Source organism: Ectothiorhodospira shaposhnikovii (assembly GCF_047222355.1).
Taxonomy (GTDB): Bacteria; Pseudomonadota; Gammaproteobacteria; order Ectothiorhodospirales; family Ectothiorhodospiraceae; genus Ectothiorhodospira.
Window position 1 is genome coordinate 115343 of the sequence record NZ_CP178333.1, and the last position, 56655, is coordinate 171997.

Consider the following 56655-nt stretch of genomic DNA (forward strand, 5'->3'; position numbering starts at 1 on the left):
CTGGAGGAGATGCTCTTCGGCGGTCCTCATCCGGAAGGGCGCGGGGTGTTGGCGGACCCGGACAAGCCGGTGATTTTCACCATGGCCCGACTGGATCGCATCAAGAACATCACCGGGCTGGTGTCCTGGTACGCCAACAGCCCCGAGCTGCGGGAGCAGGCCAACCTGGTGGTGATCGCCGGCTATGTGGATGGTTCACGCTCGTCGGACCGGGAAGAGCAGGAACAGATCGGCCACATGCATCACCTGTTCGACGAACACGGCCTGGATGGGCAGGTGCGCTGGCTGGGGGTGCGTCTGGACAAGGTGCTGTCCGGTGAGTTGTACCGCTTCATCGCCGACCGCAAGGGGGTGTTCGTGCAACCGGCCCTGTTCGAGGCCTTCGGCCTGACGGTGATCGAGGCCATGGTGTCCGGTCTGCCCACCTTCGCCACCCTCTATGGCGGTCCCCTGGAGATCATCGAGCACGGCCGTTCCGGCTACCACATCGATCCCAACCACGGCGACGAGGCGGCCCGGACCCTGATGGCGTTCTTCCAGCGCTGCGCCGAAGACCCCAACCACTGGGCGCGGATCTCCGAGGCCGGCATGCGCCGGGTGGAGGCCCGCTATACCTGGCAACGCTACGCCGAGCGCATGATGACCCTGTCGCGGATCTACGGCTTCTGGAAATACGTCACCAACCTGGAGCGGGCGGAGACCCGGCGCTACCTGGAGATGTTCCACGCCCTCCAGTACCGGCCCCTGGCGGCCCGGCTGGAGGGGTGAGCTTGCCGGTCAGTTCAGCAGCAATGCCTGCCTGACCCAGCCGTGGGGCAGGTCGGTGGCTTCCGTCAGAATGTCCAGGAAGGTGTCGCAGGTGTCGGGGCTTCTCTGCCGGAGAAGGGAGAAGTGCCCGAATACCAGGACCACCGACTTTGCCTCATGGATCTCGTCATCGCCGAGGGTATCGGCCAGGGCATCCCAGTTGAAACCGAACCAGGCGGGCAGGCCGCAGCTCTGATAGAGGGCGTGCAGCAGGGTGTCCTTGTCGAACACCGGCGCCCGGTCCACCCGCACCACCCGGAGGCCGCGGGCCTGAAGGGTCTCCATCAGGGCCTCCAGCTCTCCCTCCAGGGGGGCTTCGATGATGGGTTTTGTGCCGTGCAGGACGGCCTCCACGATGGCTTCGGGCAGCATCAGCGTATCCTCGTAAACGTCCGGTAATGGTCCGCCGTATAGTAGACCTCCCCTTCCTGGCCGATCACCAGGCGCTGGGGTCCCGCATGCCGGATACCGGGGGTTCTCACCACATATTCCCGGTAATAGCCCCTTTCCCTGGCCGGCAGCCTGCCTTCCCGGTTCTGGAACACGCTGCCGTCATTGCGATGGGGGTCGCGCTCGCCGCGCTCGATGCGGGCCAGCTCCGGCGCCAGATCCACATCCCCCTGAAACGCCAGGCGGCCATCCAGGTCATGGACCCGGACATCCTTCACGATCAGGGAAGTGTCCGCCCCGGCCCGGCTGCCCGGGTCGGAGTCCGACGCCGAGAAGCATCCGGTGAGTCCCGTCATCAGGACGATGAGCAGGGTGAAAAGGAGTGTCAGTGATCGTTTCATCATTTTATGCGGTACACCTTGGTTTCAATGGATCGGTTTCGGACGCCCTGAACACGTCATTCCCGTACCAGCGGGAATCCATTCACAGCCTGGATCCCGGACTCCCGCTTTCGCGGGAGTGACGGCGGGGGGCCTTGGCGTCACGGTATCAGAACCGGCTCCACTCGATCTTGAGGATCTGTCCGCCGCTGACGGTGATGGTGTAGTTGAGGTCATTGTGGCGATAGAACCAGGTCTCCGAGACCCGCCATTCCAGGCAGCCGCGCCGATCCCGCCGCACACAGGTTTCCTGGCTGCTGCGGTAGCGGGGCTCGCCCATGTGTTCCAGCAGCAGCCAGGCGGGGCTGCCTTCGCGGATGAGCACGCCGTCGAAACGCAGGCTGGAGGCCTGGGATGTGGCCGCTACCAGGAGTAGTGGCAGGAGGAGCCATGTCCAGTGTTTGATCATGTGTGCACAGGCCTCGCCGGGAGGATTCTGCCGACATGATAGCAGCGGTCCCGCCGCAGCCTCACCGCCCACGGCGACCGCCGCCGAGGTCATTGCACCACGATGGGGTGTCGCTGCCGGACCTCATAGCCTCCCGCGGGCCAGTCATGGTAGATCCTCAGTTCATACTGACCCGGCGGCAATGGATTGAAGACGGCTGTTCCGGCGGTTTGGCCCTGGGTATAAAACCACTGTCCATAACGGTTATCCGGCAGGCTGCTTTCAACCAGGGTGAGCCAGTCCTGCGGATGACCGGGCAGCGTGTCGTAGTCAAGGGTGATCGGTTCACCCGCGGTGAAATACCGCGCTTCACCATCGGTTTCCGTGCGGGGAGGAAGGTGTTCGAGCTGGTGGTTCAGCTCCAGGATCGGCGGGTATTCCGGATAGGCCCGGCGCAGCCGCTGGACGATGGCCCGGGCTTCATCCTCCCGCCGGCTTGTCAGCAGACGTGAGGCTTCGGCCAGGTCGCGGTCAACGGTGTCCCGCAGATAGCTGAGTCGTTGCAGGTGGCGACCGGCCTCGGTGTGGGCCGGATCAATGGCCAGTGCGTCCTGGACGGACCTCAGGGCGGAATCCAGTCGTCCCGCGCGGGCGTGGTCCCGCATGCTGTCCAGGTGGGCCTGGATCTGCCGGGCTCGTTCGCCGTCATCATCCGGCGGGGTATTTGACAGGACGCTGAGGGTGCGCCGGGTACTGCCCAGCATTCTTCCTTCCGCATCGTGCACGGAGAGCTCGATGGCATAGGTGCCAGCGGCATGGGCCGAAAACCGCGTATCCCGGCCGCCGGGGCTGAACAGTCGGGCGCCCGAGGGGCTGACCTGCCAGCGGTAGCGGACCTGATCCGCTGTCCCGGGCACTATGTGGGCGCTAAGGTAAACCTCCTCATGGGTGACAACGGCACCCTCGGGGACCGGGGTCAGGCCACCTCTGGCCGCGTCCCAGACCTGGGCCGGTGGGCCGGGCCGGCGTGGATCGGAGATGGACACCCGATAACCACTGCCGGTGTAACTGCCGCGAACCGTTGCCAGGGTGTCGCCGTGGTGTGGGACCTGGACATGGACTTCCAGCGCCACGGGCTTTTCATCCTGAATCACGAAGGCGATCTCGGCGGCGTGGCTGCCGTATTCCCGGCGATGGTCGGCACGGGGTTCCATCCAGCGATGATCCACCAGTGCGTCCGCGACGGCGGGGCGGCTGATGACCCGTGCATGCACGGTGTCGCCGATCCTGGCCTGGCCGTCCGGTCGCGAAAACTGCAGGGCAAACTCGGGTGCGGCCACATCCACCGCCACGGGGTGGGACTCGGCGTGCAGGCGCCAGGTATTGCCTTCGCGAGCGAGTACCTGCACCCAGACCAGGACGCGCCCCATGCGATTGTAGGTCACGGTGGTGCGGGGGCTTTCCGTGGTGGGCTGGTCGAAGTGAAGGTCGGGGCTGCCGTGCCACACGTAACGATAGGATGCCGGCTGGCGGCCGGTAGGCCGGGATGACCGTGTTCCTGCATCGATTCCCTCGATCCGAATATCGGCGCAGTAGCGGAACGGGTTGCCCGATTCGTCGGCAACCGCAAAGGGTGATTCTGGTCCGGGTTCGACGCATTCCACCGGTGCGGGTGGCGGGCTGTCGGGTATGTTCACGCTCAGGGTGGCCTGGCTGCCGTAAAGCACCCGTCCCTGCAGGCCCTGCAGGGAGGCGGTCAGGATCGCGGTACGCTGGGCCGAGGTGCCTGCACCCGCACTTGCGCCGCCCCGGTCGGAGGCGGACGGCGACCCGGGTGAGGGCGCGGTCGGTGCCGCCACGGTATCGTCCGGGGTTGTGGCGGCGGCCGGTTGCGGGCTTGCGGGCCGGGGGGCCGGTTGAGTTGCCGACGGCGGCGAGTCTTCGGGAGGGCGGTCGGGTTCCAGGCGGATCGGCAGAGCGGTCAGTGTGCCGTAGGCCTCCACGTGGTCGCGTTCGAAGGGCTTGTGATCCTTGGCGGTTGCGTGAAGGGTAAAAGGCGTGCGCCGGGTCACGACGGCAGAGAAGCGACAGCCTGATCGCGTGCATTCCAGGGGCTGGGTCTGGCCATCGATGCGCACCACCACATCGGCAAGCGGTACATCATGCGCGGTTGAAGTGACCTGTCCCGGTATGACGATCTGGTGCTGATGGGCTTCCACCCATTGGCTGATCAGGGACCGGAAGGGCTGACTGAAGAAGTTCAGGGCCGCAAATTCGTCCCGCCGGCCGCTGCGCAGCAGATAGCTGGTGCCGTCCTGGGCGGTCAACCGTTGGCCGTCGGTCTTGCCGGTCCTTTCCAGGACCTTCTGGAATTCATCGCTGCCGGGTCCGTCAACGATCTCGAAATACCGGCTGAAGGTCTGGTGCTGCTGGGTGATGGGCCGGGTCATCGCCATGGCGATGCTCACCAGGCGTTCGGGTGTGACCATGTTGCGGTGTCGCTCTTCGGTGCTGCCTTGCAGGGCCCGGTAATAGGCATAAAGGATGGCGAAGCTGCCACCATCCACCAGGGCGTGCATGCGCTCGTCCAGATAGATAAAGTGGCTGTTGTCTTCCACCCCCTGCCAGACCCGGATCGGACTCAGCCCCGGGTACTGATCGTCCTCGGCCAGAAAGGCGGCGCAATTGCAGTTGCTGCCGCAGCTTGCCTCGAAGGCACGCTGTACGGCCTTGTCCCTGCCCATCTGACCGCACAGCGCACCCTGGCGGGCCTGGGCGATCTGTGCATCGAGCCGATCCAGGGCGCCGATGAAGGCATCGGTGGCCTCCACGTAAAAATCGATCATGGCGTTGAGCGCCGGAACCTTATCGGTGAATTTTTTCGAGTAGGTCAGTACGTCCCGGATCCGGCGCAGGCTTTCGGTGGGGACTTCCGGGTTGGAACTGGTGGGGTCGAACAGCTTGACGAATTCCACCATGCCGCCGGCCGTCTTCAGGTGGGCTTCGCCCCGGTCCAGATGGGCCTTGGCCGTGCGCAGATGCCTGACCGCGGCACTGTCCCGGTAGGTGCGTTCCAGTTCGCTCAGCTGGTACATATGACCAAAGGCCTCGGCGCGGTTGCTGCGAAACCAGGAGAGCAGGTCCACTTGGTCGGAAATCCTGAATCCGAGGGTGTCCTGGAACTGACTCAGGGCCTTGAAGCCTTCTTCCCCAAGTCCCAGTGCCAGCAGCTTGTCGATGGCATCCTGGTTGAGATCCTGCAGTAGGTCTTCCACGCCCTGGATGTTTTTGTCCTGGGCTTCGCGCGTGGTGGCTCGCCGCCAACCGTCGATGGCCTGCTGGAACCGCTCCATCTGGGTGGCCACGTAATCCACTCGGGATTTGACCTCATCAAAAGTCGCCTTGACGTCCTGGTAGGACTGCTCGTAGATCCGTTTTTCGATGTCGTTGGAGGCTGTTGCCATGGTTGGCAGGAGCAGGAGCACCAGCAGTGCCAGGGTCCCGACGAGGTTTCGGGCAAGGATCAGGGGCAGGACGGGCATCGGATCATGTCTCCCGGACGGCACATGCCGTGGCAGCAAGGATGGGCTGGGAAGTCAGCGGCCAGTGTAGGCAAATCCCGGCCTGCCGGCTGTCGTCCGCGTGTCATCCGTCGCGGCCTCGCCTGCTTGAGCACTTCCTATCATCCGGTGGCCCTGTCCCTCTCTCCCTGCTATCCCTGCCGGCTTGCCTCGCACAGGGCGCGCATCTGTTCCGGCACATTGTCCGGGCAGGCGCCGCACTGTTCGTTGCCGGGCAGCGCGAAATCGATCTTGCGGGGGTAGGGCAGGTCCATTTCGTGCATGATCTTCACGAACTCCGCCTCCGTGCGGCCCTTGCCCAGCCGCGGGTTGCGCAGCTTTTCCTGGGCGATGGTGGTGATGCGCCGGTCTTCGTAGTCGTGGGCGGGATAGACCAGGGTCTCGTCGGGCAGGCTGAAGAACTTGTCGTGGATGCTGCGATACAGCACATGAGCATCACCGGACTGGAAATCGGTGCGTCCGCAGCTCTCGATCAGCAGGGCATCTCCCGAGAACAGGAGCTTGAGGCCGTGATGATCCAGCAGATAGGCGTGATGGGTGTCGGTATGTCCGGGGGTGAACAGGGGGTTGAGGGTGATGCCGCCCACCTGGAAGGGTTCCCCTTCCCGCAGTCCCAGATCCCGGCAGGGCAGCGCGTCCAGGGCCGGGCCCGCGATCCGGCAGCCGGTGAGTTGCTTGAGTCGCCGCGCCCCGGTGATGTGATCGGCGTGGATGTGGGTTTCCACCGCGTAATCCAGGGTCAGCCCCATGGACTGCAGGACCTCCAGGTCCCGGTCCACCGTTTCCAGCACCGGGTCGATGAGGGCCGTGACACCGGTGTCGGGACAGGCCAGCAGGTAGGTGAAAGTGGAAGAATCCGGTTCGAATAGCTGCCGAAAATGCATTGGGTTTTCCTCTTCCAGTCGTGAGCCCGTTGCGTCGGTTTCAGTATAGTCGCTCAGGTGCTCTCCCCTGGCGGGATAAGGGGGCCGTCATTCCGCGCGGACCAAAAGACGACAGATAGTCGACTTTCGCACGTTGCCCGGGCGGGGCAGTATGGCCTCGAACCTTATCATGACGATTTTCCGACCCTGGGAGCGTCCCGTTTGCACATGGTCTTTCCAACCGCTTCGGTGCTCTTCCGGTATCCGGTCGCCATCCCGCGCCTGGCGATGCTGTCCATGCTTCTCTTCTGTGCCGGTACCGTTCAGGCGCAGCCGGTACTGAGCATCCTGCCGGAGTCCACGGGCTGCATGGCAGTGCTGACCAGCCAGGCCGGCGGCTTGTATCGGGGTTGCGGACCGCACTGGCGGTTCCGGCGCGTCGCCGGTGCGCCCGAGGCACTGCCGGTTGCCCTGACCGAGAGCCACCGTTCGCTGATCCTCGGCACACGCACCGGCCTCTACCAGCGTCCATCCGACCAGACCGGGTGGCAACAACTCAGCGATCAGCCCACCGGCGCGCTGGCCTGTCACGGCGCCCACTGCGTGGTCCGATTCTTCGGCCAGGGGCCTCGGCGGTTATCGGATGGCCGGCTCTCCCCGCCGCAGGTCCGGGGCCTTCCGGATCAGCCCCTGCAACAGTTCGTCATCGCCGGAGACGGTGCCCTGTATGGCGCCGGCATGGGCGCGGGTGTCCTGTGGCTCAAGCCCGGCAGTGATACCTGGCAGCCCGTCGGGTCCGGTCTGGGCAATGGCAACGTGCTGACCCTGGCGCGGGCGGATGATGGCACCCTCCACGCCGGAACCTATGGTGGCGGCCTTTACCGACTGCGCCCCGGTGAGACTCGCTGGCGTGACGACGCCATCCGACATCCGCTGTATGTGGAAGCCGTGGCCCTGATCGACGGCACGGAACTGGCGCTGACCGAAGACAACCGTCTGGTACGCCTGCGGCGTCGGGAGGATGGCACCTGGGTGGAACGCAATGCCTACCAACCGCCGGGGCCGCCGCCTTACGCACTGACCGCCACGGGGGACAGAGTCTATCTGGGCACCGTGGACGGCCTTCATGAACTGGACCCGGTGCATGGCACCTGGCGGGACATCACCCCTACATACTGAGGCCGGCCATCGACATGTTGCCCGTGTTTCGCAGTCTGACCGTTGCCGTGCTTCTGGCTATGGGCGTCACGCTCTGGTGGTATCCCGCCGCCACCCTGGTGATGGTGGAACCGGTTGCCTGGGGACAATTGCACGAGCAGCAATATGCTCCCCGGCAGCGGGCGTCGCCATTTCTGTCTTCCGCCGTGATTGAGCAGTCCCGGCAGTCGCGTCCCTTCATGCCGATGGCGGAGTTCATCCAGAACCAGGTCGGCGGGGCGATGCTGGAGGTCGAGGCCGGTGAGTGGAGTCGGGACCTGCCGGGTTCCGATGGCGACCGGGCCTGGCTGGCACCGGACCGGGTGCCCGTCACCGATCCTCCGCGCGGCTGGGTGCATCTGGCCCTGCGGGACGGGGAGGCGCTGGATTTCTACCGCCTGCAATGGGTGGATCCGCTGCAGCATCTGGGTGACATACCCCCGGCGCAGGCCCATCCTTTCCGGGGTTTTCCGCTGCTCTGGGCGTGCATGGGCATCGTCCTGGTGGTGATGCTCGCGCTGCCGGTTCGTGAATCGCCTGCCCAGGCCAGCAATTTGGCCAGGGGCATGCGGGCGGGACTGGGCCTGCTGTTTTTTTTCCTGCCGCCGACCCTGGTAAGCCTGTGGCTATCGCAGCGTTCGGCGCCGGACGCGGTCTACGCCCTGATCGTGATCGGGGGCATGCTGGCATTGACCGGTCTTGTCACGGCCCTGATCTTCGGTCGGCAGTACGCCTGGCTCAGGCGACTCATGGCCGGTGAGGGTTTGCTGGCCCATTGGCAACTGGCACCCGAGCACTGGCGGGATTTCGTGCAGCGGGACATGCGGCGCAGCCGGGGGGAGAAGCTGGCCAGGTTGGTGATGGTGGCGGTGATGGCCGTGGTGGTGGGCCTGGGGTTTGTGCTGTTTGCGCCGGACCGGGGAGCGGGTCTGGTGGTGGCGGGGGTGCTGACGGGCATGGTGCTGCTGCTTGCACTGATCGTGTTGCTCATGCCCCTGTGGACCCGTCGACGCCTGTTACAGGCGTTACCGCAGGTCTGGCTGGGGCTGGAGGGTGTCTGCATCGGCCATCAGGCCCACCATTGGTCGGGGCTGGGATCACGGCTTGAGTCGGCGCGATTGCAGAGGGGCAAGCAGGGCCGTCCTGCCCGGATCGAGCTGACGTATTCCGGATTGCGCGGGGTGAGCAGTGGTCGAGGGGTGTATGTCTATCGTGACCAGCAGAACGTGGTGGTACCGGTCCCCCCCGGAAAGGAAGCGGAGGCGGAAGGGGTCATTGCCCGGCTGCGAGCCGGCAGGGGGAAATGAGGATGGGTATGAACACCCTGTTGCTGTCCAGGCGCCGCGGAATGTCACGGCTTGTTGTTGGCATGATGGGTGTCTGCACCCTGTCCCTGCTCCTGGACTGCACTGCGCCCGCAAGGGCCGATACACCGGCTCTGGCCCCGGAACTGCAGACGCTGGCGGCCCAGGGCAAGCTGACCGTGCGCGCCCTGCGGGCCTGGGGGCTGCTATCGGACGCCCATCAGGGTTTGGTGATGGCGCTGCATGGCCGTTCGCTGGACCTGCTCGCGGCGGATCAGGCGCAGATTGATCGCTGGGTTGAGGATGCCGATAGGGGGCGCCTGTCCTTGTCGGCGGATCAACTGGGTCATCTCCGGGATCTGCAGGCCCTGATGGGTCGTATCACGGCCCTGAGCATGGAAGCATCCGGCGCCGACTCCGCGCTGGCGGGTGCGCTGGATATCGAGCAGACCTGGACCCTGGAAGACTGGGAGTCTCTCGAAAAGGCCCCGGCCTTGATGTCAGGCGGGGCGTTCGGCGCCGTTCTGTTCGCCCAGGACCCCGCGGAGGCGGCAATGATGGCGCGTCTGGAACGTCCGGAGGGTTTTGATCCTCCGCTGCGTCTGGATGCCCGGGCCACCCGCGAGTTGCTGTTCCCACCGGAGAAGGACATACCCGATGCCGCTGCCTCGCCACCCCCCACCCCGCCCGCCTTGACTGCGGGGTTGATCCGCGCCGAATTGGCCCAGGGCGTCAATATCCTGGGGGATACCTACTGGGCAGGGCAGGTGATCTTTGCCATGCAGGGCATGCGCATGCTGTATGGCGTCCTGTCGGAAGCCGACGAGGCGGCCTTCAGCCGTCTCTGGGCGCCCTTGTTCGAGCATCCCAGTGAGGCCGTGCTGGCCTGGCTGCAGGCCCTCAACCCCTTGTTGATGGAGTTTCTGGCCGCCCAGCAGGAAATGGGGGCGCTGCTGGAGGGCCTGGACGAGGCGGATTTTGCCGTGGAACTGGCCATCGCCTACGGCGAGGACGAAGACATCGCCGCAGCCATGAATCGGGTGGGACTGCTCAATGCCCGTATCGGTGACATGAAGCGGCACATGGAACAGCTGGTGGCGGCCATTGATGTCCTGGGCGATCCACCCGACGTGCGTCTGGAACAGGCGCGCGCCCGGGCCAGAACCCGCCAGGCCGTCGAGTTGGTGAAATCACTGGCCCCGCCCGCCGGGATCCATCACGTCCCCCGTCCCGGCTGGTCGGCGGAGACGGCCTGTGAGTTTGCCGGCGGCTGCCCCCGTCACGAGGATTTCGGTGAATTGAGCAAGGTGTTCCACTACGCCTTTGAACATCGCTATTTGCGGCCGGATGGTTCCATTTCCCGGGATCAGATCACCGCGCCGCTGATGCTGGCCTTCGTGATCCACGATCCCGTGCCGGCGGAGGCCATTGTGCAGGGACGCTGGGCCGGATGGCAGTGGATCGATGAATGGATGATTCCCCATTTCATGAGTCCGGACGCCGGTGACTGGGTCCGGACCCACCGGATGCAGGGAAGGTATGACGATGCCATGACCGGGCTGACGCAGACCACGGTGGATGGCCGTCCCGCCCTGCGCTGGCCCTACCCGTGGCTGTACGGCATTGAGCTGGTGAACTATCTGATCCAGCCGGGGGGGGATGAAGATCCACGCATCCTCGTGATTCAGGTGCCGAACTGGGCCGTGATCGGCAATGCAGGGGGATTGCGGGATCATATCCAGCGCCATCAGGGGTTTGAACTGGAGGCGATGGTGGGGCATCTGCGCCTGGGTCCCGCCGGGGACCGGGAGGACGCCGAGCCGGGCTTTCCGGATATCGCTTTGGAATATACTGAATATCGGCGGCAGACCCTGGAATGGCTCGCGGAGCGGGTGGAGGCGCAGCGAGGACTGGTGGAAGGCGCGCGCGGCCATGATGCGAGGCGAATCACGCAGAGTCTCCTGCACGAGTTGCAAGACCTGATGGAGATCCTGCGGGATGGGCGATATCGCTGGACGCCCGCCCCCCTGTACGAGCGCTGGGCCGGGCATGGCTACGGTAGTCACGGTGAGTACGCTCTGCGAGATGCCCGTCTGGAGCAGGCCCCGGCATCCTGGCTGCCCACGGCAAGGGTCGTGCTGGAGCCCGGCGCGCCTCTGGATCTGCTGCCCCAGCCCATCGAGGAAGTGGGGGAGTTGGTGCCCTGTGTCGACTGCCGCGTGCTCATGCCGGAAGTGATACCGGGTTTTCCCCTGAACAACGAGAACGAATATCTCACGGTGCGTGAACTGGTGGCGGCGGGCCGCCTGCGCCTGTTACCAACGGATCACAGCCTGCCGGTGGGCAATCTCTTCGGCGTGGGTGATCTGGATGTGGCGCGCATCGACATTCCGGCGGCGTCGGAGGGATCATCGGCCCCGGCGGAGGATGATCCGCTGCAGGCCCGGGTGCGCTTCCACGAGAACAACATCGGCTGGCTGCAAGGCGACATCCAGCGCCTGGAACAGGCCATGCGCGGCAGCGGCAACGAGGATGAACGCCGGTTTCTGGCCCATCAACTCACCATCAAGCGGGCCGATCTGCAGGGAGAGCGGGATGCCATCACCACCCTGCGGACGGGCAATTTCGTCCGCACCCCCACCGCCTGGGACCAACTGGTCAAGGAGCAGATGCTGGCGCAGGGGCGGGAGATGGCAGCCCGGGTGGAGCGGTCACGGCGCAACCTGGACCGCATCGAACACATGATGGATACCCTGCCGCCGGAAGAGCGCCGCGACCTGAGGGACTGGGTGGACCGCCAGTTGCGGGATGCCGGGATGGATCTGGAACGGCAGGTGCAGGTGGGGCATGTGGTGGCCAGGAACCTGCAGGCGCGGGCGGAACAGCAGCGTGCCGCCGCCCAGGAGGATGAGGCCTGGGCTCAACTGGCGGTGGACATCCTGGAGAATTATCAGCAGGCGGCCACCTACGCCATGTATGCCACCCCCTTCGTCAGCGGCGGCGGCGTGCTGTCGGTGGCCTACGGCATCACCAGCGGCGGCATCGCCGGTTATGCGGAGCAGGGTGATATTCACGGCGCCATCCGGGGCGCGGCGCTCACCTCCCTGCGTTACTGGTCGCCCAAGGCGGACTATGCCCTGACCGCCTATGAAGGCTACCAGGCCGGTGGCGTCGAGGGCGCCGCCCGGCGCGTGGCCTCCACCTATGTGCAACGCAAGGTGGTCCAGACCGCCACCCAGGCCGCCCTGAATGTACAGGGGCAGATCCAGGCTTCCCATCGGCAGGCCCGCCGGGAGGCCTGGCGCGAGGCCCAGCGCAAGGTGAATTTCCGCGAGGAGCGGGCCGCGCCCTGGCGGAGCAGCACCAGGCCCAGTTCGCGCAAGTCCGTCGCCTTGAACGGAGCATGCGGCAGCAGGGTTATATCGAAGTGGATGGCGTGCGCTACAGCGGTGACCTGATGTGGAGAACCCGCACCTGGACCGACGCCAACCGGGCGCTAATGGACACCACCGCCGCCATCAAGCACTCCCCCCATGCCAAGCTCTGGATGAAGCGGGGCGCCGATCCGCTGGCCCAAAGGGACTACAACTTCACCGACCGGTTGCACACCCGCCAGGTGGTCAGGGATCTGCGTGCCGATCTGCAGGCCCAGGGGATTGCCCCCGATGCCCTGCAGTTTCGGCCCATCCGCAACGCGGGCAACCACTCGCCGGGCATGGACCTGGACCTGGCGATGCGTTTCACGGGCGATGCCGGCCATCTGCGGCGGGTCGATCCCGCCACCGGGCAGGCGCAGCAACTGAGCCTGGCCGAGGCCAACGCCTTCGTACAGGGACGCTTCAATCGGGTCTATGCCCGCAATGCCGGAGGGAGAACCGCGCAGGGTTCCTGGCAGATGGTCACCAGCAGTGCCCATGCCGAGGCCTACCAGGACACGGCATGGCTGCATGTGCGTGATATCGTGCGTTCCGGGGTGGACCCGAATTCGGTCATCAACCCACAGCATGCGGCCCAGGCAGGCGGCGTGACCGTGCACAAGGCACACGAGATGCGCCGTTTCACCGGCATGGGGACGGACAACCAGAACTTCGAGATCTACCGCGGCACCGCCAAGGATATCGACTCCAAGGTGATCCCGCTGCTGCAGTCACGGGCGCGGCAAGCGCCCGATGCGGGGCAACGGCGGGCCGCCCAGGAGTCGCTGGATTTTTACCGGGGTTTGTCTCGGGCGATGAACCGGGCGGTGATGGATCCCATCGCCGCCGACAAGGAGGTAAGACAGATGACCGGCATGGATACGCTGGGCGCGGTGGAATTGGTGGGTGGGGCCATACAGGCCCTGGGGCAGGGGCTTCGGCACTGACGGAAGGTGGCCCGTGCGGTATTTCCATGGACACCGGAACGTCGACCTCCGGATCAGGCACGTGGCGCGGCCACGGTCACGTTCCGGCAGCCGGTTTCCACCAGCCGCCAGGAGGCGATGGCGGCCAGGGCCGCAAAGCCGGTGAGCAGCCACAGTCCGCGTTGGTAATCGGCCGCCGTGTACACGGGGACACCGCCGCTCATGAGACCTTCCCAGCCCAGGTCCATGGCCCAGCCGAACAGGGGCTGGAACAGGGCGGCTCCCAGGAACAGGCCGGTATTGACCAGGGCGATGGCCATGCCCGAGAGGGCCGGGTCCGCCACTTCCTTGGCATGGGCGTAGGCCACCACGAAACAGCCGGCACTCAGGCCCATGAGGGTGAACAGGGTCAGTCCGGAGGCTCCCGGACCCCAGGGCAGGAACAGCAGCCCCAGGCAGACGCTCAGGTAGACCAGGGCACCGGCCTGCAGCACGGGACGGCGCCGCCCCAGACGATCGGAAAAGCTGCCCGCCAGCAGGCAGCCGACGGCAAAGGCCACCGTGGCCACGGTGGTGTAAACCGAGGCATCTCCCCGGCTCAGGCCGTGCACGTCCCGCAACAGGGGGATGGCCCAGAGTCCCAGCATGCCGAACAGGCTGCCGGTGATGCCGAAGTCATAGACAAACCCCGGCCACAGCCGGCGGTTGGCCAGCACGGCCCGCAGATCCTTGATCCAGTGCTGTTTTCTGGGGGCATGGGGCGGCAAGCCTTCCATCTCCCGCACCGAGGGAAAGCCCAGTTGTTCGGGACGGTCCCTGACCAGCCACCAGGAGAGCAGGGCGAGGACAATGGCGACGATCCCCAGGGCCACGAACAGGCTGCGCCATTCCACGTAGAGCAGCATCAGGGCCAGGGGGCCGGTGGCGGCAATGGCGCCCAGATTGCCCAGCAGCAGGGTGAGTCCGCTGATGCTGCCGTACTTGCGCTCGCTGAACCAGACGGTGTTGCTCTTCATGAGACCGACGAAGACCACCGAGACCCCCAGGCCCACCAGGAAACGGCCCACGCTGGCGGTGGCCAGGGTATCCGCCAGCCCGAAGACGATGGAACCGCTGCCGGCCACCAGGTTGCCCAGGGTGACGGCATAGCGGGATCCCAGGGTGTCCGCCAGCACCCCGGCGGGGATCTGCATGGCGGTATAGATGTAGAAATACATGGCCGACAGCGAGCCCAGGGCCGCCGCCGTCACGCCGAACGCGGCACTCAGTTCGCTGGAGACCATCGCCGGTGCAAAGCGGTGGAAGAACACCAGCATGTAGGCGGCGATGAGGACGCTGTAGATGGTCCAGCGGATCCGTTCGAAACGGGCCGGATCGTAATGGGGGGGCATGCTGACTGTTCCTGTGCACTTGGGCAAAGTAAGCGAGAGCTAAGGTATGCACGATTGCCACCGGATGTTCAACCACGCCGGGTAGTGTGCAGGGCGGCGACCCTATGGCACGTTGATCAGGCCGGCCCCCGCAATGAGTGTCTCCAGGAGGTCGACGATGCCGGTGAGCTGCTTATAGTCATTCCCGCGCAAGCGGGAATCCATGGCCGTGTTGAGGGAGCCGAGAGAGGGATTTTACGGTCCTGCTCCGTCAGGTACGCGCTTCAGGATGATGGAGACATTGTTCACCGGCATGTCGATCACGGATTGCAGGGAAAGCCCCTGTTCCCGTCCCGCAGTTTCGATGCTGGCGATGTCCCGCACCCCCCAGGCCGGGTTTTGGGCCCGCAGATACTGGTCAAACCGCTGGTTGCTGGGCGCGGTATGCCTCCCATCGCGGGAGTAGGGGCCATAGAGATAGAGCAGGCCGCCCGGCAACAAATACTTGCCGGCATTCCTGAGCAGGCCCGCCGTGGTGGCCCATGGGGAGATGTGCACCACGTTGATACACACCATGACTACAAAGCCATCGCCGGGTGGCCGATTGGATTGTCCCAGCTCCCAGTCAGTCTGACTCGCATCCAGCCGCACCGGTGCGTTCAGGTTGGGCAGGGAGACATACTGCCGCCAGGCCTCGATGCTTTTCAGGTGATGCGGGTCAATATCGGTGGGCCACCAGGTGATCCCGGGGAATTCGCGCGCAAAGTCAACCACATGCTGACCGGTCCCGCTACCGACTTCCAGGGCGTGGCCTTCCAGATCCTGGAAGGCATCCCGCAGTACCGCCAGAATGGGCGTGATGTTTTCGTGGTAGGAAGCTGAATCCAGGCGGGTGTCGGGGGGCATCGGGTCGCGCTCATCTTGGCGGTATGAACGGAAACCGCTCGCTGGTGGCGAAGTCATGGATGATGGTCTGCATCTCCGTGGCTTGCAGATAACCGATGTAACGGTACCAGGTCCGCCCATCGGGACCGATCAGCAGGTGTTGTGGCAGGGTGCGGATGCTGTGCCCTTCCGCCAGTACCCGTTCGGGGGGAAGGCCAAAGCGGCCGGCCCAACGGCGGGCCTCAGCGACCCCCGCCGGCTGAAACGGTTCATCGGCACTGGTGAGCACGGTGTAGACCTGCAGTGAAGGCCCGGCCGACCGGAGCAGTTCACGAATGGCGGCAGCCTGGGTCTGACTAGCCCCGCACCAGGCTGCCGCATAGGTCACCCAGATCCAGCCTTCCTCCACTTTGTCGCACACATCTACCCGGCGCCCCGTTCCATCCACACGCTCGTCGGCTACCAATTGAACAGCGGCACAGCCACCGGCACGATCCCAGTCGGTATAGAACTCACCGGTCTGATCCCTGGAAGAACCACAGGACAGCAGGGGCAAGGCCATCAGGCAGCCGAGCAGCCCGGCATGACGGCGTAGACGCTCAAAAAGTCGGGGCGGAACGGACGGATGGCGCATCTTCCCGGCTCACGGAAGTGACGAGGCATTTCCTATCCGTATAGCACGGAACAGGATGGGCTGTTCGGTGGATATGAGGCCGGGTGGTCTCGTGCGCCGGCAAAACGGCAAAATGCTTCTGGATTCTCCGGTTTTTCCGTAGACTCTTCCCATGTCACTGACAGGCAAACATATCCTTCTGGGCGTTTCCGGCGGCATTGCCGCCTACAAGGCCTGCGAGCTCACCCGGCGGCTGATGGATGCCGGTGCCGAGGTCCGGGTGGTGATGACCCCTCACGCCACCGAGTTCGTGGCTCCGCTCACCTTCCAGGCCCTGTCCGGCCATCCCGTGCGCACGGCCCTGTTCGACGCCGAGGCCGAGGCGGGCATGGATCACATCAGCCTGGCCCGCTGGGCCGATGCCGTGCTCATTGCCCCGGCCACCGCCAATGTGATGGCCCGACTGGCCCAGGGCATGGCCGACGACCTGTTGACCACCCTCTGCCTGGCCGCGGAGGCGCCCGTCTGCCTGGCCCCGGCCATGAACCGGGTCATGTGGGCCAACGCCGCGACTCAGGCCAACGTGCGCACCCTGACGGCGCGGGGCGTCCGTCTGTTCGGTCCCGGTGCCGGTTATCAGGCCTGTGGCGAGGTGGGGGAGGGGCGCATGCTGGAGCCGGGGCAGATCGTCACGGCGGTGGAAGGCCTGTTTGCCGGTGGTCCATTGGCGGGGGTACGGGTGATGGTGACCGCCGGTCCGACCCGGGAGCCTCTGGATCCGGTGCGTTATCTCACTAACCGAAGCTCCGGGCGCATGGGGTTTGCGGTGGCGGCGGCGGCGGCCGAGGCCGGGGCGCAGGTTTGTCTGGTGAGTGGCCCGGTACACCTGGATACTCCTCGCGGTGTGACCCGGGTGGATGTGGAAACGGCCTTGCAGATGTACGAGGCCGTCATGGCCAGGGCCGCCGGGACGGATCTGTTCATTGCCACGGCGGCGGTGGCGGATTACCGCATGGCCCAGCCGGCGGAGCGCAAGATCAAGAAGCAGGCGGACGAGCTGCCACTGACCCTGGTGAAGAACCCGGACATCCTGGCGGCGGTGGCGGCCCTGCCGGATGGGCCGTTCACGGTGGGATTCGCGGCGGAAACCGATGATCTGGAAACCTATGCCCAGGGCAAGCTCGAAGCCAAGGGGCTGGACATGATTGCCGCCAATGATGTTTCCGGCGGGCGAGGGTTCGATGTGTCGGACAATGCCCTGACGGTGTTCTGGCGGGGCGGTTCCCTGTCCCTGCCGCGGCAGTCCAAGTCGCAACTGGCCCGTGAGCTGGTGGCGCTGATTGCCCGGCATCATGGGGGCTGTCTCCCCTCCCATTCCTGTTCCCATCCGACGATCGATCATCAACATCATGCATGCCATCCAGATCAAGATTCTTGACCCCCGTGTCGGCACGGACTTCCCCTTGCCGGAGCCGGCCACACCGGGTTCCGCCGGCATGGATCTGCGGGCCTGCCTGGACGCACCTCTGACCCTGCAGCCCGGGGAGACCCATCTCATCCCCACCGGCATCGCCATGCATCTGGCGGACCCCGGCCTGGCGGCCATGATCCTGCCCCGATCCGGGCTGGGCCATAAACACGGCATCGTCCTGGGGAATCTCGTCGGCCTCATCGATTCCGACTACCAGGGGCCGCTCATGGTCTCCTGCTGGAATCGGGGGGCGGAGCCGTTCGTCGTCCAGCCCGGCGAGCGCATTGCCCAGTTGGTGGTGGTGCCGGTGGTGCAGGCCCGTTTCCAGGTGGTGGATGATTTCGAGGCGACCCACCGGGGCACCGGCGGGTTCGGGTCCTCGGGCAGGGGTTAGCCCGGAGCACACATGGGCAGATACCGGGAGCACCGTCACATGCAGGGGAGCAGATCATGAGCATGAGTGTGGACCCCGGCATCTTCCGGGCCTACGACATCCGCGGCGTGGTGGGCGAACGCCTCAATCCGGATACCGCCCGGGCCATCGGCCGGGCCTACGGTGCCGAGGCCCGCGAGCTGGAGGTGACCCGGGTAGTGGTCGGGCGTGACGGCCGCCTGTCGAGCCCCGAGCTGGAGTCCGCCCTCATCGAGGGGCTGCTGGCGTCGGGATTGCGGGTGATCCGGCTGGGCTGCCTGCCCACGCCGGTGACCTATTACGCCGCGCTCAGGGAAGCCGACGGCAACGGCATCATGGTCACCGGCAGTCACAATCCCCCGGCCTACAACGGCTTCAAGCTCATGCTGGCGGGGCGCACCCTGCATCAGGAGACGGTGCAGCGTCTGCGGCGCCGGATTGACGAGGGGCGCCTGCCCGTTGCGCCCGGGGGTACCCTGGAGACTGCGGAAGTCTGCAGTCGTTACCTGAACGAACTCTGTGCCGACATTCACCTGGATCGCCCCCTGCGGGTGGCGGTGGATTGCGGCAACGGCGCCGCCGCGGTGGTGGCACCGGAGATTTTCCGGCGTCTGGGCTGCGAGGTGGTCCCTCTCTACTGCGAGGTGGATGGACATTTTCCCCACCATCATCCCGATCCGTCGCGTCCCGAGAACCTGGAAGATCTGCGGCGCGCCGTGGAGTCCGGCGGTCTGGACCTGGGGCTGGCCTTCGACGGCGACGGGGATCGCCTCGGCGTCGTCGACGGCCGGGGGCGTATCCAGTGGCCGGACCGCCTGATGATGTGTTTTGCCGCCGATGTGCTGGCCCATCATCCCGGCAGCACGGTGGTATTCGATGTGAAATGTTCTCATCACCTGGCCGAGCGGGTGCGGGCGCTGGGGGGCGTGCCGGACATGTGGCGTACCGGCCACTCCCTGCTCAAGGCGCGCATGGAAGAGACCGGGGCCCTGTTGGCGGGAGAGATGAGTGGTCATGTCTTTTTCCGGGATCGCTGGCTCGGGGTGGATGATGCGATCTACGCCGGGGCGAGGTTGTTGGAGTCTCTTGCCCGGGACTCCCGGTCGCCGGCGCGGATATTCGACGAGTTGCCCCAGGGTTGTCATACCCCGGAGCTGCTGGTGACGCCGGGCGGGGAAGAGGGGCACGGCGCCTTCATGGCGCGCTTCCTGTCCGAGCCGGATCCCGAAGGTGGCCGGGTGAATCGCATCGACGGCCTGAGGGTGGATTTCGATGATGGCTGGGGGCTGGTGCGGGCTTCCAACACCACGCCTTGTCTGACCCTGCGCTTCGAGGGGAGCTGCCCCGAGGCCCTGGCACGGATCCAGACGCTGTTCCGTGAGCGTCTGCTGGCGGTGGATCCGGAGCTGGAACTGCCGTTCTAGCGCTCTCTCGTCGCCGTCATTCCCGCGCAGGCGGGAATCCAGTAGCATATTGAAAACCCTGGACTCCCGCCTGCGCGGGAATGACGGCAAGGGGTTGTTTCAGAATTTCTTCAACACCTGCCCGGTCTGAAACCGGAGACTTCCCGAATGTCCGAACACACCGCCATGGACCACACCAGTCCCCAGACCATCGCCCGGGTCCTGACCGAGGCGTTGCCCTATATCCAGCGCTTTTCCGGCAAGACACTGGTCATCAAGTACGGCGGCAACGCCATGGTGGACGAGGAACTCAAGCGCGGCTTTGCGCGGGATATCGTGCTGCTCAAGCAGGTGGGCCTGAATCCGGTGGTGGTCCACGGTGGTGGCCCCCAGATCGGCAGGATGCTCAGCCAGCTGGGCAAGGAATCCCGTTTCGTGGATGGTTTGCGGGTGACGGACCGGGAGACCATGGACGTGGTGCAGATGGTGCTGGGTGGTCTGGTCAACAAGGAGATCGTCAATCTCATCAACCAGTTCGGTGGCCGCGCGGTGGGCCTGACCGGCAAGGACGGCGGGCTGATCCGGGCCCGGCGCCTGAGTCATCGCCGTGCCGGCGAAGACCCCGAGGCCTCGGAGATCATCGACCTGGGGCACGTGGGTGAGGTGGCTTCCATCGATCCCGCCGTGGTGCACATGCTGGATTCGGGGGCCTTCATTCCCGTGATCGCGCCGGTAGGCGTGGGCGAGGATGGCGCGGCCTACAACATCAATGCCGACCTGGTGGCCGGCAAGATGGCCACGGTGCTGGGGGCGGAGAAGCTGATCCTGCTCACCAACACCACCGGGGTCCTGGACGGAGAAGGCAACCTGCTCACCGGTCTGACGGCCCGTCAGGTGGACGAGCTGATTGCCACCGGGGTGATCCACGGCGGCATGATTCCCAAGATCCTGTGCGCCCTGGACGCGGTGAAGTCCGGCGTCAAGACGGCCCATATCATTGACGGACGGGTGCCCCATGCGGTGATGCTGGAGCTGCTGACCGACAAGGGAGTGGGAACCCTGATCCGGGGCTGACGGGCCTTTCAGCGCCGGGGCTGGGTGTCGGCCTGTTGCCGACGCAGCTCCCGGAACCGCTCCAGATCCCGGGCAAACCGGGCCAGCACGGCATCCCGTTCCTGTCGGCGTTCTTCCAGGTACGCTTCCTGTACCCGGATCTGGCGTTGCAGGGAGTCGGCCTGTTCCCGCAGGCCTTCCGGTACCGGCCTGCCGCCGGCCTCAAGGCCGGCGATGCGTGTATTGGCCTGTGTCAGCTGATCACGCAGATTGCCCAGTTTGTCCCGGGTGAGGTTCATGTTGGCCTCGATCAGGGCCACGCGGTCATCCCGTGCGTGCAGCAGTTCGCGCTCGGAGCCGAAGGATTGCAGCAGAACCCGGTCGACCCGCTCCTGTTCCGCCCGTTGCTGTTCCAGGGCCTCCCGACGTTCCCGTTCCGCCTGTTCGGCGGCCAGCTCCTGCGGCGTTCTCGCCCGGTCCAGGCGCTGGATCACCAGTCCCCTGTGATCAAGGACCTCGCGGTCATACCGGGTCGTGTCCGGGGGCGGGGTGTCGCTCATGTGAGTCTGACCGGACTCGTCCACCCAGCGGTAGACCTGTGCGGAGGCCGTGCCGATGAGCCCGGCGGCCAGCATGGCCGCCAGTATCGGTGTGGTTCCTGCTGTTGGAAAAATCCTGGGCATGCCTCATTCCCGCCACGGGTTCAGGGGTGCCGTCGCCCGCGTATTCGCGGGGCAGGCTAGATGCCGAATTCTTCCCGATAGGCCTGCACGGCGGCACGATGCTGCGCCATGTCCGGCAGGTCCTCCAGAAAGACGATCAGGTCCGATAGGGACGCAATGGCATGGACCTGCAGACCGTAATCCCGTTCCACTTCTTGAATGGCGGACAGCTCGCCGCGCCCCCGTTCCTGTCGATCCAGTGCGATCAGCACGCCGGCCGGTTCCGCGCCGGCGGCCTTGATGATCTCCACGGATTCACGGATGGCGGTGCCCGCGGTGATCACATCGTCCACGATCATGACCCGCCCGGACAGGGGGGCGCCCACCAGGGTGCCGCCTTCGCCGTGGTCCTTGGCTTCCTTGCGATTGAAGCAGAAGGGGTAGTCGCGGTCGTGCTCCTGGGCCAGGGCCACCGCGGTGGCGGCCACCAGGGGGATGCCCTTGTAGGCGGGGCCGAAGAGCATGTCCACCCGGGCGTTCGATTCCACCAGGGTACGGGCATAGAAGGCACCCAGGCGGGCCAGGTCCCGGCCGGTGTTGAACAGGCCGGCATTGAAGAAATAGGGGCTGGTACGGCCGGATTTGAGGGTGAAGGAACCAAAGCGCAGGACGCCGCGTTCCAGACAAAACTGAAGGAATTGGGTGCGATAGGTATTCATGATTGAGAAATTACAATGTCCTGTGGGAGGGCACAAGCCGGGCTGGACGCCCCCTGTCGGTGGGCTGTGTTAAGTTGTCGGATTGTACCCGGACCCCGTGAACACTGCCCTGTCGATCCGATGCGAATCATCACGCTCAACGCCAACGGCATTCGTGCCGCCGCCCGTAAGGGCTTTTATGCATGGCTCAAGGCCCAGGACGCGGACGTGGTCTGCCTTCAGGAGACCAAGGCCCAGATCCATCAACTGACCGACGAGGCCTTTCATCCCGCCGGCTATTTCACCTGTTACCTGGATGCCCGGAAAAAGGGTTACAGCGGGGTGGCCCTGTATGCCCGGCGCAAGCCCGATGAAGTCGTCATGGGGATGAATTCCGAGGAGTTCGACCCCGAAGGCCGCTATATCGAGGCGCGTTTCGGTGATTTGTGTGTTGCGTCCGTGTATGTGCCCTCCGGGTCTTCCGGCGAACTTCGCCAGGCGGCCAAGTACCGTTTCATGGACACCTTCATGGCGCAGTTGCGGCAGAAACAGGCCAATGATCGCGAATACATCCTGTGCGGGGACTGGAACATCGCCCACAAGCCCATCGACCTGCGCAACTGGAGGAGCAACCAGAAGCACTCCGGTTTCCTGCCCGAGGAGCGGGCCTGGCTGGATGTGCTATTTAATGAAGTGGGCTGGGTGGATACCTTCCGACGGTTGAATCAGGCGCCGGAACAGTACACCTGGTGGGCCAACCGGGGGCAGGCCTGGGCGAAGAACGTGGGGTGGCGTCTGGATTACCAGATTGCCACGCCGGGCGTGGCGGCGACGGCTCGTGGGGTGAGCATCTACAAGGATGAACGGTTCTCGGATCATGCCCCGGTCATCACCGACTACGACTGGCCGTTCCCATAGGGATATCCCGGGCAGGTCATTCCCGCGCAGACGGGAATCCAGGCAAGGGCCGGCATTCTGGGCTTCCGCATCCCAGGTGAACGCGGTGCCAAGGCCGGTCTTGCTGGCTATTTTTTAACCAGTTCGCATTATGTCAAAGGTTCGTGTTAGCGTAAAAAAAGGCTGCGGAAGGTCTGCTTTCCGCTGAATTCCGGCGATCCAGCCCACGAAGGGAGGTTACATGACCGAACAGAGTGCGTCTCCAGCCCGTGCTCCACGCATCCTGATGAACCCGCCGGTGTTCATCACCTCCGCGGTACTCACCCTGGTCTTCGTGCTGTTTGCCGCCATCTTCACCGAGACGGCGGGCACCGTCTTCAGTGCCGTGCAAGGCTGGATCTCCGATTCCGCCGGCTGGTTCTATGTGCTGGCGGTGGCTGGATTCGTGGTCTTCATGGTCGGAGTAGCGGTGTCCAGTTACGGCAACATCAAGCTGGGTCCGGATCACAGTCAGCCCGACTACAGCTATGCCTCCTGGTTCGCCATGCTGTTCTCCGCCGGCATGGGCATCGGCCTCATGTTCTTCGGCGTGGCCGAGCCGGTCATGCATTACGTCAGTCCGCCGGTGGGCGATCCGGAGACCGTCGAGGCCGCCCGCCAGTCCATGCGCATCACCTTCTTCCACTGGGGGGTTCATGCCTGGGCCATCTATGCCGTGGTGGCCCTGTCCCTGGCCTACTTCGCCTTCCGACACGACCTGCCGCTGACCATCCGCTCCTCCCTGTATCCGTTGATCGGTGACCGCATCCACGGCGGCATCGGCCACACGGTGGATACCTTTGCCGTGCTGGGCACCATCTTCGGCGTCGCCACCTCCCTGGGGTTCGGCGTCATGCAGATCAACTCCGGCCTGAACTACCTGTTCGATATTCCCAATGCCCTCTCGGTGCAGATCATCCTGATCGTGGTCATCACCGCCATCGCCACCCTGTCCGTGGCCCTGGGGCTGGATGGCGGCATCCGCCGGATCTCGGTGCTGAACATGATCCTGGCCGCGGGCCTGCTGGCCTTCGTGCTGGTGGCCGGCCCCACCGTCTATCTGCTGCAGACCCTGGTGCAGAACACGGGGAATTACGTCTCCAACCTGTTCTACATGACTTTCAATCTGTATGCCTACGAGCCCACCTCGTGGATCGGCGGCTGGACCCTGTTCTACTGGGGTTGGTGGATTGCCTGGGCGCCCTTCGTGGGCATGTTCATCGCCCGGGTTTCCCGGGGCCGCACCATCCGTGAATTCACCTTCGGTGTGTTGCTGGTGCCGGTGGGCTTCACCATCATGTGGATGACCTTCTTCGGCAATACCGCCCTGCACATGATCATGGTGCAGGGCATCACCGAGCTGTCGGACGCGGTGGCGGCGGATACCTCGGTGGCCCTGTTCCAGTTCTTCGAGCATCTGCCCCTGTCCTCCATCATGGCCCTGGTGGCGACCCTGCTGGTGGTGACCTTCTTTGTCACTTCATCGGACTCCGGTTCCCTGGTGGTGGACATCCTCACCTCCGGCGGCAAGGAGGAATCCCCCACCTGGCAGCGCATCTTCTGGGCCGTGATCGAGGGCATCGTGGCGGCGGCCTTGCTCATCGCCGGCGGCCTGGCGGCCCTGCAGACCGCCACCATCGCCAGTGCCCTGCCGTTCGCCATCATCATGTGCTTCATGTGTTGGGGGCTGCTCAGGGCCCTGCGCATCGACACCATGAAACGGATCAGCCTGCGCGAGGCGCGGGTGGCCCCCATCGGCCCCCATGCCCCGGTGAGCTGGCAGCATCGCCTGCGGACCATTGTCCATCAGCCCCGGCGTAACGAGGTCCTGCGCTATATCCAGGAGGCCGTGAAGCCGGCACTGGAAGCGGTGGCCGAGGAGCTGCGCAAGCAGAACCTGGATGCCCACACCGGCGTGGGCGAGGACGGCCGCTGCTGGGTGGAAGTCCGTCACGGCGAGGAGATCGATTTCTTCTATTCCGTGCGGCCCCGCGCCTATGAACCGCCCACCTTCGTCATGCGCGACACCCGCAGCCAGCGTGCCGAGGCGCTCAAGTACTTCCATGCGGAAGTGCATCTGAGCGAGGGCGGCCAGGACTACGACGTCATGGGCTGGAGCAAGGACGCCATCATCAATGATGTGCTGGAGCACTACGAGCGTCACATGCACTTCCTGAGTGCCGTACGCTGATCCCTCGATGGACCGGGGGCCGTGGATCAAGCGATCCCCGGCCCCTTTCCTTTTTACCCGTCGTCAGACACTGACACCGACCCGCCCCTTCCGGGGTGAAGACAGGACAGTAGCCTTGCAACAACCGAAAATCGCAGTCAAAAACCTCACCAAGGTCTTCGGCGACCCGCCGGCACCGGCCTTGAAACTCATGGAGGAGGGACATGACCGCAAGGAGATCCAGCAACGTACCGGACTTACCCTGGGTATTGCCGACGTCAGTTTTGATGTGGCGCAAGGGGAGATCCTGGTGGTCATGGGTCTGAGCGGATGCGGCAAATCCACTTTGATCCGCTGTCTCAACCGTCTGATCGAGCCGACGGCCGGGCAGGTGCTGATCGATGGGGAAGACATCACCGGATTGAGCAACAAGGACCTGCTCGCCCTGCGGCGCCGCAAGTTCGGCATGGTGTTCCAGAATTTCGCCCTGTTCCCCCACCGCACCATCCTGCAGAACACGGCCTTCGGGCTGGAGATCTGCGGCATGGGCCAGGACGAGCGGGAGCAGCGGGCGGCCCAGGCCCTGCAACTGGTGGGCCTGGAAGGCTGGGAGCAGGCCTTTCCGTCTCAGCTTTCCGGGGGCATGCAGCAGCGGGTGGGTCTGGCCCGGGCGCTGGCCGTGGACCCGGATATCCTGCTCATGGACGAGGCCTTCAGCGCGCTGGACCCGTTGATACGTCGGGACATGCAACAGGAGCTGATCAATCTGCAGGCACGGGTGAAGAAGACCATCGTGTTCATCACCCATGACCTGGACGAGGCCCTCAGGCTCGGTGATCGCATCGTGCTGATGAAGGATGGGCGGGTGGTCCAGATCGGCACGCCGGAAGAGATCCTGAGTTCCCCCGCCAGTCGTTATGTGGAGCGCTTCGTGGAGGATGTGGACAAGACCCAGATCCTCACCGCCGGCGGGATCATGCGCGATGCAAGGGTGCTGGCCCTTCCCTCGGACGGCCCTCGCACCGCCCTGCACAAGATGGAAAAGGAGAGTTTCTACAGCCTGTTCGTGGTGCGGCGGGACGGCACCCTGGAGGGGTATGTGTGGGCGGATGACATGGGCCGGGCGATCGAGCAGGGAGACAGGCAGATTGGCCCCCACATCCAGCGGGACCATCAGACGGTGGCGCCGGACGAGCCGGTCAGCACCCTGATCGCCATGCTCGCGGACAGCCGCATTCCGGTGGCGGTGGTGGACGAGGCCGGGCGCCTGCTGGGCACCATCGTCAAGAGCAACGTGCTGGCGGCCCTGGCGGCCGGTCAGTCGGATCAGGCAGTGACGGCGGCAGACGCCGCAACCGCCGCGGACAAAACCGCCGCGGACAAAACCAGTGAAGCATGCTCATGAATCATGATTTTCCTTTCTTCGGCAAATTTCCCCTGTCGGATTACATCGACGACGGCCTGGACTGGCTGACCGATACCTTTTCCGGTCTGACCCGTGCCATCAGTAACGTGCTGGGCGACGGCGTGGACGGCGTGGTGATGTTGCTGAGCTTTCCACCCCCCTGGCTGGTGATCCTGGCCTTTGCCGGCATTGCCTGGCTGGCGGCGGGGCGTCGGGTGGCCATCGGCACCGCGGCCGGTCTGCTGTTTTTGTGGAACCTGCAACTCTGGCAGGCCACCATCGAGACCCTCACCCTGGTGTTGTTCGCCACGGCGGTGGCGGTGGCCATTGCGTTGCCCATCGGCATCCTGGGCGGGCTGTCGGAGCGCTTCCACCGGGCCACCATGCCGGTGCTCGACTTCATGCAGACCATGCCTGCCTTCGTCTATCTGATCCCGGCGATTCCCTTCTTCGGTCTGGGTCAGGTGTCGGCCATGTTTGCCACCGTGATCTTTTCCATGCCGCCGGCCATCCGTCTCACCATCCTGGGCATCCGTCAGGTGCCCCGGGAGCTGGTGGAGGCCGCGGATGCCTTTGGCGCCAGCCGGCGGCAGAAACTGTTCAAGGTCCAGCTGCCTCTGGCGGTGCCCACCATCATGGCGGGCATCAACCAGACCATCATGTTGGCCCTGTCCATGGTGGTGATCGCCGCCATGATCGGCGCCGGAGGCCTGGGGGGCGAGGTCTGGCGGGCGATCCAGCGTCTACAGCCGGGCAACGGTTTCGAGGCCGGCATTGCCATCGTGATCCTGGCGATGATCCTGGACCGGGTGACCCAGCGCATTGGCCGGAAACGCGGATCGTAACCGGGTAGGTCATTCCCGCGAAAGCGGGAATCCGGTGGGGGCTCGGCGCCTGGGCTCCCGCTTTCGCGGGAGTGACGACTTGAGAGTATCGGGAGTGACGACCTAAGGGTGTCGGGAGTGACAATCGGGGGCATCAGCCGTAACGGCTTGGAAGTATTGGGAATGACCACCCCGGGTATCGGGAGTGACGGTTGGGGGTGGTTGGAAGTGACGGCAGGAGGCTTTTTGAGAACTTTCTGAGTATCCATGCAATTCTTCGGAGGAAAATGATGACTTCAATGACAAGGCCGGGAATCCCGGTGATCGCCAGTCTGATCCTGGCGGCAACTCTGGTATTTGCCCCTCTGTCGGCCCTGGCGGGCGACAAGGGACGGATCAACATCCCCTATGTGGAGTGGGCCAGTGAAGTGGCTAGTACCAACGTGATCCGGGTGGTGCTGGAAGAGGCCGGCTACGACGTGCGGCTGACGTCCGTCAGCGCCGCGGCCATGTGGCAGTCCGTCGGCACCGGTGACCAGGATGCCTTCGTGGCCGCCTGGCTGCCCACCACCCATGAGCATTATCTGGAGCGGGTCAGGGACCGGGTGGAAGACCTGGGGCCCAACCTGGTGGGTACCCGTATCGGTCTGATGGTCCCCACCTATGTGGAAATTGACTCCATTGAGGAGCTGAATGACCACGCCCGCCGTTTTGACCGTCGCATCATCGGCATCGACCCCGGTGCGGGCCTGATGAGCAGCACCGAGCGGGTGATCGACGAATACGGCCTGAGACTGCGCCTGATCGAAGGTTCCGATGCCACCATGACCGGCGTGCTGGCCAATGCCGTCCGCAACAATGACTGGGTGGTGGTCACCGGTTGGACGCCTCACTGGAAGGAAAGCCGCTGGGAGCTGAAATATCTGGACGACCCCAAGGGTATCTATGGCGGCGAGGAAGCCATTCACACCATCGTGCGTGCCGGCCTGAAGGACGACATGCCCGAGGCCTACGCCATCCTCGACAACTTCAACTGGACGCCCGCCCACATGGCCGAGTTGATGATGATGAACGAGGAAGGGGGAGATCCCTACGAGAACGCCAGGCGCTGGGTCGAACAGAATCGGGACCTGGTGGACACCTGGTTGCCCTGAGTGTTCCGGGTGGCGGGTTGCCGGGGTGTTTCCGGCTCCCCGCCGCCGGCTCATCAATCGATATCACCGATGTATCTGACTGGAAAAACCGACTTATGAACAGAAAGACCCTGATTGCCTCTTCCGTCGCCGCTGCCCTGGCCGTGCCCGCCATGGCTCAGGCCGGTGAACTCAACTTTGATTTCTACGGCTCCGCCCGAGTGCAGGTGGAGTCCGTGCGTCCCGATAACCGGGAGCATCTGGACTCCTATACCGGCGTGCGGGATGCCTATTCCAACATCGGTTTCAACGCGGACTATCCCCTGATGGAAGGCCTGACCCTGATCGGTCAGCTGGAACTGCCCCTGGATCTGGCCAACAAGGCCGTTCAGGACCCGTGGGACCAGGAGCAGGATGTGCGCGTGGCCCAGATCGGTGTCCAGGGCGAGATGGGGACCTTCCTGTACGGCCAGATGTGGTTGCCCTACTACAATGCCATCGCCGCCCCGGTGGACATGTTCAGCACCTACTACAGCGGGTTTGCCACTTTCACGACTTTCCGTGAGAAGGACAGTGTCAGCTACTACAGTCCTGATCTGAACGGCTTTTCGCTGGCCTTTGCCTGGAGCGATGGTAATGGCTTCAATGATAATGATGATGACCGCATTCAGCTCACCGGCAGCTATAGCTTCGGCAATACCACGATTGCCGTGGGCATGGATGACTTCCGTGGGGATCAAAACGTGACCCTGGCCGGTCTTTCCCTGGCCCATACGATGGGCAACCTCTATCTGGGCGCCAAGCTGGAGCGCTTTTATAGCGATATTAACGACAGTGCTGTTTACGGCAATGACGGCGACATGGCCATGAACGTCTACGCCGGCTACACCCTGGGCAAGAACACCTTCAAGCTGATGGTGGCCGAGGTGGAGAACTACGGTGAGAGCATCGTCCACGTGGGCGTGGATCATCAGTTCAATCCCAGCCTGAGGTTCTTTGCCGAGTACTACTTCGAGCAGGAGACGGCGGCGATTACTGAAAAGCGCGGTGGTCGGGCTGACGGGTATGGTGTCGGCTCCGGTCAGGATATCCGCGGCGGCCAGGTCTTCGCCGCCGGCATGCGTTTCGACTTCTGATTGACCCTTTCGTCGGCGGGCCGGCTCCCAAGGGGGTGGCCCGCCGCTTCCCTGCCGTGCTTTTGCGCTGCAATACCTTTACCCCGCTGCCTCCCTTTCACTATCCTGTGCGCAACACCACCACAGGCCCTCGGGGCACCATCCACCATGGCCCATATTCTCGGCATCGGCGTCGCCACCCTGGACATCATCAACATCGTTGACCACTATCCGGTGGAGGACGAGGAGATCCGCGCCCGGGAACAGCGCGCCTCTCCCGGCGGCAATACCGCCAACAGCCTGTATGTGCTGCAGCAACTGGGGCACCAGTGCGACCTGGCCGCCGTGGTGGCCGATGATCCGGACGGCGAACATCTGCTGTCCCTGCTGGCGGAGCGGGGGATCAACGTGGAAACCTGTCGCCGGCGCACCGGGCGCACCCCCTGTTCCTACATCACCCTCAATGCCGCCAACGGTTCCCGCACCATCGTCCACTACCGCAACCTGCCGGAACTGGACGCCCCTCATGTGGCCAAGCTGAACCTGGACAAGTATCAATGGGTGCACGTGCAGGCCCGGGATACCCACACCACCAGCCGCATGCTCCAGGCCCTGCGCAGCCAGCAGAAATCCCATCAGCCCATCTCCCTGGAGGTGGAAAAGGACCGGGACGGGGTGGACATGCTGTTCGGGCAACCGGATGTGATCATCTTTTCCCGCCCCTTCGTGCTCGGGCGGGGCTACGAGGAGCCGGAACCGTTCCTGCGCAGCGTGCACAAGCGCGTGCCCGGCGCCGTGCTGATCTGCACCTGGGGCGAGGAGGGCTCCTGGGCCTGGGCCAGTCGGGATGGCCTGTTCCATGCCCCGGCCTGGCGCCCACCCCGGGTGGTGGACACCCTGGGGGCCGGGGACGTGTTCAATGCCGGCCTGATCCATGCCCTGGCCACGGGCAGTTCCGTGCCCGATGCCCTGGCCACGGCCACCCGTCTGGCGGGTTACAAGGTGGGGCGGCAGGGACTGGACGGGCTGGATGCCGCGCTGGTGGTGCCCGAGGAGGACTGATCCGCGCTACACTATCAGGATTTTCCCCACTTCCGGCCCGGCTCTTGACTATGCAATACCAGGCACAATACGACGTCATCGTCGTGGGCGGCGGCCACGCCGGCACCGAGGCCGCCCTGGCGGCGGCCCGCATGGGCTGCAGGACCCTGCTCCTGACCCATAACATCGACACCATCGGCCAGATGAGCTGCAATCCCGCCATCGGCGGCATCGGCAAGGGCCATCTGGTCAAGGAGATCGACGCCCTGGGCGGCCTCATGGCCCGCGCCGCCGATCTGGGCGGCATCCAGTTCCGCACCCTCAACAGCCGCAAGGGGCCTGCCGTGCGCGCCACCCGCGCCCAGGCGGACCGTGCCCTCTATAAGGCCGCCGTGCGCCGGGCGGTGGAAAACCAGCCGGGCCTGTCCCTGTTCCAGCAGGCGGTGGACGATCTGATCGTGGCGGGGGACCGGGTCACCGGGGTCGTCACCCAGGCCGGTCTGCGCTTTGATGCCCCTTGCGTGGTGCTGACCGTGGGCACCTTCCTGGGTGGTCTCATCCATGTGGGCGAGGCCAACTACGCCGGTGGCCGCGCCGGTGATCCGCCGGCCATCCGCCTGGCCCAGCGGTTGCGGGAGCTGCCCTTGCGGGTCGGGCGTCTGAAGACCGGCACGCCGCCCCGCATCGATGCCCGCAGCATCGATTATTCCCGCCTGGCCGAGCAGCCCGGGGATACCCCCGTGCCGGTGTTCTCCTTCCTGGGGCAGCCTTCCGATCATCCGCCCCAGGTGAGCTGTCACATCACCTGGACCACCCCCCGCACCCTGGAGGTGATCCGCGCCAACCTGCACCGGTCTCCCATGTACAGCGGCGTGATCGAAGGGGTGGGGCCGCGCTACTGCCCCTCCATCGAGGACAAGGTGGTGCGCTTTGCCGACAAGGAACGCCACCAGATCTTCATCGAGCCGGAAGGGCTCGACACCCATGAGGTGTACCCCAACGGTATCTCCACCAGCCTGCCCTTCGACGTGCAGGTGGATGTGGTGCGTTCCATCGAGGGCTTCGAGCAGGCCCACATCACCCGTCCCGGCTACGCCATCGAATACGACTTCTTCGACCCCCGGGACCTGCGCCCCAGCCTGGAGACCCGACCGCTGCAGGGTCTGTTCTTCGCCGGTCAGATCAACGGTACCACCGGCTATGAGGAGGCCGCGGCCCAGGGGCTGGTGGCAGGCATCAATGCCGCCCTGCGGGTGCGGGAGCGGGAGCCCTGGCATCCGCGCCGGGAAACCTCCTACATGGGTGTGATGATCGATGATCTCATCACCCGGGGCACCCGGGAGCCCTACCGCATGTTCACCAGCCGGGCCGAGTACCGTCTCACCCTGCGGGAAGACAATGCCGATCTGCGCCTCACCCCCGTGGGCCGCGAACTGGGCGTGGTGGATGATGCACGCTGGGCGGCCTTCGAGCGCAAGCGGGAGGCCATCGAGCAGGAGTCTCGGCGATTGGGGGTCACGGTCATGCGCCCGGGGGATGTGTTGCCGGAGGACGGCGAGCGCCTGTTCGGCGGCCCCCTGAGTCGGGAGTATTCCCTGATGGACCTGCTGCGGCGCCCCGGGGTGGCCTATGCGGACCTGATGTCCCTGCCCGGTGCCGGGCCGGCCGTGACGGATGTCCGGGTGGCGGAACAGGTGGAAATTCAGGCCAAGTACGCCGGCTATATCCAGCGCCAGAAGGACGAGGTGGACCGGACCCGGCGCCTGGAAGACACGGCGCTGCCCGATGATCTGGACTACGGCGCCGTCAGCGGCCTGTCCCACGAGGTACGCCAGAAGCTGGCGGATCATCGCCCCCATACCGTGGGTCAGGCCTCCCGCATTCCCGGCGTGACCCCCGCCGCCGTCTCCCTGCTGCTGGTGCACCTGAAGAAGCAGGCCCAGGGCCTGAAGCGCAGTGCCTGATTCCCGGATATCCGACGCCATGTCCCATGCCCTGACGCCCGCCGCGGACGAGTTGCTTCGTCGCGGCCTGAGCGAGCTGTCCCTGTCCCCGACCCTGGCCGATCCCCTGGCGCGCTATCTGCGCCTGATGGAGCGCTGGAACCGGGCCTACAACCTCACCGCGGTGCGGGATTTCGAGGACATGGTCCGACTGCATCTGCTGGACAGTCTGGCGGTCCTGCCCTGGGTGCGGGGGCCGCGCATCGCCGATATCGGCACCGGCCCCGGCCTGCCGGGGATTCCCCTGGCCCTGGCCTGTCCCGACTGGCAGCTGGTGTTGCTGGACTCCGGCGGCAAGAAGGCCCGCTTCCTGCGCCAGGCAGTGATGGAGCTGGGGATTGCCAATGTCGTCGTGGTGCAGGACCGGGTGGAAAACTATCGCCCCGACGGGGGCTTTGATACAGTCATCAGCCGTGCCTTCGCCGCCACCACCACCTTCACCCGTCTGGCCGGGCATCTGTGCGCTCCCACGGGCCGGTTGCTGGCCATGAAGGGCCGGGACGCGGATGATGATTCCGAGGCGTTGCCCGATGGCTGGCGGGTGGTGGCCACCCATTCGCTCCGGGTGCCGGGCCTTGAGGCCGTGCGGCATCTCGTCGAGATCACCAAGGACTAGCACACATGGGCAGAATCATCGCCGTGGCCAACCAGAAGGGGGGGGTGGGCAAGACCACCACCAGCATCAATCTGGCCGCTTCCCTGGCCGCCACCCGGCGCCGCGTACTCCTGATCGACCTGGACCCCCAGGGCAATGCCACCATGGGCAGCGGCGCCGACAAGCACGATCTCGCCCACAGTGCCTGCGACGTGCTGATGAAGCGCGTCAGCGCCGAACAGGCCATCATGCGTCTGGAGCCGGTGGGCTACAGCCTGATGCCCGCCAACGGGGATCTGACGGTGGCGGAGGTGAGCCTGATGACGGCCCTGCGCCGGGAATATCGGCTGCAGGAAGCGCTGGCAACGATCCGGGATCAGTACGATTTCATCTTCATCGACTGCCCCCCCTCCCTGAACATGCTCACGGTGAATGCCCTGGTGGCGGCCCATGGGGTGATTATCCCCATGCAGTGCGAGTATTACGCCCTGGAGGGTTTGTCGGCCCTGGTGCAGACCATCGACAGCATTCGCGAGTCGGTCAACCACGAGCTGCACATCCACGGTCTGCTGCGCACCATGTTCGATCCGCGCAACAACCTGACCACCGAGGTGTCCGAGCAGCTCACCCGTCACTTCGGTGACAAGGTCTATCGCACCGTCATTCCCCGCAACATCCGCCTGGCCGAGGCGCCCAGTCACGGTCTGCCGGTGATTTTGTATGACAAGTCCTCCCGTGGCGCCCTGGCCTACCTGGCGCTGGCGGGAGAGATCCTGCGCCGCGAAGGTCGCGGAGCCGCGCCCGAAGGGGCGGCCGAGGCAGTGTCCGTTTCTGGAGAGCAGTAAGTCATGGCAAAGAGAAAGACAGGGCTGGGGCGTGGTCTGGACGTCCTGCTGTCCAGCGCCGGTGCTACCGGCGCCCGGTCCGAGCCGGAGGCCCACGAAGCGGGCGGTGCCGGTCTGCGCCAGATCCCGGTGGAGCAGGTCAGCCGCGGGCGCTATCAGCCCCGGGTGAGCATGCGTCCCGAGGCCCTGGAGGCGTTGGCCGAGTCCATCCGCGCCCAGGGCGTGGTGCAGCCGGTGGTGGTGCGCCCGGTGGCCGGCGGCTATGAGCTGGTGGCGGGTGAGCGCCGCTGGCGGGCGGCGCAGATGGCCGGTCTGCGGGAGATCCCTGCGGTGGTGCGGGAGGTGCCGGATCAGGCGGCGGCGGCCATGGCCCTGATCGAAAACATCCAGCGGGAGGATCTCAATCCCCTGGAGGAGGCCAATGCCCTGCAGCGGCTGATTCACGAATTCGGCATGACCCACCAGCAGGCCGCCGAGGCGGTGGGGCGTTCCCGGGCCGGCGTCACCAACCTGCTGCGCCTGCTGGAGCTGGAGGGGCCGGTGAAGGCCCTGCTGGACGAGGGGCGCCTGGAGATGGGGCATGCTCGTGCGCTACTGGCCCTGGTCGAGGGCGAGCAGGTGACGGCGGCTCGTCAGGTGGTGGAAAAGGGCTTGTCGGTACGGGAGACGGAGCGGCTGGTGCAGGCGTTGCTGAAGAACGCAAAACAGGAGGCCGCGCCACCGCCGCCACGCAACCCGGATGTGGCGAGGCTGGAGAGCGAATTGTCCGACCGGCTGGGGGCGCGGGTGAACATTCAGTACAACACCAAGGGCAAGGGGCGCCTGGTGATCCAGTACAACAGCCTGGACGAGCTGGACGGGATTCTGGGACACATCCGCTGACATACGCCGCCACATGGGAGCATTAACAGTCACTGATGCGTTGACCCCCCGACCATGGCCTCTTATAATCCGCGGCTGCCGTCGACCGTGGGCGCCTGTCCGGCGCCGGGAAGAATGGGTGAACCTCATTATCATTAACGAGTCAGACAAGCCGTTCGCCCGGGGCGGTCATGATTAATCGGACTGCCGCATGGGTCCTCGGGTTGCAGATGACCGTGGCGATTGCCGGATGGCTGATCGCCTTCGGGCTGGCCGGACCACAGGCCGCCTGGTCTGCGTTGACGGGGGGCATGATCAGTGTTATCTCGACGGCTTATTTTGCCCTGCGCGTCTTTTCCGGCCGGAGAGGGAAGCCGGCAAAGGTCATCGTGAGAAGTTTTTATGTCGGCGAGGCGCAGAAGATCCTCCTGACCGTCATCCTGTTTGTGGTTGCAATCGTGTGGCTGAAAGTGGATTTCCTGCCCATGTTCCTGACTTACATGGCCGGTTTCATGGCTTTCTGGCTGGCGCTGCTGCCGATGCTGTCCGGTGCAAACGAGTAAAAGCGAGCGAACACCATGTCAATGGAATACGAATCTGCTGGGGATTACATCAAGCACCATCTGGGTCACCTGACGCTGGGTAATCCCGAGTCGTTCTGGTCGATCCATGTGGATACCATGCTTTTCTCCCTGCTTGCAGGCGGGGTGTTCCTCTACCTCTTCATGCAGGTGGCCAAGAGCGTCACCACCGGCGTCCCCGGCGGCCTGCAGAACTTTGTCGAAATCATCGTCGGCTTCGTGGACCAGCAGGTGAAGGACACCTTCCACGGTCGTTCCGACCTGATCGCCCCGTTGGCGCTGACCCTGTTCGTGTGGATATTCCTCATGAGCATCGTCAAGCTGCTGCCCTACGACCTGTTCCCCTACATTGCGCATGCCATCGGCATTGAATACCTGCGCATCAACCCCACGTCGGACATCAACGCCACTTTCGGCATGTCCATCGCGGTGTTCTTCCTGATCATTTTCTACAGCATCAAGATCAAGGGCGGTGTCGGCTTCGCCAAGGAGATGATGTTCCATCCCTTCGGCAAGTGGCTGCTGCCCTTCAACCTGGTCCTCAAGGTGGTCGAAGAGGTTGCCAAGCCCGTCTCCCTGTCCCTGCGACTGTTCGGGAACATGTACGCCGGCGGCCTGATCTTCAGCCTGATCGCCCTGTTGCCCTGGTACATCCAGTGGACCCTGGGGCTGTCCTGGTCCCTGTTCAAACTGCTGATCATCACCCTGCAGGCCTTCATCTTCATGGTGCTGACCATCGTCTATCTGAGCATGGCCCACGAAGACCACTGATGAATGACGTCTTCCCGGCCGGTGCATCACCGGCCGGGGTTCATTCAAACCAAGTTGTTCTTGCATTGTTTTGACCTTTCACATTTGGAGGAAGTTATGGAACTCGCACTTGCTGTCGCTAACGTTCAGGGTATGACCGCCATCGCTGTTGGCCTGATCCTGGGTATGGGTGCTCTGGGTACCGCCATCGGCTTCGGTCTGCTGGGTGGTCGTTTCCTGGAAGGCGCAGCCCGTCAGCCGGAAATGGTGCCGATGCTGCAGGTCAAGATGTTCATCGTGGCCGGTCTGCTCGACGCCGTGACCATGATCGGTGTGGGTCTGGCCCTGTTCTTCACCTTTGCAAACCCCTTCCTGGGTGCGGTGACCGGTTAAGGCACGGATCTTTTTCCGCGCATGCCATCCGTTAAACCGTCTCAAGGGGAGGTAGCAACGTGAATATCAATCTCACGCTGCTCGGCCAGATGATCACCTTCGCCATGCTGGTGTGGGTCACCATGAAGTATGTGTGGCCCCCCATCATCAAGGCGATGCAGGAGCGTCAGAAGCAGATTGCCGATGGCCTCGCCGCTGCCGAGCGTGGCAAGCATGAGCAGCAGCTTGCCGAGGAAAGAGCCAAAAAGGTTCTTCAGGAGGCCAAGCAGCAGGCCGCAGACATCGTCGCCATGGCCCAGAAGCGGGCCAACGAGATCGTGGAGTCCTCCAAGGACACCGCGCGTCAGGAAGGCGATCGCATCAAGGCGGCTGCCCAGTCCGAGATCGAGCAGGAAGTCATCCGTGCGCGCGAAGAACTGCGCAAGCAGGTGGGTACCCTGGCCATCTCCGGTGCTGAACGCATCCTGAAGAAGGAAATCGACGCCAAGGCCCACAATCAGGTGATCAAAGACCTGGTGAGCCAGATCTAGGTGAGCCGCCATGTCTGAAAACACGACGGCCGCAAGGCCTTACGCCAAGGCGGTGTTCGAAGTCGCTCGTGATGCCAGCAATCTGGCCGGCTGGTCTGACCAGCTGGCCTTCATGTCGGCAGTTGCGCACGATCCGAACATGCGTGCCTTACTCGACAGCCCCAAACTCACCCGCGAGACGATCGCCAAGGCCTTCATCGAAGTGTGCGAGGGCAAGGTGGATGACGGCGGACGCAACTTCATCCGTCTGCTGGCGGAGAATGGCCGGCTTGCGCTGCTGCCGGAGATCACCGCCCTGTTCGAGGTGATGCGTGCCGACGCCGAGAACAAGGTGGAAGCCACCGTGATCTCCGCCCAGGCGGTGGATGCGGAACAGCAGAAGTCCATCGCCGCAGCCCTGAAGAAGCGGCTCGGCAGGGAAGTGGAGCTGGTCTGCGAAGTGGACGACAGCCTCATCGGCGGCGCCATCATCCGCGCGGGAGATCTGGTCATCGATGGCTCAGTCCGTGGGCGCCTGGCGCGCCTGGCCTCCAATCTGAGCCGCTAAGAGGATTCGAAATATGCAACTCAACCCGTCTGAAATCAGTGAACTGATCAGCCAGCGCATCAAGAGCTACGAGTCCGCGGCGGAAGCACGCACCGAGGGCACCGTGGTCAGCCTGTCCGATGGTATCGTCCGCCTGCACGGTCTGGCCGATGTCATGCAGGGTGAAATGATCGAGTTCCCCGGCAACACCTTCGGCATGGCCCTGAACCTGGAGCGCGACTCCGTGGGCGCCGTGGTGCTGGGTGACTACAAGCACATCAAGGAAGGCGACACCGCCCGCTGCACCGGTCGCATCCTGGAAGTCCCGGTGGGCGAGGCCCTGCTGGGTCGCGTGGTGAACTCCCTGGGCCTGGCCATCGACGGCAAGGGCGCCATCGAGACCAAGCACAGCTCCCCCATCGAAAAGATCGCCCCGGGCGTGATCGACCGCAAGTCCGTGGACCAGCCGGTGCAGACCGGTCTGAAGGCCATCGACGCGATGGTGCCGATCGGCCGCGGTCAGCGTGAGCTGATCATCGGCGACCGCCAGACCGGCAAGACCGCCGTGGCCGTCGACGCGATCATCAACCAGAAGGGTACCGGCATCAAGTGTATCTACGTGGCAGTGGGCCAGAAGGCCTCCTCCATTGCCAACGTGGTGCGCAAGCTGGAAGAGCATGGCGCGATGGATCACACCATCATCGTCGCCGCCACCGCCTCCGACTCCGCCGCCATGCAGTACATCGCCCCCTACGCCGGTTGCGCCATGGGCGAGTACTTCCGTGACCGCGGTGAAGACGCCCTGATCATTTACGACGACCTCACCAAGCAGGCCTGGGCCTACCGTCAGGTCTCCCTGCTGCTGCGCCGTCCGCCGGGCCGTGAAGCCTATCCGGGTGACGTCTTCTACCTGCACTCCCGTCTGCTGGAGCGTGCCTCCCGTGTCAACGCCGAGTACGTGGAAGCCTTCACCAATGGCGAAGTGAAGGGCAAGACCGGCTCCCTGACCGCCCTGCCCATCATCGAAACCCAGGCGGGTGACGTGTCGGCCTTCGTGCCCACCAACGTGATCTCCATCACCGACGGCCAGATCTTCCTGGAAACCGACCTCTTCAACTCGGGTATCCGTCCGGCCATCAACGCCGGTCTGTCCGTGTCCCGTGTGGGTGGTGCGGCCCAGACCAAGATCATCAAGAAGCTGGGTGGTGGTGTGCGTCTGGCCCTGGCCCAGTATCGCGAGCTGGCTGCGTTCTCGCAGTTCGCCTCCGACCTGGACGAGGCCACCCGCAGACAGCTGGAGCGTGGCCAGCGCGTCATGGAACTCATGAAGCAGAAGCAGTATGCCCCGCTCTCCATTGCCGAGATGGCGTTCTCCCTGTATGCCGCCGAACAAGGCTACCTGGACGATGTGGAAGTGAAGAAGGTCGTGGACTTCGAACACGCCCTGCACGACTACCTGCGCTCCAGCCAGGCGGAACTGCTCGCCAAGATCAACGAGAAGGGCGACTACAGCGATGAGATCCAGGCCGGCATGAAGGCTGCCCTGGAAGACTTCAAGGCAAACCACAGCTGGTAACCGGGAGCTGACTTATGGCAGGCGCAAAAGAGATCCGCGGCCAGATCAAGAGTATCAAGAATACTCAGAAGATCACCAAGGCCATGGAGATGGTGGCCGCCAGCAAGATGCGCAAGGCGCAGGACCGCATGCTGGCGACCCGCCCCTATGCCGACAAGATCCGTCAGGTGATGGGGCACGTGGCGATGGCCCATGCCGAATACCGGCACCCCTACCTGGAGGAACGCGAGGTCAAGCGGGTGGGCATCATCGTCGTCTCCACCGATCGCGGCCTGTGCGGCGGCTTGAACATCAACCTGTTCAAGAAGACCGTGCAGACCATGACCGAATGGCGCAACAAGGGCGCGGAGATCGAGTTGTGCCTGATCGGCAACAAGGCGCTCGGATTCTTCCGGCGCCTTGGCGGCGAAGTCGTGGCCAATGTGGGCAACCTGGGCGATCGGCCTCGGTTGAATGACCTCATCGGCACCGTCAAGGTCATGCTGAATCACTACGACGAAGGTCGTATCGATCGGCTGATCCTGATGGAAAACGAGTTCGTCAACACCATGAGCCAGCAGCCCAAGGCCACCACCCTGCTGCCCATCGTGCCGACCGGCGAGCAGGAGCTCAAGCATCACTGGGATTACATCTACGAACCGGACACCGTGCCGGTGCTGGATACGCTGCTGACCCGGTACATCGAGTCGGTGATCTACCAGGCGGTGGTCGAGAACGTTGCCTGTGAGATGGCTGCCCGCATGGTGGCCATGAAGTCCGCCACCGACAACGCAGGGGATCTCATCCATGAGCTGCAGCTGGTCTACAACAAGGCCCGCCAGGCAGCCATCACCCAAGAGATCTCCGAGATCGTCGGCGGCGCCGCAGCGGTCTGAGGCCGACCCCGGTTCAAGATTTGAGAGACTAGAGGATTATCAACATGAGTGCTGGAAACATCGTTGAAATTATCGGCGCGGTGGTGGACGTTGAGTTCCCCCGTGACGCCGTGCCCAAGGTCTACGATGCCCTCATGGTGGAGGAGGTCGGCCTGACCCTGGAAGTGCAGCAGCAGCTGGGTGACGGTATCGTGCGTACCATCGCCATGGGTTCTTCCGACGGCCTGCGCCGCGGCATCAAGGTGACCAACAGCGGCAAGCCCATCTCCGTGCCCGTGGGCAAGGCCACCCTGGGCCGCATCATGGACGTGCTGGGCCAGCCGGTGGACAACGCCGGTGACGTCAAGGCCGATGAGCACTGGTCCATCCACCGCGCAGCCCCCAGCTACGAAGAGCAGGCAGGCTCCACCGAGCTGCTGGAAACCGGCATCAAGGTGATCGACCTGCTGTGCCCCTTCGCCAAGGGCGGCAAGGTGGGCCTGTTCGGCGGCGCCGGCGTGGGCAAGACCGTGAACATGATGGAGCTGATCCGCAACATCGCCATCGAGCACTCCGGCTACTCCGTGTTCGCCGGCGTGGGTGAGCGTACCCGTGAAGGGAACGACTTCTACCACGAAATGAAAGACTCCAACGTGCTCGACAAGGTGGCCCTGGTGTACGGCCAGATGAACGAGCCGCCGGGCAACCGTCTGCGCGTGGCCCTGACCGGTCTGACCATGGCCGAATTCTTCCGTGACGAAGGCCGTGACGTGCTGATGTTCATCGACAACATCTACCGTTACACCCTGGCCGGTACCGAGGTGTCCGCACTGCTGGGCCGCATGCCTTCCGCCGTGGGTTACCAGCCGACGCTGGCCGAGGAAATGGGTGTGCTGCAGGAGCGCATCACCTCCACCAAGAAGGGTTCCATCACCTCCATCCAGGCCGTGTACGTGCCTGCGGACGACTTGACCGACCCCTCTCCGGCCACCACCTTTGCTCACCTGGACGCCACCGTGGTGCTGTCCCGTCAGATCGCCGAGCTGGGCATCTACCCGGCCGTGGATCCGCTGGACTCCACCAGCCGTCAGCTGGACCCGCTGGTCATCGGCCAGGAGCACTACGACACCGCCCGTGCCGTGCAGAACACCCTGCAGCGCTACAAGGAGCTCAAGGACATCATCGCCATCCTGGGCATGGACGAACTGTCCGAAGAAGACAAGCTGGTGGTGGCTCGCGCTCGCAAGATTCAGCGCTTCCTGTCCCAGCCCTTCTTCGTCGCGGAAGTGTTCACCGGCGCACCGGGCAAATACGTGTCCCTCAAGGACACCATTCACGGCTTCCAGGCCATCGTCAACGGTGAGTACGATCATCTCCCCGAGCAGGCCTTCTACATGGTGGGCAGCATCGAAGAGGCCGTCGAGAAGGCGGAGAAGCTCAACAAGTAATCGGGGGCACCCATGGCTATGACGTTTCACGTCGACATTGTGAGCGCGGAGGAGTCCATCTACTCCGGTACGGCTCACATGCTGGTGGCGCCGGCAGAACAGGGCGAGGTGGGCATCCTGCCTCGTCACTCCCAGTTCGTGGCATTGCTCAAGCCCGGCGAGATCCGGGTGAAGGTGTCCGAGTCCGGAGAAGAGCATCACATCTTCATCTCCGGTGGTCTGCTGGAAGTGCAGCCCCATGTGGTGACTGTGCTGGCGGACACGGCCATCCGTGCCAAGGACCTGGACGAGGCCGAGGCCCTGGAAGCCAAGCAGCGGGCGGAAGATGCCCTGGCCAACCGCAAGGCCGACTTCGACTATGCCAAGGCACAGTCGGAACTGATCGAGGCCGCGGCGCGCCTGCGCATGATCCAGAAGCTGCGCAAGAGCACCAACCAGTAAGCAGTACCCGGGAACACACGGTCATGCCGTCGGCATGGCCGTGTTTCCGTTTCCGCGCACAACCCAAGGCAGGACCTGCGGGTGACTATGGAAACCACCATCATCATCCTTGCCGCCGGGCAAGGGACACGCATGCGATCGGCACTGCCCAAGGTGCTGCATCCCCTGGGCGGACGCCCACTCCTTTCCCACGTGATCGAAACCGCGCTCTCACTCAGGCCCGAGCGGCTTGCGGTGGTCTATGGCCATGGCGGCGATCAGGTCCGTGAGCGACTGGCCGACGCCCCCGTCACCTGGGTGGAACAGCGGGAGCAGCGGGGTACCGGCCACGCCGTGGCCCAGGCCCTGCCGGTGGCCGGTCCCGATGACCGGGTGCTGATCCTCTACGGCGATGTCCCCCTGGTGGGTGCCGCCAGTCTGCAGGCCTTGCTGGACGGCCTGGACGACCACGCCCTGGCGGTGCAGTCCATGATCCTGCCGGATCCCACCGGCTATGGTCGCATCATCCGCGATGACCGGGGCAGGCCCCTGCGCATCGTCGAGCAGAAGGATGCCGACACCGGCGAGCAGGCCGTGAACGAGGTCAACACCGGTTTCATGGCGGCCCGTCGCGCCGCCCTGACGGGATGGCTGGACCAGCTCTCGCCGGACAACGCCCAGGGTGAGCTGTATCTCACCGACTGCATCGGTCTGGCGGTGGCCGAAGGCGCTCCGGTGACCGTGATCCCGGCCACGGATGCCGATGAGTTCATGGGCATCAACGACCGGGTGCAACTGGCGGCCATGGAACGCCTGTATCAGCGGCGCCAGGCCGAGGCCCTGATGCGCGCCGGCGTCACCGTCATGGATCCCGCCCGGCTGGACATCCGCGGCACCGTCACCGCCGCCCGGGATGTCACCCTGGACGTCAACGTGATTCTGGAAGGTCATGTGGTGCTGGGCGAGGGGGCGCATATTGGTCCTCACTGCGTGTTGACCAATGCCCACGTGGGTCCTGGTGCGGTGATCCGCGCCCACAGCGTGATCGAGGACGCCCGCATCGGCCCCGGTTGCACCATCGGTCCCTTCGCCCGTCTGCGGCCCGGCACCGAACTGGACGACGGGGTGCATGTGGGCAATTTTGTTGAGATCAAGAAGAGCCGGGTGGGGCAGGGCAGCAAGATCAACCACCTGAGCTACGTGGGAGATACCCGGGTGGGCCGCCAGGTCAACATCGGTGCCGGCACCATCACCTGCAACTACGACGGGGTGAACAAGCACCAGACGGTGATCGGCGACCACGCCTTCATCGGTTCCAACACCGCCCTGGTGGCCCCGGTCACCATCGGTGAGGGTGCCACCATCGGCGCCGGCTCCACCATCAACCAGCCGGCCCCGCCGGGCCAGCTCACCCTGACCCGTGCCCCCCAGGAAACCCGCCCGGATTGGCAGCGGCCGGTGAAGAAGCGCTGAGTAGAAAACGCCCTTCTTCCCCGAGTGGATGGTAGCCGTACACAAAAATTCGGCCACCCCGTCAAACCACCCCTCGCTCCGACCCCTCCGGCTCGGAGAGGGACCCGAAGACCAGCAGAGGGATAGACCCACCATGTGCGGAATCATCGGCGCCATCGCCCAGCGTGACGTAGAACCCATCCTGATCGAAGGCCTGCGCCGCCTGGAGTACCGCGGCTACGATTCCGCCGGTCTGGTGGTCCTGAACCCGGATGTCGGCCTGCAGCGGGAACGGGCCGTAGGCAAGGTGGAAGCCCTCGCCCAGCGCCTGGCCGGTGACGGCCTGCGCGGCACCCTGGGCATCGCCCACACCCGCTGGGCCACCCACGGCAGCCCCACCGAATACAACGCCCACCCTCACATGAGCCGTGACCACATTGCCGTGGTCCACAACGGCATCATCGAGAACTACGCCGAGATCCGCGGCGAACTCAAGGCCAAGGGCTACACCTTCACCTCGGACACCGACACCGAAGTGATCGCCCACCAGATCATGGACTACTGCCTCCAGGGGCTGGATCTGCTGGAATCGGTGCAACGGGCGGTGACCCACTTCACCGGCGCCTACGCCCTGGGCGTGATCGCCCGCGACCAGCCCGACCGCCTCATCGCCGTGCGCCAGGGCAGTCCGCTCATCATCGGCGTGGGCATCGGCGAGCACTTCATCGCCTCAGACATCCAGGCCATGCTGCCGGTGACCCAGCGTTTCATCTATCTGGAAAACGGTGATCTGGCGGAGCTGCGCCGGGATCAGGTGCGACTTTTTGATGCCGAACTGCGTCCCGTGGAACGTCCGGTCACCGAAAGCAGCCTTACCGCCGGGGCCGCCGACCGGGGCCGCTATCGGCACTTCATGCTCAAGGAGATCCACGAACAGCCCCGGGCCGTGGCCGAAACCCTGGAGGGTCGCCTGTCCGGTGACGGGGTGCTGGAAGGCATCCTGGGCCCTGACTCCGAGGCCCTGCTCAAGCGGGTGAAGTCGGTCCAGATCCTGGCCTGCGGCACCAGCTACCACGCGGGCATGGTGGCCGCCTACTGGATCGAGGGTCTGCTGGGTCTGCCCTGCCGGGTGGAAGTGGCCAGTGAATTCCGCTATCGCCGCCATGCCGTACTGCCCGACTGCCTGTTGCTGACCATCTCCCAGTCCGGCGAGACCGCCGACTCCCTGGCCGCCCTGCGGCAGGCACGGGAAGATGACTACCTGGGCTCTCTGGCCATCTGCAACGTGCCGGAAAGCTCCCTGGTGCGAGAGTCCGACATGGTCCTCATGACCCATGCCGGGCCGGAGATCGGCGTGGCCTCCACCAAGGCCTTCACCACCCAGCTGGTGGCCTTGTTCCTGCTGGTCCTGGCCCTGGGCCGTCATCACGGCCTGGATGCCGCTCGCATCCGGCATTTCGTGGAACAGCTCCGCGCCCTGCCGGCGGTGATGGAAAAGGTGCTTCATCTGGACGCGCCCATCGAACGCCTGGCCATGAGTCTGGTGGAAAAGCAGCACGCCCTGTTCCTGGGGCGGGGCTGCCACTACCCCATTGCCCTGGAAGGGGCCCTCAAGCTCAAGGAAATCTCCTACATCCACGCCGAGGCCTATCCCGCCGGCGAACTCAAGCATGGCCCCCTGGCCCTGGTGGACGCGGACATGCCCGTGGTGGTGGTCGCCCCCAACAACCCCCTGCTGGAAAAGCTCAAGTCCAACCTGGAAGAAGTCCGGGCCAGGGGTGGGCATCTGCTGGTCTTCACCGACGACGTGGAAGCCCTGGGTCACGACGGCGCCATCCAGAGCCTGGCGGTGCCGCCGGTGGACGACTGGCTTTCCCCCATCATCCACACCATCCCCCTGCAACTGCTGGCCTATCACACCGCCGTGCTCAAGGGCACCGACGTGGACCAGCCCCGTAACCTGGCCAAGTCAGTCACGGTGGAGTAGGGGGTGGCGTCTTCGGTAACAGCCCCCTGACGTCAATCCCATGCCGCGTCCCTTGCCTGTTCAGCCTTCCGACGGTGTCAGCCGGAAGGCTTCGTGGCAGGCGATACAGACTTCCTGGGCGCCGTGCAGGCGCTGCAGGATGCGGGTGCCGTCCGCGCCCTGACGGGCATCCTCCGCGATCTGCATGAACTCCTGGCGCATCTGGCGCATCATGCTCCCCCAGTGGGGCGGCATCACCGCCTGCATCCTCTCGGGCCGGGTTCGGCCCGTATGGTCCCGGGTGAGTTCCACATCGTGGGCCTCCGGGTCCCTTATCCTCATGGGCAGGGTCAGGCGGGCCATCTCCACCACCTTGTCCATGTCCTCGTCCAGCACGCCCCGCAGCACGCCGTTGGAGGCCTGCAGAAACTCCCGCATGTGTTCCAGCAGATGATCCCGATCCGCCGGCGGCAGGATGATTTCCTGGCGGGTGTCCGACCAGGCCGTCCCGGTCTGGAGCAGCAGCGCCAGGAAGACGGTGGCCGTCGCGCCCTTCAGGCGAGGGCGCGGGATGCGGGGATGGCGTGTATCCGGCATGTTGTGTGTGTCCTCAGAGGAAATACCGCAGGCCGATCCGGTAATAGCGGCCCGGATCGGAGAACAGGCTGGTGTCGTTGTGTCGGTCAAACAGGTTGTCGATACCGCCGTAAAGCTCCAGCTTGCGCCAGCTGGCGGGATGGAAGCTGGCGTTCAGGTCGGCCACGGTGTAGGCCTCGTCCTTGTCGGTGTTGGCGGCATCCAGATAGCGTTCACCCACGTGGCGTACCCGCAGTTGCCACATCTGGGCATTGTTCGGGGTCCAGTTCAGTCCGGCGACGGCCACGTTTTCCGGGGTGCCGCTCAGGGTCAGGCCCGTATCCCGGTTTTCCGCATCCAGCCAGGTGGCCGACAGGGCCAGATCCAGCTGCTGGCCCAGGGGCATGCTCAGGCTGGCTTCAATACCCTTGATCCGCGCCTCGCCCACGTTGCGGAAGGTGATGTATTGCACATCGGCGGGCTGTTCCGTCACCCGCTCCACCCGGTCCCGGAAATCGGTGTGGAACGCCGTGAGGGTATAACGCCCCGGACCCAGGCGACCCAGCAGGCCGATCTCGAAGGTTTCGCTGCGCTCGGGTTTCAGGTCGTGGCGGGTCTTGCCCACGTCCGCGTTCTCCACATGGGCGCCCAGCATCAGGGTGCCGTTGGGGTTGACCTGTATGACGTCATAACTGCGGGATTCGGCCACCTTGAAGCCCTGGGCATAGTTGAAGCGCAGCCGGGTATCACCGGTCAGGGCCAGTACGCCGCCCACCTTGGCGGAGGTGTTGTCCTCGCCCACGGAGGCCTCGTCGTAGCGAAGGCCATAGACCAGATCCAGGCGTTCGGTGGCCTGCCATTCGTGCTGGGCGAACAGGCCGCCGTCCCAGCGTCCATCCATGTCCCGATATTCGGCGCCGGCCAGCAGGGTGTGCCGGTCGTCCGGGCGCCAGGTCCCCAGCAGTTCGTTGGTCAGGACCTTGGTGGTGGTATTGCGTTCTGCCGTGTTGGAGTCCCCCCGGCCCGCAAACCCCAGGTCTTCCCAGGGCAGGGCGGTCACCGAGCGGGATTTTTCGTAGCGGCTGTGGTGAATCCGGTAATTGACGTTGAAATGCCCGTCCGGCTGCCAGTTCAGGGCGGCGGCCAGATCGGTGCGCTGGTTGTCGTCGGTCCAGCGGGTGGGCACGTTGAAGGCGGGGAAGATCTGACCGTTGGCGTTGTTGGTGTAGTTGGTATTGGTTCGCCCTGTGTTCACGTAGTCCCGGGTACGGTTTTCCTCCATCCGGCCCAGTTCCAGTTCCGCCTCCAGGGTGTCCGTCAGGCGGCGGTTGAGGATGACGCCTAGGTTGTAGACGTCCGCCTCGTCCAGACGCTGTTCATCGAACCGGTATTGGTCCTGGATGTTGCGCAGCGGGGAATTGGCATTGCCGTGGGTGGAGGGGGGCACCCGGTTGCCGGTGACCCGTGCATCGGCGGTGGTTCCCACCTCGTAGGCATTGCGGGTCGTGGCGTTGGCAAAAAGGCTGAATTGGGTCAGCGCATCGCCCCCGTACAGATTCGCGGCGGCGGTGTAGCGTTCCGCGCCGCCCCCGTCCCGGACACCCGCCTGCACGTCCACGCTGCCGCCGAAGCCCTCGCCCGGCTGATGGGTGATGATGTTGATCACGCCCCCCATGGCATCGGAACCGTACAACACGCTGCCCGGCCCCTTGACGATCTCGATGCGCTCGATCTGGCCGGCGGTGAGGCGGTTGAGCTCGTAGCGACGGCTGGGTTCCCCCAGTACACGGCGGCCGTTGATCAGGAACACCGTGTCCTCCCGCGCCGCGCCGCGGATGGAAAGGCTCAGGCCGTCGGCGCTGACGAACAGGGCGGAATGATTGCGCAGGATGTCGGCCAGCAGGACCGAACCGCTGCGCTGGATGTCTTCCCGGGTGATCACCTCCACGGTGCCGGGACTCCGTTCCAGGCTGCGTTCGGTGCGGGTGCCGGCGGTGACCGTGACGGTCTCCAGGGTCACGATCTCGCCGGTATCCTGGGCCTGCGCCCCGCCGCCGGCCAGCAGCGAGAGGGTGACAGAGGCACCGATCAGGGGCAGCCGACGGGAGGCTTGACGGAAGTGATCCGCCTGGGTGTCGGCGGTACGCTTGCCGTGGCGGGGCGTGCTGTCTTGCATGCAGGATTCTCCAGGCCTGGAACCGGGGTCGGGGTTCGGGTAGTGGATGGCCTGGCTGGCTTTGCCAAAGGAGGCGGATGGCTGGCTTGGCGGATTGTGTCGGTGCCATCCGGGTGGCAATTGATAAGCGTTCCCGTTCGCGCTGATTCTACCCGATTTGACGGCGCTGTCATTGATGGTTTGCAAAACCAGCCACCTACCCGGCGTGATCGGGCAGGAACTCTCCGTGAAAGCCGAAGGGCAGGGGGATGGGCAGGGTGGCCCGCGCCCGTTCCTCCAGGGTGCGGGCATCCAGGATCAGCAGGTGACTGGTGCCGGCGGCGGCGTCCAGGATCACGCTCAGCAGCACGCCATCGTCCTCCTCGGTGGCGCCGGGCCTGGGCACGAACACCGGTTCGCCGGGGTAGCTGTCGGCCTCGCTCCAGGTCAGGTGCGTGCCGCGTCCGACATCCAGCCTCACCAGTTCATCCATCAGCGCCCCGGGGACATGGTTGCCGGTTCCGTAGACGTAACGATAGTCCCGTCCACTGCATCGGGCGGCATGGATGCGGGGCAACTCCAGACCGCGTTCACCGAGCACGGTGCGGGTCGCGGTGCCCCGGCGGACATCCAGCGTGAAGCGCCAGGCCTCGCCGCAGGCCGGCTCCGTCCAGCCTCGGCGCAGGGGTTCCAGGTACAGGCGGCGGATGACGTCGGCATCCGGATAGGCGGCCAGATCCACCTGCAGCCGACCGGCCTGATCCTCGAAGGCGTTGATGTGGTGAAAGGCAAAGCAGGGCTCACCCACGCAGGTGGCCAGGTGGGTGCCGCGCTGCCGGTCGAAGACCTGGAAGCGGGTGCCAAGCTCCGGTAGCCAGCGGAAGTTTTCGATGAACGGCCGGCCCGTGACCAGCATGTCCAGGGGCGTGACCACCAGCGGAAATTCGCTCAAGACCAGATGGTGACGGGTGAGGGCGAAGCTGTGCATGTAGGCGGGGGTCTTCACCGGTAACCGGGCGATGATCCGGCGCCGACGCGTGCCGGCGGGGATACGGAACAGCAGGTATTCGCTGTTGAGGGCGAACCGTATCCCGAAGCCGTAGAGATCCCCGCTGTGGCTGTCTGCCATGGGGTGGGCCGTGCTCAGGTGCAGCTCGGTGGTGTCGGTAAAGGGCAGGGGGCCCCGTGTCTCCAGAGTGTCCGGATCGAAGGCCGTCGGGACGGGGGTTTCGGTCAGGCATACGGCCTGACCGGCCATGAGGGCAATGTTCACATTGGTATTGTCCGTGAGGACGGGATGCGCCAGCCCTCGCAGGCGTTTGAGCAGGGAACGATGGGTGTCGGTGGCGAATCCTGAACCCTGGATACGTCCGTTGTGCCGGGCCTGTTCCAGGGTGCGAGTGACCAGATGCCGGTTGCGGAACCCCACGCGCCCGCCTCGCAGGGTGAAGGACTGCAGCATGGCCAGCCCGTCGAACCAGTGACGGCAGTGGTAGTCGCCGGTCTCGAACAGGCCTGGACCGTTGCGCAGCAGCACCCCCTCCAGCCAGTCGGGCAGGTGCCCGCGCAGGGGCAGGGCGTCCTGGTCCACCTCCCGGCCCTGGGACGTGACGCCCAGGTGATAGCCAACCCTTGCTGCCATCATAATCAAGCTCCCGTTCCGTCAACCATCAAGATGCATGAGAGTCAACGCGAAAGAACCCGGATTTCATCGCAGATACGCGCCTCTTTCCCGAGGGGTTTGGTGCGGCCCTGTTGTCTTCTTCATATTAAGGGTACATCGCCATCAGGATGCATGAGGGTTAGAATGGTTCTACACGATTTCCGCAAATGAATGAATCCCGGAGGTGACCGTGTCGACCGAATCGCAACCTTGCCTTTACTATGACGCCTCCTGCGGGTTGTGCCGGAAGGAAATCAACAAACTGCGTCCCCGTCTGGAGCCACGGGTCCGGCTGATCGACATCAGTGCCGCCGATTTCCGGCCGCCCGAGGGCTATTCACTGGAAGCCCTGCTGACCCGCATCCATTATTTCGACGGTGAACGGATGCGGGTGGGCTTTGCCGCCACCCTGGGTTACTGGCGCGCGGCGGGCATGGGCAGGACCGCCGCCCTGTTGAGTCTGCCGGGGCTTTTCCATTGCGGTGACTTTGCCTACAACCAGTGGGCCAAATGGCGCCGCAGACACAGCAGTCAGTGTACGATCTGAAGATCATGCCCGCACCCGGTTCCTCCCATGAGTTCAATCCTGAATCCCGCCGTTCCCGCCTGGCTGAACCTGTTTCGCCGCGCCCCCGTCGTCGACGACACCACCCGTGCCTGGATCCGGGACGTTCACGCGTGGGCCATGGCGCAGCAGGATGACCTGCGTCCCCTGGACCAGGCCCACCTGGTCATGCCCATCCGCGAACATTTCCCGGCCCAGGTACAGTCACCCCACGAGGCCGCCGTGGCCACCTTTGCCGCCATTCGCCGCCATGCCGGGCTTGAAGCGGTGCCGATGCGGCTGGTGCCGGCCGGTGACGGTACACGGTTTCCGGCGATACCCAGCGAGGCGGAGCCGCTGGTGCTTGAGTACGACCCGTTGCTGTGGACGAACCGTCAGGCCCTGGTGGCCCAGTTGGCCCGGGATCTGGCCGGATGGTGGATGTACACGCGCTCCCGACCGGCACCGGCCCAGGAGGGCAACGAGGCCCACGTGGCAGAGCTGGTCGCGGTCTGGATGGGATTCGGGATCTTCCTGGCCAACACCGCCTTCATCAGCCGGGTGGGTGGCTGTGGCAAATGCGCCGGCCCGGCCATCGACCGGTCCGCCTCGCTGGGGCGCCCGGAGATCGCCTATGCCCTGGCCTGTTTCTGCCGCGACAGGAAGATTGCGCCCGGCGAGGCCAGATCCTTTCTGGAACCCCCGTTGAAGGGACTGTTCCGCCAGGCTATGCGGCTGGTGTAGGGCGATCCCTCACAGCGGCCACACCACCAGCAGCAGGGGTATCGAGACCGCCACCACGATGATCTCCAGGGGCAGGCCCAGCTTCCAGTAGTCGCTGAAGCGAAAACCGCCCGGACCGAGGATCAGAGTGTTGTTCTGATGGCCGATCGGGGTGAGGAAGGCGCAGGAGGCACCGATGGCCACCGCCATCAGGAAGGCGTCGGGGCTCACGCCCAGCGCGGCGGCGGTGCCGATGGCAATGGGACACATCACGGCGGCGGTGGCGGCATTGTTCATCAGGTCGGACAGGAACATGGTGACCACCAGGATCAGCGCCAGCCCGACAACGGCATGACCCTGCGCCACGTTCTCGATCAGAAGGCGGGCAATCAGGTCCGCCGTGCCGGTGGCCTCCATCGCCCCCGCCACCGGGATCAGGGCACCCAGCAACACGATCACCGGCCAGTCGATGGCATCGTACACCGCTCGCGGCGGTACGGTGCGCAGGGCCATGGAAGCCAGCACCCCGATGGCAAAGGACACTGCCGCCGGCAGCAGCCCGAAGGCGGCACCGCCGACCGCGAACAGCATGATCAGGCTGGCCTCCCAGATCTTGCGCTTGTTGGGGATGCGCAGCTCCCGCTGGGCCAGGGGCACGCAGGCATTGTCGGAGGCAAATTCCGAGATGGACTCGGGCGGACCCTGCATCAGCAGCAGGTCGCCCGACTGGATCGCCATTGAACGCAGCCGCTTCATCGAACGCTTGCCCTCCCGGGACAAGGCCAGCAGGTTCACTCCGTAGCGCGTGCGCAGGAGGATGTCGCTGGCCGAGCGTCCGGACAAGGGCGAGTTGGGCAGTACCGCCAGTTCCATCAGCACGATGTCACCGGATTTCAGCGGGGTTTCGGCGGCCTCGGTGTCATCGCCGTCGCCGTCTTCCCGTTTCCCGGCCGTGTCCGCATCCTTGCCTTTTTTGTCCTTGGCCGCGGCGGCATCGGCCTTTGCATCCGCTTCGGGGATCTCGTCCTTCTCGGGCTTGACCTCCTCTTCCAGCTTCAGGCCGAGGATGGACAGCACATCGGTCAGCGCGTCGGCCTCGGCCTCGATCATCAGGATGTCGCCGGCATGCACCTTGCGCCCTGAATTGGCGGCGATGATGCGCACTTCCCTCTGTACCAAGCCGATGATCTGGGCGTCGATATCGGCCAGCGCATTCTCGATCTCCCGTAGCCGCATGCCCGCGGCCTTGCTGTCTTCCAGGACGCGCACCTCGGTGATATAGGCGCCGGATTCGAAGCCCTCGATGCCTGACTGTTTGCGTGCCGGCACCAGTCGCCAGCCGATCAGGGCGACGAACAGCACACCCGCCAGTGCGACGGCCAGCCCGATCGGTGTGAAGTCGAACATGGCAAAACTGCCCGGCCCGGTTTCGGCGCGAAAACCGGAGACGATGAGATTGGGCGGGGTGCCGATCAGCGTGGTCATGCCGCCGAGAATGGTGCCGAAGGCCAGCGGCATGAGCACCTGTCCGGGGGTGAGTTCGAGCCGCTGGGACAGGTGGATCGCCACCGGCATGAGCAAGGCCATGGCCCCCACATTATTCATGAACCCCGACAGGAAGGCCCCCAGGCCCATCAGCGCCATGAGACTGAGCATGCGTCCGGACTGGGCCGGCAACACGGTGCGCGCCAGCACGTCGACGGCCCCCGAAGTCTGCAGGCCGCGACTGAGCACCAGCACACAGGCGACCGTGACCACCGCCGGGTGGCCGAACCCGGCGAAGGCCTCGCGCGCGGGCACCAGGCCCACCACCACGCAGGCCAGCAGGGCACCGGCCGCCACCATGTCGTGGCGCCAGCGTCCCCACAGGAACATGGCGACCGTTGCGGTCAGGATGGTCAGAATGAGCCATTGATCCTGTGTCATCGCTCGTCATTCGCCCTGGAGCATCACGGGTTCACGCGTCATTCCCGCGAAAGCGGGAATCCATTCAGTGGCCACGATTTAAAAGGGGCCGCCACCCTGGCGCCAGTTATACACCATCACCACCCCCCCGATCATCAGCGCCAGATTCACACCGACCCGCGGCAGCGTGCCATGCCGACCGATCCGATAGATGGCAAAGCCATAGGCAATAGCGGCAGCCAGGCCCACCACCCCCGCCAACAGCAGAAACACCATCGACCCCGCATGGGCCTGTGCCCCGGGGTTGGCCTGAACCAGCGACTTCAGCGTGAGCCCGGCCACCAGCAGGAACACCCACTGCGACAGCAACCTGCTCTCGATGTATTGAGCCTCCCCACGGCTAAAGCCGGGGGATTCCCGTTCTTGCTACGTCACCGCTTTCGCGGTGACTTCGCGTACCGGGTTCAGGGCTGGCTCATGCAGCCCGCCCGCCAAATCCTCAAGATTCAGCGGGCAGCACAGCCCATGCCAGTCGCGTACATTCATGGCCGCGTTGGCATCGGCGTGCGCCTTGTGTCCACAACGGGTGCAGACGTAGGCATGTTTTTTACGATCATTGATCGCGCCACAGTGGTGGCAGGTCTTGCTGGTGTAGTGGGGACGAATCTTGTCGATGGCTACACCGGCCTGAACCGCCTTGTAGGCCACGAAGGTTTCCAACTGGAAGAACGGCCAATAGTCCCGGTTCTGACCGGCGTCCGATTTGGTTTTCTTGCGCTGTTTCGTTGAGCGGCGGATACCGCTCAAATCTTCCAGCCGGATGCCCGCTCCCAGGCGCGATGCCATAGCCACCAAATCCTGAGGTATCCCCACAAATCATGGAGCAGTCCCCGCCGCCAAACTGGGCCGTATCACCTGCTTGATCCGGTCCAGCATGCCTGCCGAGAGTTCCAGCGGCTTTCTGGCCAGCACTTTCAAGCCCAGGAAGAAATGGGAGAGCCAGCGTCGTTTACTGCAACTATTGGACTGATACTGGCGGTGTAAACCCTGCAGTTCTGCCGCCATACCCATCAGCCAGGCGACAAAACTGGCCAAGGCAGCGATCAGCAGCAGCACCTCAAACCGGGCCGCCGAACGGGAGCGGGATCGCTCCACACCCAGGCCGTAATGCCGACTTTTTGTCGCCCGAAAATCCTCTTCAATTTGCATGCGCTGCGTGTACAGTCTCAATACCAGTGCCAGGCTATCCTGGCCGCCGGTCAGTGAGGTCACCAGCAACCAGGGTTCCCGTGCCCCAACCGCATGCTCACGGCTCTTGCTGTCCTGTGCCCGCTGTCCACCACGCGTCTTGTGGACGCGCCCCTTGGGTGGCTTGCGCAACCCGTACACCTGACAGGGTAGCGACTCGCGCCGGGTCATGATGAAACTGCCCAGGTAACACGGCGTGTCCTGCTCCAGGAGCAAGCCCAGTTGTTGGCAGTCAAGCCAGACCGTCTCACCCGGACGGGTCAGCTTGGTATTGCCGCGAATGCGTCCCACCCAGTCCCAGCCCAGCGCCGAAACGGCGCGAAACCAGGGCTTTTTAAAGCCTGCATCGGTCACCACGATCGGTACCGAACCGGGCGGTAGAATCTCTTGCAACTTCGACAGGAACTCGGCCTGAACCTCTGGGTTGGCGTAGAGCTTCTGCGGGTGACAACGCTGGTACACCGTCCTGCCCTGGCCTCCCACCGGCACACTGGCCCTGAGCACATGATAACCCTCGTCATCAGCGATCGGAGACCAGTCCACCAGGATGACTGGTCGGCCTACCTGTCCCACCAGCCAGTAGGTCATTGCGCGGTACACGTGAGGTGCATCCGCTTGCATCCGGGCGTTGCCCACCAAGCGATCCATCTGCTTGATGCTCGCTTTTTCCGTGACCGGGCGGGCAGAGGCGCGCCCCAGCCCCGTCACTGAAGTGCATTGTCCTTTCACCGCCGCCTCCACCGCCGTCATCAGCGACTTCATCCGGCTACGGTGGACTGGTTGACACAGGGCACCCAAATTTGTCTCAATCACCTGCGTGGCATGCATCGGCTTCTCGCGCGCTTCTTTGATTGGTTGGCGCCTTTAAAGAAACACGATCGGACCGGTGCATGTCCACCCCTCCGCCTTATCTCTATGTTTTTAAACTAATTGTTGATCAATGAAAAATCTGGGGATACCTCAGCACCAAATCCTTGCTGATGCAATGGTTGATGTGGGTGACAATGCGCCGTTCCTTCGATTCCAGCTTTTTGACGGCCCGGTGTTTACCTGCCTTTTGCAGCTTCCGGCGACGATGGGCGTAGATTCTTCGCACATGACGAATCTGCCTGGCCTTCCAGAAGATGACGGGGCCACCGGGTGTTGCGGCCACAGCCGGAACATTCTGCCCTCGATCCACTCCGATCCAGTATTCTGTCTCTTTGGCGTCGGGAACCTCCATCGACACCGAAAGGCAGGCATACCAGATACCTTTTTTGGACTGAACCAGCTTGAGACTGCCCGCTTTGGCCTTTCCTTCCAGCAGCGCCTCCAGCCAATCCCGATGAGAAGCCCCATGAACTTCTATCGGGACTCGCTTCTTGATGCCCCGCACCAATCCAAAACCAAGGCTGAAGGTGTCACCGACACGATGCAATCTCCAGTTCTGGTTGTTGGTTTCAAGGGGAAGGCGCTTAAAGCATTTCACCTGGGTGCGGGCGTTGGCGTTGCGAATGGTCTGATTGATCCATGCCGAGCCGATTTCAATATCTGCAAATGCCTTGCTGGTGAGTTGGCGGCGCTCGGATTTGGGCAGGGCAAGGATCGCGTTGGCAACTTCCGTGTTGATCTTTTCAAGACGAGCAAACATGTCCGCCTTCGACTGATTTAACCGAAGAAAGGGAAGTTTGATTGTCTTGGTGAATATCGCCACAATTCAAAACGTATACCGTCTTGCGCTATCGCGCAAGACGCGGCTTATATCCCCACTGCGAGAATCGAGTTGAATGGTAGTCGAACTGAGGTCTTACTGAAAGAGCCGGAATGAGCAATGCTCAGTAATGGCTGAGACACGGTGAAGGCCCGAACCTCCGGCAACGAGAGAGACCCGCATGCGGGTGTTGTGGAAGCCGGGGGAGAAAAACCCCCGGCTATCCGATTAAGCTGCCTCAAAGTCCAGAGGGTGAATGTCATCCAGGTTGACCGTTTTGCGGGCCACCCAAAGATCGTACATATCCTGCATCGCGAGCCAACTTTCAGGAGTACGCCCAAGAACCTTGGATAACCGCAGAGACATTTCGGGACTGATACCACTGTCTCCTTTGAGTAGCCTGGACAACGTGGAGGGCGAAACACCCAGACTCGAAGCAAGCTGACGAGAGCTAATACCGAAAGGCTCCAGATACACCTGGCGAATGAACTCACCAGGATGCGGCGGATTATGCATGGTCATTAGTGATAATCCTCATATTCGGGAGTGGGCCTATCAGGACTTCCGTCACCGGCCGCGTAAGCTTATTGGCCGTAGCTGGGGCGTGTCCATGGACTACCGGCTCCAGACGTTGACTGAATATGCCCGCATCCTCCACCTGCTGGCCCTGGGAACGCCAAAACGTGCCGCCATCTGGGCAGGCATAGCTCCAAAAGCTACTGGCACCTGTCACGATCCCTCGGCACCCAGACCGGAATGACCAATGACTGGCTGCAATGCCAGAGCTTGATCAGCATCCGCGATCAATGGATGAAAGCGCATGGTTATGCCTGAAATCGTCGTGTGTT

The 56655-nt window shown here is 64.3% G+C and carries 52 protein-coding genes (1 of these 52 running past the window's edge); 33 read left to right on the plus strand and 19 right to left on the minus strand.

Annotated elements, in window-relative coordinates; genetic code table 11:
- On the plus strand, positions 1-768 hold the 3' portion of the coding sequence (locus ACLF6L_RS00490) for a sucrose synthase (RefSeq protein WP_412852112.1). The gene continues 1617 nt to the left of window position 1, outside the view; 768 of the gene's 2385 nt are visible here — the last part of the coding sequence; its start codon lies off the left edge, out of view; it ends in the stop codon at positions 766-768.
- A gap of 9 nt (positions 769-777) precedes the next feature.
- On the opposite strand, the gene ACLF6L_RS00495 is transcribed toward ACLF6L_RS00490, so the two are convergent.
- The 5 genes from ACLF6L_RS00495 to ACLF6L_RS00515 form a co-directional block, all read right to left on the minus strand.
- The gene (locus tag ACLF6L_RS00495) at positions 778-1179 is read right to left on the minus strand and encodes a barstar family protein (protein ID WP_238617201.1); all 402 of its coding nucleotides are present in this window, start codon (positions 1177-1179) and stop codon (positions 778-780) included.
- Positions 1179-1601, minus strand: a complete 423-nt coding sequence (locus ACLF6L_RS00500; RefSeq protein WP_008932955.1) for a ribonuclease domain-containing protein — start codon at positions 1599-1601, stop codon at positions 1179-1181. The genes ACLF6L_RS00495 and ACLF6L_RS00500 overlap by 1 nt, the downstream gene beginning before the upstream one ends.
- A gap of 145 nt (positions 1602-1746) precedes the next feature.
- Positions 1747-2046: a hypothetical protein gene (locus tag ACLF6L_RS00505; RefSeq protein ID WP_008932311.1), complete on the minus strand. Its 300-nt coding sequence runs from the start codon at positions 2044-2046 to the stop codon at positions 1747-1749.
- Positions 2047-2135: 89 nt separating this feature from the next.
- Positions 2136-5567 (minus strand): hypothetical protein, encoded by a 3432-nt coding sequence (locus tag ACLF6L_RS00510; protein WP_412852113.1) that lies wholly within the window; start codon positions 5565-5567, stop codon positions 2136-2138.
- A gap of 170 nt (positions 5568-5737) precedes the next feature.
- A complete protein-coding gene (locus ACLF6L_RS00515) occupies positions 5738-6490 on the minus strand; it encodes an MBL fold metallo-hydrolase (RefSeq protein WP_238617204.1) in 753 nt (250 codons plus the stop codon).
- Between the two features lie 207 nt (positions 6491-6697).
- Here ACLF6L_RS00515 and ACLF6L_RS00520 point away from each other — a divergent pair, with 207 nt between their 5' ends.
- Genes ACLF6L_RS00520 through ACLF6L_RS00535 form a run of 4 tightly spaced genes read left to right on the plus strand, consistent with a single transcriptional unit; the run spans position 6698 to position 13333 of the window.
- Positions 6698-7648 (plus strand): hypothetical protein, encoded by a 951-nt coding sequence (locus tag ACLF6L_RS00520; RefSeq protein WP_412852114.1) that lies wholly within the window; start codon positions 6698-6700, stop codon positions 7646-7648.
- A 14-nt stretch (positions 7649-7662) separates the two neighbouring features.
- Positions 7663-8973 (plus strand): hypothetical protein, encoded by a 1311-nt coding sequence (locus ACLF6L_RS00525; RefSeq protein WP_412852115.1) that lies wholly within the window; start codon positions 7663-7665, stop codon positions 8971-8973.
- Positions 8974-8981: 8 nt separating this feature from the next.
- Complete coding sequence (locus ACLF6L_RS00530) at positions 8982-12428, plus strand: hypothetical protein (protein WP_412852116.1); 3447 nt, start codon at positions 8982-8984, stop codon at positions 12426-12428.
- The gene (locus tag ACLF6L_RS00535; protein WP_412852117.1) at positions 12374-13333 is read left to right on the plus strand and encodes a hypothetical protein; all 960 of its coding nucleotides are present in this window, start codon (positions 12374-12376) and stop codon (positions 13331-13333) included. Before ACLF6L_RS00530 ends, ACLF6L_RS00535 begins: the two co-directional genes overlap by 55 nt.
- Positions 13334-13386: 53 nt before the next feature.
- On the opposite strand, the gene ACLF6L_RS00540 is transcribed toward ACLF6L_RS00535, so the two are convergent.
- The 3 genes from ACLF6L_RS00540 to ACLF6L_RS00550 form a co-directional block, all read right to left on the minus strand.
- Complete coding sequence (locus tag ACLF6L_RS00540) at positions 13387-14703, minus strand: MFS transporter (protein WP_238617208.1); 1317 nt, start codon at positions 14701-14703, stop codon at positions 13387-13389.
- 234 nt (positions 14704-14937) lie between these two features.
- On the minus strand, positions 14938-15588 hold the full coding sequence (locus tag ACLF6L_RS00545; RefSeq protein ID WP_412852118.1) for a DUF938 domain-containing protein: 651 nt from the start codon (positions 15586-15588) through the stop codon (positions 14938-14940).
- Positions 15589-15598: 10 nt separating this feature from the next.
- Positions 15599-16201 (minus strand): TlpA family protein disulfide reductase, encoded by a 603-nt coding sequence (locus tag ACLF6L_RS00550; RefSeq protein ID WP_412852119.1) that lies wholly within the window; start codon positions 16199-16201, stop codon positions 15599-15601.
- A gap of 151 nt (positions 16202-16352) precedes the next feature.
- On the opposite strand from ACLF6L_RS00550, the gene coaBC reads away from it, so the two are divergent.
- The 4 genes from coaBC to argB all read left to right on the plus strand — a co-directional run bounded on the left by coaBC (position 16353) and on the right by argB (position 20540).
- Complete coding sequence (gene coaBC, locus ACLF6L_RS00555) at positions 16353-17618, plus strand: bifunctional phosphopantothenoylcysteine decarboxylase/phosphopantothenate--cysteine ligase CoaBC (RefSeq protein ID WP_412852120.1); 1266 nt, start codon at positions 16353-16355, stop codon at positions 17616-17618.
- Positions 17590-18045, plus strand: coding sequence for a dUTP diphosphatase (gene dut, locus ACLF6L_RS00560; RefSeq protein WP_008932326.1), 456 nt, complete (start codon positions 17590-17592; stop codon positions 18043-18045). Before coaBC ends, dut begins: the two co-directional genes overlap by 29 nt.
- Before the next feature lie 56 nt (positions 18046-18101).
- On the plus strand, positions 18102-19487 hold the full coding sequence (locus tag ACLF6L_RS00565; RefSeq protein ID WP_238617212.1) for a phosphomannomutase/phosphoglucomutase: 1386 nt from the start codon (positions 18102-18104) through the stop codon (positions 19485-19487).
- 147 nt (positions 19488-19634) lie between these two features.
- Positions 19635-20540: an acetylglutamate kinase gene (argB, locus tag ACLF6L_RS00570; protein ID WP_412852121.1), complete on the plus strand. Its 906-nt coding sequence runs from the start codon at positions 19635-19637 to the stop codon at positions 20538-20540.
- An 8-nt stretch (positions 20541-20548) separates the two neighbouring features.
- Here the strand turns inward: argB and ACLF6L_RS00575 are convergent, their stop codons facing one another.
- Positions 20549-21202, minus strand: a complete 654-nt coding sequence (locus tag ACLF6L_RS00575; protein WP_238617214.1) for a DUF4124 domain-containing protein — start codon at positions 21200-21202, stop codon at positions 20549-20551.
- 56 nt (positions 21203-21258) lie between these two features.
- Positions 21259-21900, minus strand: coding sequence for an orotate phosphoribosyltransferase (gene pyrE, locus ACLF6L_RS00580; RefSeq protein ID WP_238617215.1), 642 nt, complete (start codon positions 21898-21900; stop codon positions 21259-21261).
- A gap of 120 nt (positions 21901-22020) precedes the next feature.
- On the opposite strand from pyrE, the gene ACLF6L_RS00585 reads away from it, so the two are divergent.
- The 22 genes from ACLF6L_RS00585 to glmS all read left to right on the plus strand — a co-directional run bounded on the left by ACLF6L_RS00585 (position 22021) and on the right by glmS (position 45324).
- Positions 22021-22797, plus strand: coding sequence for an exodeoxyribonuclease III (locus ACLF6L_RS00585; RefSeq protein ID WP_238617216.1), 777 nt, complete (start codon positions 22021-22023; stop codon positions 22795-22797).
- 220 nt (positions 22798-23017) lie between these two features.
- Complete coding sequence (locus ACLF6L_RS00590) at positions 23018-25006, plus strand: BCCT family transporter (protein WP_238617217.1); 1989 nt, start codon at positions 23018-23020, stop codon at positions 25004-25006.
- Between the two features lie 190 nt (positions 25007-25196).
- Positions 25197-26390: a quaternary amine ABC transporter ATP-binding protein gene (locus tag ACLF6L_RS00595; protein WP_412852799.1), complete on the plus strand. Its 1194-nt coding sequence runs from the start codon at positions 25197-25199 to the stop codon at positions 26388-26390.
- Positions 26387-27235: an ABC transporter permease gene (locus ACLF6L_RS00600; protein ID WP_412852122.1), complete on the plus strand. Its 849-nt coding sequence runs from the start codon at positions 26387-26389 to the stop codon at positions 27233-27235. The genes ACLF6L_RS00595 and ACLF6L_RS00600 overlap by 4 nt, the downstream gene beginning before the upstream one ends.
- Positions 27236-27513: 278 nt before the next feature.
- Positions 27514-28368, plus strand: coding sequence for a glycine betaine ABC transporter substrate-binding protein (locus ACLF6L_RS00605; protein ID WP_238617219.1), 855 nt, complete (start codon positions 27514-27516; stop codon positions 28366-28368).
- Between the two features lie 95 nt (positions 28369-28463).
- The gene (locus ACLF6L_RS00610) at positions 28464-29483 is read left to right on the plus strand and encodes a porin (protein WP_412852123.1); all 1020 of its coding nucleotides are present in this window, start codon (positions 28464-28466) and stop codon (positions 29481-29483) included.
- 147 nt (positions 29484-29630) lie between these two features.
- The gene (locus tag ACLF6L_RS00615; protein ID WP_238617221.1) at positions 29631-30524 is read left to right on the plus strand and encodes a PfkB family carbohydrate kinase; all 894 of its coding nucleotides are present in this window, start codon (positions 29631-29633) and stop codon (positions 30522-30524) included.
- A gap of 50 nt (positions 30525-30574) precedes the next feature.
- On the plus strand, positions 30575-32467 hold the full coding sequence (gene mnmG / locus ACLF6L_RS00620) for a tRNA uridine-5-carboxymethylaminomethyl(34) synthesis enzyme MnmG (protein WP_412852124.1): 1893 nt from the start codon (positions 30575-30577) through the stop codon (positions 32465-32467).
- A 19-nt stretch (positions 32468-32486) separates the two neighbouring features.
- Positions 32487-33122: a 16S rRNA (guanine(527)-N(7))-methyltransferase RsmG gene (gene rsmG, locus ACLF6L_RS00625; protein WP_412852125.1), complete on the plus strand. Its 636-nt coding sequence runs from the start codon at positions 32487-32489 to the stop codon at positions 33120-33122.
- 5 nt (positions 33123-33127) lie between these two features.
- A complete protein-coding gene (locus ACLF6L_RS00630) occupies positions 33128-33946 on the plus strand; it encodes a ParA family protein (RefSeq protein WP_412852126.1) in 819 nt (272 codons plus the stop codon).
- A gap of 3 nt (positions 33947-33949) precedes the next feature.
- A complete protein-coding gene (locus ACLF6L_RS00635; protein ID WP_238617225.1) occupies positions 33950-34828 on the plus strand; it encodes a ParB/RepB/Spo0J family partition protein in 879 nt (292 codons plus the stop codon).
- Positions 34829-35037: 209 nt separating this feature from the next.
- The gene (locus tag ACLF6L_RS00640) at positions 35038-35370 is read left to right on the plus strand and encodes an ATP synthase subunit I (protein ID WP_238617226.1); all 333 of its coding nucleotides are present in this window, start codon (positions 35038-35040) and stop codon (positions 35368-35370) included.
- Between the two features lie 15 nt (positions 35371-35385).
- The gene (gene atpB / locus ACLF6L_RS00645) at positions 35386-36159 is read left to right on the plus strand and encodes a F0F1 ATP synthase subunit A (protein ID WP_238617227.1); all 774 of its coding nucleotides are present in this window, start codon (positions 35386-35388) and stop codon (positions 36157-36159) included.
- Between the two features lie 96 nt (positions 36160-36255).
- Positions 36256-36531, plus strand: coding sequence for a F0F1 ATP synthase subunit C (gene atpE, locus ACLF6L_RS00650; protein WP_008932344.1), 276 nt, complete (start codon positions 36256-36258; stop codon positions 36529-36531).
- Between the two features lie 59 nt (positions 36532-36590).
- Positions 36591-37061: a F0F1 ATP synthase subunit B gene (locus ACLF6L_RS00655; RefSeq protein WP_238617228.1), complete on the plus strand. Its 471-nt coding sequence runs from the start codon at positions 36591-36593 to the stop codon at positions 37059-37061.
- Positions 37062-37071: 10 nt separating this feature from the next.
- Positions 37072-37608 (plus strand): F0F1 ATP synthase subunit delta, encoded by a 537-nt coding sequence (locus tag ACLF6L_RS00660; RefSeq protein ID WP_238617229.1) that lies wholly within the window; start codon positions 37072-37074, stop codon positions 37606-37608.
- A gap of 13 nt (positions 37609-37621) precedes the next feature.
- Positions 37622-39163, plus strand: a complete 1542-nt coding sequence (gene atpA, locus ACLF6L_RS00665) for a F0F1 ATP synthase subunit alpha (protein ID WP_238617230.1) — start codon at positions 37622-37624, stop codon at positions 39161-39163.
- A gap of 14 nt (positions 39164-39177) precedes the next feature.
- Positions 39178-40038: a F0F1 ATP synthase subunit gamma gene (gene atpG, locus ACLF6L_RS00670; RefSeq protein ID WP_008932348.1), complete on the plus strand. Its 861-nt coding sequence runs from the start codon at positions 39178-39180 to the stop codon at positions 40036-40038.
- 44 nt (positions 40039-40082) lie between these two features.
- Positions 40083-41465, plus strand: a complete 1383-nt coding sequence (atpD, locus tag ACLF6L_RS00675) for a F0F1 ATP synthase subunit beta (RefSeq protein ID WP_200171727.1) — start codon at positions 40083-40085, stop codon at positions 41463-41465.
- A 12-nt stretch (positions 41466-41477) separates the two neighbouring features.
- Positions 41478-41906: a F0F1 ATP synthase subunit epsilon gene (locus tag ACLF6L_RS00680; RefSeq protein ID WP_040405602.1), complete on the plus strand. Its 429-nt coding sequence runs from the start codon at positions 41478-41480 to the stop codon at positions 41904-41906.
- An 87-nt stretch (positions 41907-41993) separates the two neighbouring features.
- Positions 41994-43358, plus strand: coding sequence for a bifunctional UDP-N-acetylglucosamine diphosphorylase/glucosamine-1-phosphate N-acetyltransferase GlmU (gene glmU, locus ACLF6L_RS00685; RefSeq protein WP_412852800.1), 1365 nt, complete (start codon positions 41994-41996; stop codon positions 43356-43358).
- Positions 43359-43491: 133 nt separating this feature from the next.
- Entirely contained in the window at positions 43492-45324 is a 1833-nt protein-coding gene (gene glmS / locus ACLF6L_RS00690; protein ID WP_238617231.1) for a glutamine--fructose-6-phosphate transaminase (isomerizing), read from the plus strand.
- A gap of 60 nt (positions 45325-45384) precedes the next feature.
- Here the strand turns inward: glmS and ACLF6L_RS00695 are convergent, their stop codons facing one another.
- The 3 genes from ACLF6L_RS00695 to ACLF6L_RS00705 form a co-directional block, all read right to left on the minus strand.
- Positions 45385-45900 carry a hypothetical protein gene (locus tag ACLF6L_RS00695; RefSeq protein ID WP_200171739.1) on the minus strand — a complete coding sequence of 172 codons (516 nt, stop codon included), beginning with the start codon at positions 45898-45900 and terminating at the stop codon, positions 45385-45387.
- 13 nt (positions 45901-45913) lie between these two features.
- Entirely contained in the window at positions 45914-48055 is a 2142-nt protein-coding gene (locus ACLF6L_RS00700) for a TonB-dependent receptor plug domain-containing protein (protein WP_412852127.1), read from the minus strand.
- 196 nt (positions 48056-48251) lie between these two features.
- Positions 48252-49679 (minus strand): carotenoid oxygenase family protein, encoded by a 1428-nt coding sequence (locus tag ACLF6L_RS00705; protein WP_412852128.1) that lies wholly within the window; start codon positions 49677-49679, stop codon positions 48252-48254.
- 208 nt (positions 49680-49887) lie between these two features.
- Here ACLF6L_RS00705 and ACLF6L_RS00710 point away from each other — a divergent pair, with 208 nt between their 5' ends.
- Together ACLF6L_RS00710 and ACLF6L_RS00715 are read left to right on the plus strand one after the other, a co-directional pair.
- Positions 49888-50244 (plus strand): DUF393 domain-containing protein, encoded by a 357-nt coding sequence (locus tag ACLF6L_RS00710; protein WP_338031736.1) that lies wholly within the window; start codon positions 49888-49890, stop codon positions 50242-50244.
- A gap of 27 nt (positions 50245-50271) precedes the next feature.
- Entirely contained in the window at positions 50272-50985 is a 714-nt protein-coding gene (locus ACLF6L_RS00715; protein ID WP_200171746.1) for a hypothetical protein, read from the plus strand.
- Positions 50986-50994: 9 nt separating this feature from the next.
- Here the strand turns inward: ACLF6L_RS00715 and ACLF6L_RS00720 are convergent, their stop codons facing one another.
- From ACLF6L_RS00720 to ACLF6L_RS00745, 6 genes are all read right to left on the minus strand, one after another.
- The gene (locus ACLF6L_RS00720; protein ID WP_238617237.1) at positions 50995-52890 is read right to left on the minus strand and encodes an SLC13 family permease; all 1896 of its coding nucleotides are present in this window, start codon (positions 52888-52890) and stop codon (positions 50995-50997) included.
- Positions 52891-52968: 78 nt separating this feature from the next.
- Positions 52969-53238, minus strand: coding sequence for a hypothetical protein (locus tag ACLF6L_RS00725; RefSeq protein WP_412852129.1), 270 nt, complete (start codon positions 53236-53238; stop codon positions 52969-52971).
- A 57-nt stretch (positions 53239-53295) separates the two neighbouring features.
- Complete coding sequence (locus ACLF6L_RS00730; protein ID WP_412852130.1) at positions 53296-53715, minus strand: zinc ribbon domain-containing protein; 420 nt, start codon at positions 53713-53715, stop codon at positions 53296-53298.
- A gap of 30 nt (positions 53716-53745) precedes the next feature.
- Complete coding sequence (locus tag ACLF6L_RS00735) at positions 53746-54945, minus strand: IS4 family transposase (protein WP_412852131.1); 1200 nt, start codon at positions 54943-54945, stop codon at positions 53746-53748.
- A gap of 109 nt (positions 54946-55054) precedes the next feature.
- A complete protein-coding gene (locus ACLF6L_RS00740; protein WP_412852132.1) occupies positions 55055-55747 on the minus strand; it encodes a hypothetical protein in 693 nt (230 codons plus the stop codon).
- Positions 55748-56035: 288 nt separating this feature from the next.
- On the minus strand, positions 56036-56329 hold the full coding sequence (locus ACLF6L_RS00745; RefSeq protein ID WP_412852133.1) for a HigA family addiction module antitoxin: 294 nt from the start codon (positions 56327-56329) through the stop codon (positions 56036-56038).
- Between the last annotated feature and the right edge of the window lie 326 nt (positions 56330-56655).

Excerpts from the sequence above, each read along its gene's own strand:
- ACLF6L_RS00495 (WP_238617201.1), bottom strand. The coding sequence starts at position 1,179 with ATGCTGCCCGAAGCCATCGTGGAGGCCGTCCTGCACGGCACAAAACCC.
- ACLF6L_RS00500 (WP_008932955.1), bottom strand. The coding sequence starts at position 1,601 with ATGATGAAACGATCACTGACACTCCTTTTCACCCTGCTCATCGTCCTG.
- ACLF6L_RS00505 (WP_008932311.1), bottom strand. The coding sequence starts at position 2,046 with ATGATCAAACACTGGACATGGCTCCTCCTGCCACTACTCCTGGTAGCG.
- ACLF6L_RS00510 (WP_412852113.1), bottom strand. The coding sequence starts at position 5,567 with ATGCCCGTCCTGCCCCTGATCCTTGCCCGAAACCTCGTCGGGACCCTG.
- ACLF6L_RS00515 (WP_238617204.1), bottom strand. The coding sequence starts at position 6,490 with ATGCATTTTCGGCAGCTATTCGAACCGGATTCTTCCACTTTCACCTAC.
- ACLF6L_RS00520 (WP_412852114.1), top strand. The coding sequence starts at position 6,698 with ATGGTCTTTCCAACCGCTTCGGTGCTCTTCCGGTATCCGGTCGCCATC.
- ACLF6L_RS00525 (WP_412852115.1), top strand. The coding sequence starts at position 7,663 with ATGTTGCCCGTGTTTCGCAGTCTGACCGTTGCCGTGCTTCTGGCTATG.
- ACLF6L_RS00530 (WP_412852116.1), top strand. The coding sequence starts at position 8,982 with ATGAACACCCTGTTGCTGTCCAGGCGCCGCGGAATGTCACGGCTTGTT.
- ACLF6L_RS00535 (WP_412852117.1), top strand. The coding sequence starts at position 12,374 with ATGCGGCAGCAGGGTTATATCGAAGTGGATGGCGTGCGCTACAGCGGT.
- ACLF6L_RS00540 (WP_238617208.1), bottom strand. The coding sequence starts at position 14,703 with ATGCCCCCCCATTACGATCCGGCCCGTTTCGAACGGATCCGCTGGACC.
- ACLF6L_RS00545 (WP_412852118.1), bottom strand. The coding sequence starts at position 15,588 with ATGCCCCCCGACACCCGCCTGGATTCAGCTTCCTACCACGAAAACATC.
- ACLF6L_RS00550 (WP_412852119.1), bottom strand. The coding sequence starts at position 16,201 with ATGCGCCATCCGTCCGTTCCGCCCCGACTTTTTGAGCGTCTACGCCGT.
- coaBC (WP_412852120.1), top strand. The coding sequence starts at position 16,353 with ATGTCACTGACAGGCAAACATATCCTTCTGGGCGTTTCCGGCGGCATT.
- dut (WP_008932326.1), top strand. The coding sequence starts at position 17,590 with ATGCATGCCATCCAGATCAAGATTCTTGACCCCCGTGTCGGCACGGAC.
- ACLF6L_RS00565 (WP_238617212.1), top strand. The coding sequence starts at position 18,102 with ATGAGCATGAGTGTGGACCCCGGCATCTTCCGGGCCTACGACATCCGC.
- argB (WP_412852121.1), top strand. The coding sequence starts at position 19,635 with ATGTCCGAACACACCGCCATGGACCACACCAGTCCCCAGACCATCGCC.
- ACLF6L_RS00575 (WP_238617214.1), bottom strand. The coding sequence starts at position 21,202 with ATGCCCAGGATTTTTCCAACAGCAGGAACCACACCGATACTGGCGGCC.
- pyrE (WP_238617215.1), bottom strand. The coding sequence starts at position 21,900 with ATGAATACCTATCGCACCCAATTCCTTCAGTTTTGTCTGGAACGCGGC.
- ACLF6L_RS00585 (WP_238617216.1), top strand. The coding sequence starts at position 22,021 with ATGCGAATCATCACGCTCAACGCCAACGGCATTCGTGCCGCCGCCCGT.
- ACLF6L_RS00590 (WP_238617217.1), top strand. The coding sequence starts at position 23,018 with ATGACCGAACAGAGTGCGTCTCCAGCCCGTGCTCCACGCATCCTGATG.
- ACLF6L_RS00595 (WP_412852799.1), top strand. The coding sequence starts at position 25,197 with ATGGAGGAGGGACATGACCGCAAGGAGATCCAGCAACGTACCGGACTT.
- ACLF6L_RS00600 (WP_412852122.1), top strand. The coding sequence starts at position 26,387 with ATGAATCATGATTTTCCTTTCTTCGGCAAATTTCCCCTGTCGGATTAC.
- ACLF6L_RS00605 (WP_238617219.1), top strand. The coding sequence starts at position 27,514 with ATGACAAGGCCGGGAATCCCGGTGATCGCCAGTCTGATCCTGGCGGCA.
- ACLF6L_RS00610 (WP_412852123.1), top strand. The coding sequence starts at position 28,464 with ATGAACAGAAAGACCCTGATTGCCTCTTCCGTCGCCGCTGCCCTGGCC.
- ACLF6L_RS00615 (WP_238617221.1), top strand. The coding sequence starts at position 29,631 with ATGGCCCATATTCTCGGCATCGGCGTCGCCACCCTGGACATCATCAAC.
- mnmG (WP_412852124.1), top strand. The coding sequence starts at position 30,575 with ATGCAATACCAGGCACAATACGACGTCATCGTCGTGGGCGGCGGCCAC.
- rsmG (WP_412852125.1), top strand. The coding sequence starts at position 32,487 with ATGTCCCATGCCCTGACGCCCGCCGCGGACGAGTTGCTTCGTCGCGGC.
- ACLF6L_RS00630 (WP_412852126.1), top strand. The coding sequence starts at position 33,128 with ATGGGCAGAATCATCGCCGTGGCCAACCAGAAGGGGGGGGTGGGCAAG.
- ACLF6L_RS00635 (WP_238617225.1), top strand. The coding sequence starts at position 33,950 with ATGGCAAAGAGAAAGACAGGGCTGGGGCGTGGTCTGGACGTCCTGCTG.
- ACLF6L_RS00640 (WP_238617226.1), top strand. The coding sequence starts at position 35,038 with ATGACCGTGGCGATTGCCGGATGGCTGATCGCCTTCGGGCTGGCCGGA.
- atpB (WP_238617227.1), top strand. The coding sequence starts at position 35,386 with ATGTCAATGGAATACGAATCTGCTGGGGATTACATCAAGCACCATCTG.
- atpE (WP_008932344.1), top strand. The coding sequence starts at position 36,256 with ATGGAACTCGCACTTGCTGTCGCTAACGTTCAGGGTATGACCGCCATC.
- ACLF6L_RS00660 (WP_238617229.1), top strand. The coding sequence starts at position 37,072 with ATGTCTGAAAACACGACGGCCGCAAGGCCTTACGCCAAGGCGGTGTTC.
- atpA (WP_238617230.1), top strand. The coding sequence starts at position 37,622 with ATGCAACTCAACCCGTCTGAAATCAGTGAACTGATCAGCCAGCGCATC.
- atpG (WP_008932348.1), top strand. The coding sequence starts at position 39,178 with ATGGCAGGCGCAAAAGAGATCCGCGGCCAGATCAAGAGTATCAAGAAT.
- atpD (WP_200171727.1), top strand. The coding sequence starts at position 40,083 with ATGAGTGCTGGAAACATCGTTGAAATTATCGGCGCGGTGGTGGACGTT.
- ACLF6L_RS00680 (WP_040405602.1), top strand. The coding sequence starts at position 41,478 with ATGGCTATGACGTTTCACGTCGACATTGTGAGCGCGGAGGAGTCCATC.
- glmU (WP_412852800.1), top strand. The coding sequence starts at position 41,994 with ATGGAAACCACCATCATCATCCTTGCCGCCGGGCAAGGGACACGCATG.
- glmS (WP_238617231.1), top strand. The coding sequence starts at position 43,492 with ATGTGCGGAATCATCGGCGCCATCGCCCAGCGTGACGTAGAACCCATC.
- ACLF6L_RS00695 (WP_200171739.1), bottom strand. The coding sequence starts at position 45,900 with ATGCCGGATACACGCCATCCCCGCATCCCGCGCCCTCGCCTGAAGGGC.
- ACLF6L_RS00700 (WP_412852127.1), bottom strand. The coding sequence starts at position 48,055 with ATGCAAGACAGCACGCCCCGCCACGGCAAGCGTACCGCCGACACCCAG.
- ACLF6L_RS00705 (WP_412852128.1), bottom strand. The coding sequence starts at position 49,679 with ATGATGGCAGCAAGGGTTGGCTATCACCTGGGCGTCACGTCCCAGGGC.
- ACLF6L_RS00715 (WP_200171746.1), top strand. The coding sequence starts at position 50,272 with ATGAGTTCAATCCTGAATCCCGCCGTTCCCGCCTGGCTGAACCTGTTT.
- ACLF6L_RS00720 (WP_238617237.1), bottom strand. The coding sequence starts at position 52,890 with ATGACACAGGATCAATGGCTCATTCTGACCATCCTGACCGCAACGGTC.
- ACLF6L_RS00730 (WP_412852130.1), bottom strand. The coding sequence starts at position 53,715 with ATGGCATCGCGCCTGGGAGCGGGCATCCGGCTGGAAGATTTGAGCGGT.
- ACLF6L_RS00735 (WP_412852131.1), bottom strand. The coding sequence starts at position 54,945 with ATGCATGCCACGCAGGTGATTGAGACAAATTTGGGTGCCCTGTGTCAA.
- ACLF6L_RS00740 (WP_412852132.1), bottom strand. The coding sequence starts at position 55,747 with ATGTTTGCTCGTCTTGAAAAGATCAACACGGAAGTTGCCAACGCGATC.
- ACLF6L_RS00745 (WP_412852133.1), bottom strand. The coding sequence starts at position 56,329 with ATGACCATGCATAATCCGCCGCATCCTGGTGAGTTCATTCGCCAGGTG.